This is a genomic window from Massilia sp. HP4, from assembly GCF_005222695.1.
In the GTDB taxonomy this organism is placed as follows: Bacteria; Pseudomonadota; Gammaproteobacteria; order Burkholderiales; family Burkholderiaceae_D; genus Telluria.
Window position 1 is genome coordinate 56,184 of record NZ_STGG01000042.1, and the last position, 57,671, is coordinate 113,854.

Consider the following 57,671-nt stretch of genomic DNA (forward strand, 5'->3'; position numbering starts at 1 on the left):
GCCCGGGGTGTAGCGGTAGCCGCTCTTGTTGATGGCGGCGACATACTTCTCGTCGCCGATGTTGTACACGTTCAGGCGCACGTCTACGTTCTTGTTGACCTTGTAGCCGACCATGGCGTCGAACACCCAGTACGACTCGGTATAGGCCGGGGTGCCGATCGCGCCGTCGGTGCCGCGCGCGAGCTTGTCGGAAAAGCGCGCTCCGCCGCCGATGCGCAGGCCCCACGGCAGGTCGTACGAGGTCCAGGCGGTGAACGACTGCTTCGGCGTGTAGGTCAGGCTGTTCTCGCCGGCGGCGGTCACGTTGCGGCCGCGCTCGACGCTGGTGTCCATGTACAGGTAGCCGGCGCTCAGGAGCCAGTGCGGGGCCAGCTCGCCGGTCGCGCCCAGTTCCACGCCCTGCACCCGCTTCTCGCCGGTCTGGTACCACTGCTGGTCGGCCGGATCCTGCTCGACCTCGTTCTCGACCTCGGTGCGGAACAGCGCCGCCGACAGCGACAGCTTCGATTTGAGCAAGTCCAGCTTGCCGCCGACCTCGGTGGTGACGGTCTTCTGCGGCTCGTAGATCGGGTTCTGGGCGCTGTTGGCGCTGCCCGAGACGGTGAAGCTGCCGCCCGGCGGCTGCTTGGAGCTGGCCACCATCGCGTACACGCTGCTGTTGGCGGTCGGCTTGTACAGCGCCGACAGCTTGCCGTTGACCAGGTTGTCGCCGACCTTGAAGCGGGTCGAGGTCAGCACATTATTGGTCAGCGCCACCACCGAATAGTCGCCGCGGAAGTGGTCGAGGCGCACGCCGCCGTTGAAGATCCAGCGCTCGCCGAGCTTGACGGTGTCGAACAGGTACAGGCTCTGGGTGTCGATCTCGCCCTCGTTGTAGGCGCCGGTGCGGCGCACGTCGACCGGCGTGGTCGGCGCCTGGTTCGGGTCGGGACGATAGATGTTCGCGACCGGCAGCGTGCCCAGGCCGGTCAGGCCCCAGGTGGTCTGGCGCTCGCTGCTCACTTCCAGGCCGGTCACCAGGGTGTGCGACACGGCGCCGGTAGTGAACTGCGAGGTCAGGGTCGTGACGTTGGTGAGGATCTTGTTTTCCTGGTCCTTGCCGGTGCGGATGCTGCGCGCCAGGGTCCAGGTATTCGGATCGCCCTGCACCGGCGTGGCCAGGTTGGCGGCGCTGGTGAGAAAGGCCGTCAGCAGGTAATCCTGGCTGGTCTTGCCGTATCGGCTCGTATTCTGCAGCTTCATGGTCGGCGAGAAGTCGTGCTCGACGCGCACGGTCGCCATATCGGCTTTCACGTCGTCGTAGTCGTCGGTCGAGCCATAGAAATTCTTCGGATCGACCTTGGGCGCGTCGGCGATCCATGGCCGGGCGCGGTCCGGGCTGGTGTAGCCCGGCAGGCCGATCACGAACACGCCGCCGTCGGGGATGTTGTTCTGGTCGACGTGCAGGTAGTCCAGGTGCACGCGGGTCGCGCCGTTCAGGCCGAAGCCGATGCTCGGCGCCACGGCCCAGCGCTTGTTCTCGACCACGTCGCGCGCGGCGCTGCCCGAATCCTGGGCCAGCACGTTCAGGCGCACGGCGATCCCACGCTCGGCGTCGAGCACCCGGTTGACGTCGGCGGTGATGCGTTGCTGGTCGCCGCTGCCGCCGGTGATCGAGGTCGTGACCAGGTCGGTCAGGTTGGCCTTCTTGGTCACCAGGTTGACCGACCCGGTCGGCGCGCTGCGGCCGTTGTCGGTGCCGGCCGGGCCTTTCAGCACGTCGATCTGCTCCAGGTTGAACACATCGCGCGAGATCGTGCCGATGTCGCGCACGCCGTCGACGTAGATGCTGTTGGACGTGTCGAAGCCGCGCATGAAGATCGCGTCGCCGGTCGTCGTGTTGCCGTTCTCGCCGAGGAAGAAGGCGCCCACGCCAGGGGTGTTGCGCAGCGCCTCGGTCAGGGTCAGGGCGCCCTGCTGCTCGAACAGCTCCTTCTTGATCACCTGCACCGTCTGCGCGGTGTCGACCAGGCGCTCGGTGTACTTGGGCGACGACGCGTTTTCGGCGCGGAACGGATTCTCGTAGCTGCCGACGATTTCGACGGTCGACTGCGGGGCCACGGTGGCCGTCGGGGCATTGACCGCATTGGTGGCTGGCGCGTCGTCGGCCGCGTGGGCGCCGAGCGGGAGCAGGACGGCGGCCAGCGCGGTGCCGGCGACCTGGCTGCGGGTGGATGGGTGCTTGCGGCTCTTGATAGCTTTCATGGCGAGTGTGTCTCTTTCAGATGAGTAGTGCGTAACAGTGCAAGTAAAACAATGATTCTACCGAGAACGTCAATACATGTAAACGATAATCATTATCATTCGCGTTCGCACAACACTTCCGATCCACTTCGTATCTGGCGTTTGCGGGTAGCGAAAGCAAACGTCCCCGCTCTCGGCGGGGACGTTTTTCGCTCATTCGGCGCAGGCGGCGGTTCACCGCCTGCTGGCGGACCTTACGCTTTCTTTTGCTGCGCGATCCAGTTATCGACCAGCTCGCCCAGCACGTCGAGCGGCACCGAGCCGGCGCCCAGCACCATGTCGTGGAAAGCCGGCAGTGAGTACTTGTCGCCCAGTTCCTGCTGCGCTTTCTGGCGCAGTTCGAGGATGCGCAACATGCCGATCATGTAGGCGTTGGCCTGGCCCGGCCACACGACGTAGCGCTCGGTTTCCTGGGCGCCGATGCCGTAGTCGATCGCCTGCTGGCGGGTCCAGCCCTTGGTGTGCAAGCCGGTGTCGACCACCAGGCGGCGGGCGCGGAACAGTTCCGAACCCAGGGCGCCCAGGAGGCCGGGCACATCGCCCTCGTACCAGCCCTGCTCGACCGCCAGGCGCTCGGTGTACAGCGCCCAGCCTTCCGAGTGCGCGCTGCCGCCGCTGAAGATGCGCTGGCTGCGGAACTTCGGCAGGTCGCTCATCTCCTGCTGGATCGCGAGCTGGAAGTGGTGGCCCGGCACGGCTTCATGGTAGGCCAGGCTGCGCATGCGGACCATGCTGAAGGTCGGGCCGCGCAGCGGCACCCAGAAGATGCCCGGACGGCTGCCGTCCGGCGCCGGCAAGGTGTAGTGGGCGGCCGCCGACGGCTCGGTCAGCGGCGGCACGCGGCGCACGTCGACCGGCGCGCGCGGCTTCAGGTTGAACAGCGTGCTGCTCCTGCGCTCGGCGTCGCGCACCATCTCGTTGTAGCTGGCGATGATGGCGGGCCTCGGATCGCCTTCGCCCTTCGGCTGGAAGCGCGCGTCGAGCTGCTGCATGCGGGCCTCGATGCCGCCCTCGACCAGGCCGAGCGAGCGCAGGTGCTTGTCCATCTCGGCTTCGATGCGCGCCACTTCGCGCAGGCCGATCTGGTGAATCTCCTCGGCGCTCAGCTGGGTGCTGGTGAAGTTCTCGATCGCGCGCTTGTAGGCGGCGGCGCCGTTCGGCAGGCGCGAGATGCCCGCCACGTCGCCGGTCTTCGGGTGGATCTCGGCCATGAAGGCCTGCACGCGGGTGTACGCAGGACGGATCTTCTGCTCGACGATGCCGGTCGCACGCGCGATGGCGGCGCTGCGCGCCTCGGGCGACAGGTCCTTGATCTCGGCAGTGCGCTGGGCCAGCGTGGTCACCAGCACGTTCTCACTGGCGGCCGGTTTCAGGAAGTGCTCGACCTGGAACTGGGCGCGCTCGAGGATGAAGCGCGGCGGGATCAGCTGCTTGCCTGCTGCGCCCCTGGCGCGCGCCAGCGCTTCATCGAGGCGCACGCCAACCTGGTCCAGGCGGGCCAGGTAGCTGTCCACGTCGGCCGCGCTGCGCAGCGGATGGGTGTTGGTCATGAAGTTGACCAGGCTGATCTGCGGTCCGCTGAACTGCGAGAACACGAAGGCGTGGTCCTCGAACGGCTCGTTGGCGATCACGTTCTGCAGCGACCAGCGCATCACGGCGGCCGAGATCTTCTGGGTCTCGTTCAGGGGCTGCGCCTTGAAACCGTCGAGGCGCTTGATGCCCTCACGCGCGAGATCGACCGACTTCTTGCGGTGCGCCGCGGTCAGCGGGGTCAGTTCGCGGTCCAGCCTGGCCTGCTCGGCGCCGCCGAAGTACTGGGTCGAGGTCGCCAGCTGCGGGCTCTGGCGCACCCAGTCCTCGGCAAACTTGTCGCTCCAGGCGTCGAACGCCTTGTACGGGGCGGCGGTAGCGGCCTGGCTGGCGGCGGCTGGAGCGGCAGCGGCTGGCAGCGACACGCCGGCGAGCATGGCGGGAATGAACAGGGCGGCGATGGTGGCGCGCAGGCTGCGCTGGCGGGTCGATGGCATCTTGGGTGTCTTCCTTGTGGTTGATGAACTGCGGCGGCGCATCTCGTGGATGGTCTCTTGCCGTCGAAGAATCTAACATGGAAGTAAACAGATCGACAACGCCGGTGTTGTCGGGCCGCGTACGTACGGCGTCCATTCCAGCGGCGCGATGGCCGTGCTGATGCGCAAGGACTGATGCGAGAGCGCCCCGGCGTCAGCCAGGCGGACGATCGGCGTACCCGCGCGCGGCGGCGATCATCCGGTCCTTGAGCTCGACCTCGCCGCAGTAGTACAGCACTGCCGCACCCAGGCAGGCCAGCACCTTCCATCCCAGCAGCAGGCTGCCGATGCAGGCCAGCGCCGCCCCAAGGGCGAGCCGGAGCGCGAAGGTGCGGCGCGCCATGCCGAACACCAGGCGGCTGTGCGGCCGCTGGTGGAAGAACACCACGAACAGCAGCCAGTAGGGGATCGCATAGACGAAGTACAGCAGCGCGCCGATGCCGAGCGCGAAGCCGACGAAGGGCACGCGGAACGCCAGCATCCCGACGCCCCCGAGCGCCAGCCAGTACAACAGCAGGTTCCGGTACCGCACTTCCCCTCCCGATGAATCACGTTGGACGGCATCTTACAGCACCGCCGCCAATGGGAAGGATGCGCGCTCCGTATAATGCCGGAGCCAACCTTCATGAACGAAAGCGATCACGCCGCATGCAGCACACCAGGGACCAGCTCGAAAACAACCAGGTCGCCATCTATTTCGGCGCCGTGGCGCTTGCCGCCCTGGCGGCACTCGCGCTGCCGGGAACCACCGCGCTGGAAGCGGCGGTCAACCCGGCCCTGGCGCTGATGCTGTTCGTGACCTTCCTTCAGGTGCCCCTGGCCGAGTTGGGCCGGGCCTTCACCAACACCCGCTTCCTGGCCGCGCTGCTGGCGACCAACTTCGTCGTGATCCCGCTGCTGGTCGCCGGCCTGCTGCCCTTCGTGCCGGCAGATCCGCTGGTCCGGCTGGGCGTCTTGCTGGTGCTGCTGGCGCCCTGCATCGACTATGTGGTCACCTTCTCCCACCTCGGCCGCGCCGACGCGCGCCTGCTGCTGGCCGCGACGCCGGTGCTGCTGGTGGCGCAGATGCTGGTGCTGCCGGTCTACCTGCGCATCCTGCTCGGCGACGGCGCCGCCGGCCTGGTCCAGCCGGGGCCCTTCATCGATGCGTTCACATGGCTGATCGCCGTACCGCTGCTGCTGGCGGTTGCAGTGCAGTCCTGGGCCGGCCGCAGCCAGGCCGGCGCGCGTGTGTCAACGGTGCTCGGCCTGCTGCCGGTGCCGGCCACCGCCCTGGTGCTGTTCATCGTGGTGGCCTCGGTGCTGCCGCAGCTCGGCCAGGCGCTGGACGCGGCGCTCGGCGTGGTGCCGGTGTATATCGCCTTCGCGCTGCTCGCACCAATCGCCGGCTGGCTGGTGGCGCGGCTGTTCCGGCTCGAAGCGCCCGCGGGCCGCGCGGTCGCCTTCAGCGGCGCCACCCGCAACTCGCTGGTGGTGCTGCCGCTGGCGCTGGCCGTGCCGGGGGCGGTGCCACTGCTGCCGGCGATCATCGTGACCCAGACCCTGGTCGAACTGGTCGCGGAACTGGTCTATGTGCGCGCCATCGCCCGCCTCGGAAAATCGACTCCAACCGTTGACGCCGCATGAGGCGCATCGGCTAGTCGACTGGCGCGGATCAAATACCCCCGCGGGAGGTCCATGCATCATTTCCATGTGGAAATAACCTAAAGGACCGCCATGGACATTTCGCTCCCAGCAGTATCATCGACCGCCTACAGTATCGCTGTCGCCGCCGAGCGGCCGCCGTTGTGGAATCCACGGGCGGCGACCTTGTGGGGGCTGCTGCTTTCGCCCGCCTTCAGCGCCTACATCCACATGCGCAACTGGCGGGCGCTCGGCCAGGAAGACAAGGCCGCGGAGGCCCGGACCTGGTGTTATATGGTCATGGGATGCATCGTCGTGAGTTGCTTCCTGCCGGTCGCCGGCGAGATGCTGGGCCGCGACCTGTCCCCGCCGTCGGCAACGGCGCTCGGCCTGCTGGCCGCCTGGCATCTGTGGGGCGGGCGGGCGCAGGAACGCTATGTCGCGGCGGTCATCGGCGACAGCTACGTACGCCGTCCCTGGAGCAAGTCGGTTTTCAGCGCCATCGGCGTTTTCACGGCCATCGTCGTCGCCAGCGCCCTGCTCACCGTCATCCTCCTTCCCTGAGGTCGGCAAGCCGCGCTAACGGACGTCCGCCTCAATTACCAGGCGCGCCTGCTTCGCCGGACTCCAGCTGCGCGCGAGGCGCCAGTCGCGCGCGGCGCCCTCCACCACCACCTGCCAATGGGTCGCCTCGAGCCGCGGCAATACGGCCGAGAAGCGGCCCTGCGCATCCGGCAGCGCTTCCAGTTCCATGTCGCGCTCGGGCAGGGTCGGATGCGCGAGCCGGATGTGGAACGGCGCCACCACAGGCTGGCCGCCGCTGGCCAGGCGCCCATCCAGCCGCCCCGCCCGCGCATTGTGGCTGGCTTCGAAGCTCAACGCCAGCTCGGTGGCGACGCGGTCGCGCCGCAAGTCCTGGTTGATCGCCTTGCCCTGCTTGTAATAATCGGCCACCACCATCGCGTCGGGCTGCTGCATGCCCAGCCAGGCCGAGACGCCGGTGGCGATCATCACCGCCACCGGCCCGATCATCAGGAACCACGGCCAGCGGTGCTTGTACCACGGCGCCGGCGCGCCATGCGGGAAGTTGGGATTCGTCGCTTGCATGTTGTTCTCCTTGCTCATTTCAGCACACTTATCCGGGTGTGCTCACTTCGGAACGATGAAGGCCGCGCCTTCGCTCACGCCCAGCTCGGGGTCAGTGCTCGAGCGCACCGTGAATTCGATCTTGTTCGAGCCCGGCTTGCCGGCGCCCGGGTCGATGCGCACCCGCACCGGCACCGCGCGGGTGGTGGCGCCATCGATCGCGATCGGCCCCTCGTCGACCACCGTGGCCGACGAGATGCCGCTCACGCTCACCCGCAGCGACTGCGGCGCTTCGCTCGTGTTCATCACCTGCAGCCGGTACACGTTCTCGATGCGGCCATCCTCGACCTCGCGCCCCATCGAGCCGCGGTCGCGGATCACGTCCAGCTTGAGCGGATTGCGCAGCAGCAGCGAGGTGCCCATCGCCGCCACCAGCAGCGCCAGCACCGCGCTGTAGACCAGCACGCGCGGGCGCAGCATGCGGCGCCGGATCTCGGCCGAGCCGAGTTTCTGCACCAGGCCGTTCTCGGTCGCATAGCGGATCAAACCGCGCGGCCGCCCGACCTTGTCCATCACGATATTGCAGGCGTCGACGCAGGCGGCGCAGCCGATGCACTCGTACTGCAAGCCCTGGCGGATATCGATCCCGGTCGGGCATACCTGCACGCACAGGCTGCAATCGATGCAGTCGCCGCTGTTGCCGGCGTCCGCCTTCGCTTCGCCCTTGCGGCGGCCGTTGCGCGGCTCGCCGCGCGCGACGTCGTAGGTGACGACCAGGGTGTCCTTGTCGAACATCGCGCTCTGGAAGCGCGCATACGGGCACATATACTTGCACACCTGCTCGCGCAGCCAGCCGGCGTTGCCATAGGTGGCGAAGGAATAGAACAGGATCCAGAAGGTTTCCCACGGCCCCAGGCCGAAGGCCGCGATCTCGCCGCCCAGCGAGCGGATCGGGGTGAAGTAACCGACGAAGGAGAAGCCGGTAAACAGCGCCACCGCGCCCCATGACAAATGCTTGGCGCTGCGCTTGGCGACCTTCTCGGCATTCCAGGGCTGGCGCGCGAGCCGCATCTGGGCGCTTCTCGACCCTTCGATCTTGCGCTCGATCCACAGGAAGATCTCGGTATAGACGGTCTGCGGGCAGGCGAAGCCGCACCAGACGCGGCCCGCCACCGCCGTCACCAGGAACAAGCCATAGGCACACACGATCAGGAGCGCCGCCAGGTAGATGAAGTCCTGCGGCCAGAACACCATGCCGGCCAGGTAAAACTTGCGGCTGGCCAGGTCGAACAAGACGGCCTGGCGGCCGTTCATGTTCAGCCATGGCAGGCCGTAGAACAGGATCTGCGTCAGCCAGACGCAGGCCCAGCGCAGCGTGGCATAGCGTCCCTTGATCTCGCGCGGGAAGATATCCTCCCGCGCGGCGTACATGCGGACGACCGCTTCGCGCGGCGCTCCATCGGGGTCTTTCATTTTGCTGCCGTCGCTTTCGCAGGATTGATCGGCGCCGGCGCGACCGGATTCGACAGGCTCCACACATAGGCCGCCAGCACGTGGACCTTCTCTTCACCCAAAAAATCGCCGAAGGCCGGCATGGTGTTGGTGCGGCCCTTGCGGATCGTCTCCATCACGGTCTCGACGCTGCCGCCGTAGAGCCAGGTCTTGTCGGCCAGGTTCGGGGCGCCCAGCATCGCATTGCCCTTGCCGTCGGCGCCGTGGCAGGCCACGCAGGTGGCGAACTTCGGCTTGCCGAAGGCGACCTTGATCGGATCGGCCGACAGGCCCGACAGCGAGCGTACGTAGTGGGCCACGCTCTCGACATCCTTGTCCGACCCCAGCGCCGCGCCCATCGGCGGCATCATGCCGGTGCGGCCGTTCATGATCGTGGTTTTGATGACGTCCGGCTCGCCGCCGTGCAGCCAGTCGCTGTCAGCCAGGTTCGGGAAGCCCTTGCTGCCGCGCGCGTCCGAGCCGTGGCACTGCGAGCAATAGGTCAGGAACAGGCGCTCGCCGATCGCATGTGCCTGCGGGTCGGCCGCCACTGCTTTCAAATCGAGCTTCTTGTACTGCTCGAACAGCGGGCCGTATTCGGCCTTGGCCTGTTTCAATTCGGCCTGGTACTCGCCGACCTGGTTCCAGCCCAGGGTACCGCGCCAGGCGCCCAGGCCCGGATACAGCACCAGGTAGCCGGCCGCGAACAGGATCGACAGCCAGAACATGACGATCCACCAGCGCGGCATCGGCGTGTTCAGCTCGGTCAGGTCTTCGTCCCACACGTGGCCGGTGGTCTGCTGCGGCTTGCCGTCGGCATCGAGCCTGACCTTGTACTTGGACTGCGACCAGAGCAGGATGCCGCAGCCGGCGATCGACAAAATGGTAATGACCGCGACGTAGTAGTGCCAGAAGTCGTTGAAGAAGTCGGCCATGTCAATGCTCCTCGCCCTGGTCGCAAGTAGGATCGTCCGCGAACGGCAACTGCGCGGCCGCGTCGAAATCGCTGCCCTTGTGCAGCAGGTAGGTCCAGCCCACGATGCCCATGAAGGTCGCGAAGCTGATCACGGTCATGACGCTGCTGGCGTCGTCAAAAATTTGTTGGAGTGCCATTTCAGTTCCTCGTCTTGATCTGGGTGCCCAGGCCCTGCAGGTAGGCGACCAGCGCGTCCTGCTCGGTCTTGTCGACCAGGTCTTGCGGCGCCAGCGCGATCTCTTCATCGGTGTAGGGCACGCCGACGCGGCGCAGCGCGCGCATCTTCGGCATGATCTCGGCCGGGACCAGGCGGGTAGCGGCCAGCCACGGATAGGCCGGCATATTCGATTCCGGCACCACGTCGCGCGGATTGTCGAGGTGGGTGCGGTGCCATTCGTCGCTGTAGCGGCCGCCCACCCGCGCCAGGTCGGGACCGGTGCGCTTGGAGCCCCACTGGAAGGGGTGCTCGTAGACCGACTCTCCGGCCACCGAGTAGTGGCCATACCGTTCGGTCTCGGCGCGGAACGGCCGGATCATCTGCGAGTGGCAGCCATAGCAGCCCTCGCGGATATACACGTCGCGGCCGGCCAGGCGCAGCGGCGAGTAGGGTTTCAGGCCGGCGACCGGTTCGGTGGTCGACTTCTGGAAGAACAGCGGCACGATCTCGACCAGGCCGCCGAAGGAGATGACCAGCAGGACGAGGCCGATCAGCAGCCACACATTCTTCTCGATCCACTCATGGGTGAATTTCATTGCAGACTCCTGGTTTCTTTAGGCTGGGACGACATGCTCGGCTTCGTTCACGCCGTGCGGATTCTTCGGCCCGACCGGGATCGGGACGTCGACGCTCCTGGTGCCGCGCAGCGTCATCCAGGTATTCCAGGCCATCAGGACCATGCCCGACAGGTAGAGGGCGCCACCGGTCACGCGGATCACGTAGTAGGGATAGGTCGCCTTGACGCTCTCGGCGAAGGTATAGGTCAGCGTGCCGTCGGCGTTCACCGCGCGCCACATCAGGCCCTGCATCACGCCGGCGATCCACATCGAGGCGATGTACAGCACGACGCCGATGGTGGCGACCCAAAAGTGCGTCTCGACCATCGCGACACTGTGCATCTGCTTCTTGCCGGCGACACGCGGAAGGATGTAGTAGATCGAACCCATCGTGATGAAGCCGACCCAGCCCAGGGCGCCGGCGTGGACGTGGGCGACGGTCCAGTCGGTGTAGTGCGACAGCGCGTTGATGGTCTTGATCGACATCATCGGGCCCTCGAAGGTGGCCATGCCGTAGAACGACAGCGAGACGATCATGAACTTCAACAGCGGATCCGAACGCAGCTTGTGCCAGGCGCCCGACAGGGTCATGATCCCGTTGATCATGCCGCCCCACGATGGCGCCAGCAGGATGATCGAGAACACCATGCCCAGCGACTGGGTCCAGTCGGGCAGCGCGGTGTAGTGCAGGTGATGCGGGCCGGCCCACATATAGGTGAAGATCAGCGCCCAGAAGTGGACGATCGACAGGCGGTACGAATACACGGGACGCTCGGCCTGCTTCGGAATGAAGTAGTACACCATGCCCAGGTAGCCGGCAGTCAGGATGAAGCCGACCGCGTTATGGCCGTACCACCACTGGATCATGGCGTCCTGCACGCCCGCATACACCGAATACGACTTCATGGCCGACGCCGGGGTGACCATGCCGTTCACGATGTGCAGGATGGCGACGGCCAGGATGAAGGCGCCGAAGAACCAGTTGGCGACGTAGATGTGCTTGACCTTGCGCTTGACGATGGTGCCGAAGAAGACCACGGCGTAGGCGACCCAGACGATGGCGATCAGGATCGCGATCGGCCATTCGAGTTCGGCGTACTCCTTGCCGCGCGTGAAGCCCATCGGTAGCGAGACCGCGGCGCACAGCAGCACCGCCTGCCAGCCCCAGAAGGTGAACGCGGCCAGCTTGTCCGAGAACAGCCTGACCTGGCAGGTGCGCTGCACCACGTAATACGAGGTGGCGAACAGGCCGCAGATGCCGAAGGCGAAGATGACCGCGTTGGTGTGCAGCGGACGCAGGCGTCCGTAGCTGAGCCATGGGATATCGAAATTGAGCGCGGGCCAGGCCAGCTGGGCCGCGATGAACACCCCTGCCGCCATGCCGATCACGCCCCAGACCACGGTCGCGATGGCAAACTGGCGCACGATCTTGTAGTTATAGTTTAGACTGCTGTCCAAGATACTCTCCTGAAATGACACGATTGAGTGACAGTCAGGAGTGTGCGTTTACGTACCTTAAAAATCCTTGATGTGTATCAAAATGTTCCTTGATGGATAGAGTATGAGGAACGTCTGTTGTGGCCGGGGCTGCGACACTTTCTTCCACGATTCCGCGGGCATCGTTTTGAGATGAATCAAGTCCAAAACTAGACGGCCCACCGTCCCGGGAGGGCTTTTCCTCAACTAAGCAATAAGGAATCGCTATGCCGCCTCTTTCCCAATCCGTTCACGAAGAAATGTCGAAGCGCCTGAACCAGGCGCGCGAAGACCTGCTGGGCGCCGTGCGTTCGCGCACCACGGCCGACGAAGGCGATGCGCCATCGATCGGTCCCCTAGCGCACGAAGCGCAAGGAGACGACCGCAATACCGCCGAGATGATCGGCCACGACGAGGTTCATCTCGCCGAGCACGATGCCAACACCCTGCACGAGATCGACGTCGCCCTCGGCAAGCTAGAGGCCGGCGGCGCCGGCATCTGCGAGTCGTGCGGGCGCGAGATTCCCGACGCCCGCCTGCTGGCCACGCCGGCTGTGCGCAACTGCATCGAGTGCCAGGACCGCATCGAGAAGGAAACGCATACGGGTCGCGGCCCGACCATGTGACGGTCCAGCCGGGCCGGCGGCGCGCCGCCGGCCCGGCATCAATTTCCCGCCCGATCGTCATCCTGCAAGACGCGATACGCCGGCCCCTCCAGGTCATCGAACTGCCCGCTGTCGGCCGCCCCGAAAAACACCCACAAGGCCCCCGCCACCACCAGCACGCTGAGCGGCACCAGCAAATACAAGGCTTCCATCGTCAATCCTTTCGCAAGCGCAGCGCATTGAGCACGACCACGGCCGAACTGGCCGCCATGCCGATCCCCGCCAGCCAGGGATTGAGGAGGCCAACCGCCGCCGCCGGAATCGCCGCCACGTTGTACACCGTGGCCCAGGCCAGGTTCTGGCGGATCACCGCCAGCGTGCGGCGCGCCGTATCGAGCGTGTCGGCCAGCGGCGCCAGGCTGTCGCCCATCAGCACGCCATCGGCATGCAGCTGGGCCAGTTCGGCCCCGCGTCCCATTGCGAACGAGACGTCGGCCCCGCGCAGCACGGCTGCGTCGTTGATGCCGTCGCCGACCATCGCCACCACCGCGCCGTCCTGCTGCAGGCGCCGCACATAGGCCAGCTTCTCTTGCGGCAGCTTGCCGCCGATGGCGGTCGAGATGCCCAGCCGCGCCGCTACGGCTTGCGCTGCGTGCTGCTCGTCGCCGCTGAGCAGGATCACGGTCTTGCCGCTGGCGCGGATGCGCTGCACCACGTCGGCCGCCTCTTGCCGCAGGCCGTCGGCCAGGTCGAAGCGCCCCAGCCAGCCATCGCTGTTGCCGAGCCAGACCGAGGTGGTACCGGCCGGCACCGCGGCGCGTGCCACGCCGCCCGCCACGCCGGCGACCCAGGCCGCGCTGCCCAGCCGGTAATAACGTCCTTCGACCCAGCCCTCCACACCTTGCCCGACCGTGAACTGCACCTGGCTGGCGCGGCCCGCCTCGGCCGGCGAGGCGACCACCGCCTCGCGGATCGCGGTGGCCAGCGGGTGCGGGTTGTCGGCTTCCAGCGCGGCGGCGATGCGCAGGCAGTCGAAGCCGGGCACTGTTCCCACCGACAGGGTCTGGCGCAGCACCGGGCGGCCATGGGTCAACGTTCCGGTCTTGTCGAACACCACATGGGTCGCGCGGTCGAAGGTCTCCAGCGTGTGCGGCTGCACCGCCAGCACGCCGCGCCGCAGCAGGCGATCGGTGGCGGCGGCCAGCGCGGTCGGCGTGGCCAGCGACAGCGCGCACGGGCAGGACACCACCAGTACCGCGATCGCCACCTGCCAGGCGCGGCTCGGGTCGACCTGCAGCCAGGCGACATAGGCCAGCACGGTCAGGCACAGCAGGCCGAACACGAACCAGGCCGCGACCCGGTCGGCCCACAGGGCCAGCGCTGGTTTGCCCTGTCCCGCGCGCTCGACCAGGCGCACCAGCATGGCGAGGGTACTGTCGTGGGCGGTCGAGGTCACGCGCAGCACGATGGTCCCGGCCACATTGACCGCACCGCCCGGGACCGGGTCGCCGATGCCGCGGTGCTGGGTGCGGCTTTCGCCGGTGAGCAATGCCAAGTCGACCTCGGTGTCGCCGTCGACGATCGTGCCGTCGGCCGGCGCCGCCTGGCCGGCGCGCACCAGCACCAGGTCGTCCACCCGCAGGCTGGCCGCCATCACCAGCTCGAGGTCCTCATCCCCCCTGCGCAGCTGTGGATCGCCGCGCAGGCGCAGCGCCGATGGCGGCAGGCCCTGCTGCAGGCGCTCGAGCGCGCCGGCGGCCTTGCGGCGCGCACCCAGCTCCAGGTAGCGGCTGCCCAGCAGCAGGAACACGAACATGGTCACCGAATCGAAATAGACGTCGCCGCGACCGGTCGCCAGCGCATGCACGCTGCCCACGAAGGCGGCGCCGATCCCGAGCGCGACCGGCACATCCATGCCCGGCAGTCCACGCCGCAGGTCGCGCCAGGCCCCGGCAAAGAAGGGCCGGGCCGAATACAGCACCGCCGGCAAGGTCAGAAAGAACGAGGCCCAATGCATCAGCGCCGTCATGGCGGCGTCCATCGTGCCTTCGTCGGCCATGTATACCGGCACCGCGTACATCATCACCTGCATCATCGACAGGCCGGCCACAAACAGCTGGCGGAACAGCGTCTTGCGCGCGCGCTCGAGCTGCTCGCCGTGGCGCCGCGCGTCATGCGGATACGCCGTGTAGCCGATCGCGCGCAGGGTGCGCAGGATGGCGCTCGGCCGGCAGCCGGACGGATCCCAGCGCACGAACAGGCGTTCGGTGGCCACGTTCAGGCTCACGTCCAATACGCCCGGCAACTGCTGCAGGCGGCGTTCGATCAGCCACACGCAGGCGGCGCAGCGGATGCCCTCGACCGTGAAACTGGCCGCGCCGTCGAGATCGGCGCCATCGACCAGCTCCAGCTCGGGCGCATTGGCGGCCTCGATGTCGGCCTGGGTGGCGTAGGCGGTGCGGGTCGCGTAATAGTCGGCGAAGCCGCCGTCGACAATGGCCTGGGCCGCCGCCGCGCAGCCGGGACAGCACATGCGCTGGACGTTGCCGCCGACCGTGGCTTGCCAATGGCTGTCGTGCGGCACCGGCAGGCCGCAGTGAAAACACCCGGCGGTCAGCGCGCGCGCCGCCGTGCCGGCACTGGCGCCGGCGGTGTCGCGCACCGCTTCTTCAAGGACCGCGCTCATATCGACCTCCCCACGTCCAGGCACAACTCGTGCATCCAGCCCGGCGGCAGGCCGCCGGCGGCGCGAGCCAGGCCGAGGATGCCGAAGGCCAGTATTGCAAATCCGCAGGCGACGCGCACCGCGCGCCGCGCCATCAGGGCGCGCAAGCGGGTGCCCGCCAGGCCGAGTGCAACCAGCATCGGCAGCGTGCCCAGGCCGAAGGCCAGCATCACGCCGGCGCCCCCCAGCGCCGAGCCGCTCAGCATGGCCGTGACCAGCACGCTGTACACCATCCCGCACGGCAGCCAGCCCCACAAGGCGCCGAGCGCGAACATGCGCGCCCCACCCGCGTCAAAGCCGTTCAACCGCCGCAACAGCGGAGACAGTTGGCGCCACAGCGCCTGGCCGGCCTGCTCGACCCTGGCCAGGCCGCGCCAGGCGTCCATCAAGAACAGCCCCAGGGCCACCAGCATCAGGTTGGCGGCCCAATACAGAGAAGCCTGCAGCGCCGGCAGCGATGCCAGCGAGGCAGCCCCGCCGGCCAGGCCTCCGGCCAGCGCGCCCGCCGTCATGTAACTGGCGATGCGGCCCGCGTTATAGGCCCCGACCCAGGTGAGCGATGCGCCACTGGCCGCCGTCACGCTGCGCACCGGCACCGGGAAAGCCGGTTCCGGCAGCGCCGGCGCTCGCGGGCGCTGGCGGGGCAGCGACAGCGCCCCGACGATCCCGCCGCACATGCCGGCGCAGTGCACGCTGCCGGCCAGGCCAACGAGAAACACGGGAAACAGGCTGATGCCGCTCATGGCTGGTCCCTACACGGTCTGCGAGTGGCGCGGCCCCTCGCCCGGCCGGGCGAGATAGCGGTCGAACGCCATGCACACATTGCGGATCAACAGTCTCCCTTTCATCGTGACGGTGATCCATTCCGGGCCGACCTGCACCAGGCCGTCGTCCTGCATCTGGCCCAGCGCCGCCAGTTCGGTGGCGAAGTGCTGCCCGAAGACGATCGGGAAGGCCTGCTCGATGGCCCGGATCGACAGCTCGAACTGGCACATCAGCTGCTGGATGATCGAGCGGCGCAGCGCATCGTCCATCGACAGGCGGATGCCGCGCTGCACCGGCAGCTCGTTCTGGTCGATCAGGTCGTAGTATTCGTCGAGCGTCTTGACGTTCTGGCTGTAGGTCGCACCCACCGCGCCGATGCTCGACACCCCGCAGGCCACCAGGTCGGCGTCGGCATGGGTCGAATAGCCCTGGAAGTTACGGTGCAGGCGGCCCTGGCGCTGGGCCACGGCCAGGTCGTCGTCCGGCTTGGCGAAATGGTCCATGCCGATGTATACATAGCCGGCCGCGCCCAGGCGCTCGATGCACAGCTGGAGCATCCTGAGCTTGGTGTCGCTGTCGGGCATGTCCTGTTGCAGGATGCGCCGCTGCGGCTTGAACAGGTGCGGCATATGGGCGTAGTGGTAGACCGAGATGCGGTCGGGGCTGGCCATGACCACCTTGTCCAGCGTTTGCGCCATGCTCGCCAGCGTCTGCTTCGGCAGGCCGTAGATCAGGTCGATGCTCACGGAACGGAAACCCGCCGCGCGCGCGGCGTCGATGATGGCGACCGTTTCCGCCTCGGGCTGGACCCGGTTGACGGCTTTCTGCACGTCGGGGTCGAAATCCTGCACGCCCAGGCTGATCCGGTTGAAGCCCTGGCGCCGCAGGCTGTGCACCCGTTCGGTCGACACGGTGCGCGGATCGACCTCGATCGAGTATTCGCCGCGCTCGTCCGGCGCGAAGCTGAAGCAGCGCCGCAGGTGCGCCATCAGCTCGCCCATCTGCGCGTCGGACAGGTAAGTCGGCGTGCCGCCGCCGAAGTGCAGCTGCTCGACCTCGTTCATGCCGGCGAACAGCAGGCCCTGCATCTCGACTTCACGCTTCAGGTAGGACAGGTAGGTGGCCGCCTTGTCGCGCCGCTTGGTGATGATCTTGTTGCAGGCGCAGTAATAGCAGAGATGCTCGCAGAACGGGATGTGCAGGTATAGCGACAGCGGCCGCTTGCCGCGCGTGCGCACGCTGGCCACCGCATGCAGGTAGTCGCGGTAGCCGAAATCGGCGCTGAAGCGGTCGGCGGTAGGGTAGGAGGTGTAGCGGGGGCCGGACTTGCCGAGCCGGGCCAGCAGGTCGCCATCGAATTCGACGACAGGATGGAGCATGATGGCGGTTTGGGACGGAGCCGGGGTGGGAACCGGGGTGGGGACCGGGGTGGGGACCGGCGCGGGGGACGCCGCTTGCGCTTCGACGGGCATGACAATGGAACTCCAGCTGCTGGCCACTTTGCGGAAATGCAAAGTGGCACCATTTAGCTGTCAGTTTATTGAGCTGGCTCTTGCGAATCCTTGATATGCATCAAAATATAGCTGAGTCTGCCTTACTTCGCTCGGCCAGTATTGTTGAACTTGAACACCGACAAGGCCAGCGACAGGCGGGCCGCCTCGTCGGCCACGCTGCCCGACGACACGGCCGATTCCTCGACCTGGGCCGCGTTCTGGCGGGTGATCGCATCGAGCTCGGTCATGGCCGCATTGACGCCCAGGATGTCCTGGGCCTGCTCGCGGCTGGCGGCGGTGATCGCGCTCATGATGGCGGCCGCCCCGGCCACCTTGTCGACCACCTCGCGCATGGTCTGGCCGGCCTGGCCCACCAGTTCCGTACCCTCTCCCACGTGGCCGCTGGAGACCTCGATCAAGCCCTTGATTTCCTTGGCGGCGCCGGCCGTGCGCTGGGCCAGGCTGCGCACCTCGCCGGCCACGACCGCGAAGCCGCGGCCCTGCTCCCCGGCGCGCGCCGCCTCCACCGCCGCATTCAGCGCCAGCAGGTTGGTCTGGAAGGCGATGCCGTCGATCAGGCCGATGATGTCGCCGATGCGGTGGGCCGAACCGCTGATCTTGTCCATGGTCTGGCCGACCAGGCCGACCGACGCGCCGCCCTGTCCCGCCACCGTGCTCGCGGCGCGCACCATGCCGTCGGCCTGCACCGCGCTGTCGGTGTTGCGGCCGGCGGCGCGGGCGATGTTGCCCAGGCTGCCCGCGGTCTGCTCCAGGCTCGCGGCCTGGGCTTCGGTGCGGCTGGCCAGGTCGGCATTGCCGGCGGCGATCGCGCGCGTGGCCAGCTCGATCGAGCTGACGTTGGCGCGCACGTCGCCCATGATCGCGGTCAGGTTGATGTTCAGCTGGCGTAGCGCCAGCTGCAGGCGGCCGATCTCGCCGCCTCCGGGCGCGGGTACCGGCCGCGCCAGGTCGCCACCGGCCAGCGCATAGACAGTCGCGGTGGCGTCCCGCAGGGGCTGGGCGATGCTGCGATTGAGCTCATACCAGACGGCCAGCGAGGCCAGGACGCCGGCGCCGGCCAGCACGCGCCAGGCGGCGCCGTCGACCGCCAGCCCGAGCGCGGCCAGCAGCAAGGCCTGGGCCCCCATCATCCAGCCCAGGCGCTGGCCAAGCGGCACATCACGCAGCGCCCCCAGGCGCCTGCGCCAGCCGCTACGCACCGCCTGGCCGCGCACGATCGCCATACCCCGTGCCTTGCCACTGCGCAGATCGCCGTACAGCCGCGCCGCACGCTCGACCTGGGCACGGGTCGGCGCGGTGCGCACCGACATATAACCGGTCACCCGGCCGCCTTCCTGGATTGGCACCACGTTCGCGACCACCCAATAGAAATCGCCGTTCTTGCGGCGGTTCTTGACCATGCCGGTCCACGGCTCGCCCGCCTGCAGGGTTGCCCACAGGTCGGCAAAGGCTTCGGGCGGCATGTCCGGGTGGCGCACCATATTGTGGGCCTTGCCCAGCAATTCCTGTTCGCTGAAACCGCTGACTTCGACGAAGCTCGGGTTGACGTAGGTGATGCGGCCCTTGGTATCGGTTTTCGATACGATGGACTGCCCTTCGTTCATCAGGTATTCGATGCCGGTGACTGGCTGGTTGTTACGCACTGCGCTCTCCTAGTGTTGCTCTATGGCAAAAGTATCGTTTCTTGCATTCTAACCATGAGGAATTGCAAAAAGTATGACCTGCATCAAAAATCCCATGGTCCACGGCCTTAAGTAACCAAGAGATTCTTGATTTAGTTCAATATCTTGCTTTCAAGGTAAACTTGTGGGATGGATAATCTGACCCACTCCCTGGTCGGCCTGGCGCTGGGCGAACTCGCCGACCGCGCCCTGCCGGCCAATCCCGATCCGCTCAAGGCATGTACGCGCCGCCGCGTCCTGCTCGCCACCGGCGCGCTGGCCAGCAATTTCCCCGACCTCGACCTGGTGCTCACGCCTTTGCTGGCGCCGCCGCTCGGCTACCTGCTGCACCACCGCGGCCACACCCACACGCTGCTATACGCCCTGCCCCAGATCGCGCTGCTGCTTGGCCTGCTCTGGCTGCTGTGGCCGGGGGCACGGCGCCTGATGCAGGACGACCGCACGGCGCGCAAGGCGGTGCTGGCAACCGCCGCGGTCGGGATGGTGCTGCACCTGTCGCTCGACTTCCTGAACGTCTACGGCGTGCACCCCTTCCACCCGCTCGACTCGCGCTGGCTGTACGGCGATATGGTGTTCATCATCGAACCGGTGTTCTGGACCTCGCTCGGCGTTGCGTTGGCCTTGCTGGTGCCGAACCGGGTGCTGCGCTGGCTGTTCGCGGGCTCGATCCTGGCCGCGCCGGTGCTGTTTACCTCGATGGGTTTCTTGCAGTGGGGGTCGCTGGCCGGCTTGCTGCTGGTGGCCGCCGTGGTGGCTTTCATGGCGCGCCGCGGCGGGTCGCGCGGCGTCATCACCGCGATCGTGGCCTGCCTCGGCTTCATTGCGGTCCAGGGCGTGGCCGGCCACCTGGCGCGGGAACAGATCCGCTCGGCGCTTGCCCAGCTCGAGCCGGGCAGCCGTATCCTCGACCTGCCGCTGTCGGCCTTTCCCTCGAATCCCCTGTGCTGGTCGTTCGCGACCATTACCGACAACGGCGGCGCTGGCAGTTATGCGGTGCGCCTGGGCGTACTGAGCCTGGCGCCAGGCGTGAGCGACGTCGCCGCCTGCCCGGTGCGCTTCGGCGGCGAGCCGGACGGGCAGGCCTCGGCGCTGTCATGGAAGTACCAGGAAGACGGCAGCCTGGCCGGCCTGCGCGCGCTGCAGCGGGATAACTGCCACTTCGATGGCTGGCTGCGCTTTGCGCGCGTGCCGTCGCTGGTCGACGGCAAGGCCACCGATATCCGTTTCAGCGCGCCCGGGGTCGACAATTTCTCGACCTTGCCTTATGCCGGGATGGCGGACCGGCCCTGCCCGGCGCCGGTGCCGCAGTGGGAGCGGCCGCGCCAGGACTTGCTGGATCCACGCCACATGCCAAGATAGGACCTAAAGCAGAGCGGGGTTTCACATGGCGTGACGTATGATCGACTGCACGCCGCCCACGACCGGAAAGGAAGGACAATGACCACCGAACTGACCCTGCTGGGCTGGACCCTGGTGCTGGCCCTGGTCCAGATCCTGCTGCCCTCCACCTTGCGTACCCAGGAAACGGGCGCCCAATACAATATGAGTGCGCGCGACGGGGCGGCCCCGCCCCCGCGGCCGGTGACGGCGCGCCTGCAGCGGGCCCAGGCCAATCTGTTCGAGACCCTGCCGCTGTTCGCGGCGGCGGTGCTGATCGCGCATGTGTCGGGCACGCAGGGTACCTTGACCCTGTGGGGCTGCTGGCTCTACCTGCTGGCGCGCATCGTCTATGTGCCGCTGTACGCGGCCGGCATCCCCGTGCTGCGCACGCTGGTGTGGCTGGTGTCGGTCGCCGGGCTGGCGATGATCCTGTACGCGCTGCTGGCCGCCTGACTCACCTGGCGATGCCGCGCCCCGTTGCGGCCCAGTAGATGCCGCCGTACAGGTGGTGCAAAAAGACCGGATCGCCGTAGGTGGCCGCCATATGGCCCATCCCGGTATAGAAGGCGCGGCCGCCGTCGTAGTACTGGTACCAGCTGATCGGGTGGAAGGCGCCCATGCCCTTGCCCTCGCGGTCGGGCCAGCTCGTCTGCGGGCGGTAGGTGGATTCGTCCACACTCAGCAGGTAGACCAGGTCCTTCGAGCGCGCCGGGCCGAATTCATACCATTCGTCGGTGAACAGGTTGCGCGGCGCGAAGCGTTCCATGCCCGGAAAGTTTGATTGCTCGACCTTCACGATCGCGGTCTGGATGGCAGGATGGACATGGAACATATGGCCCACCAGCTGCGTGTACCACGGCCAGCCGTACTCGGTATCGGCCGCGCTGTGCACGCCGACATAGCCGCCGCCGCGCCGGATGAAGCGTTCGAAGGCCGCCTGCTGGGCGTCGTCGAGCACGTCGCCGGTGGTGAGCAGGAACACCACCGCCTGGTACTTGGCCAGTTCGGCGTCGTTCATCACGCGCCCGGCGTCGGCGGTCCAGAACACCTCGAAGTCATGCAGCTTGCCCAGTTCCTGCACGGCCGTTACGCCGGCATGCACCGCGTCGTGGTGCCAGCCGGCGGACTTGGAGAACAGCAGCACCTTGAACTGGGCGGCCTGCACCGGCGAGACGGAGGCGAAGGCGAGCGCGCAGGCGCAGACGACGGTGGCAAGCGAACGGATCATTGGCATGGACTGGGAACGGTTGCAGGACCATGCACGCTAATTCCTTGCCTCTTGCTTGTCAACAAAACATTCTCCTTTTGAGTCCCGCCGATATTTGAATCATGTTTGATCACCATCAAGCGTGCGCCTGACATGTTCACTTGCGCAGCGTATATTGGATCGCCGTGCGCCACGTTCCAGTCCCGCGTTCGAACGGAGTGATCACCATGCTCAAGACCATCCTCGTCCATGTCGACGGCGGCCCCTGCCAGCAGAGCCGCCTGCGCGCGGCCACCTTGCTGGCCAGCGCCCACGGCGCCCACCTGGTCGGCAGCGCCGCCACCGGGCTGTCGCTGGCCAGTTATGCGGTGTTCAACGGCTCGATGGCCATGCCGGTCTCCAACCGCGACTTCCAGGAGCTGCGCGAAGCCGTCACGGTCCAGCTCGACGACTTCGTGGCCCAGGCCGAACGGCTCGGCGTGTCCGGCGCCGAGGCGCGCATGGTCGAAGACGCCGACCGCGACGGCCTGCTGCTGCAATCGCGCTATGCCGACCTGGTCGTGGTTAGCCAAGACTCGAGCCAGGACAACGGCCGCGACCGCGCGCGCGCCGAACGGGGCCTGCCCCAATACCTGGCCCTGCACGGCGCCCGCCCGGTGCTGGTCGTGCCCGACGCCTACCACGGCAAGCCCATCCCCGGCAACGCGCTGGTCGGCTGGGATGGCAGCATGCCGGCCCAGCGCGCGATCCAGGCCGCCCTGCCCCTGCTGGCCCAGGCCGGCACCGTGCACCTGGCGCTGGTCAATCCCGACCTGCAAGCCGGCCTGCACGGCGACGAACCCGGCGCCGACATGGCGCACTACCTGGCGCGCCACGGCCTGAAGGTCGACGTCGCGGTCGAGCGCACCCGCGCCCCTGAGGGCGAGGCCCTGATGGACATGGCGCGCGACTGCCGCGCCGGGCTGATGGTCACCGGCGCCTTCGGCCACAGCCGCTACCGCGAATGGATACTCGGCGGCGTCACCCGCGACGTGCTCGACCGCGCGCCGGCGCCGCTCCTCATCGCCCACTGACACGCATTTATCGCCACCTCCGACCATGACCTTCCGCCATTACCCGAACGGCAGCGCCGGCGCCATCGGCGCCGCGATCCGCCAGGCCCGCCGCCACCTGTGCGCCCGGCTGGCCGACATCGCCGACAGCAACTGCACGCCCGACGACTGCTTCGTACGCGCCTTCCCTTCCGTCGTCACCGCGGTCGAGGTGGGCTTTCGCCATGAAGAAAGCGTCATGGAATCGCTCGACTATGGGCGCCTGCACGAGCACCGCGCCGAGAACGCCACCATCCTGGCCGCCCTGCACCGCGCCATGCCGCTGGTCGAGGATGGCGACATCGCGCTCGGCCGCCAGCTGGTGGCGGCGCTGCTCGACCTGCTGTCGCTGCACCGGCTCAGCACCGACCTGGCGCTGGCCACGGCGCCGCGCGCGCCGGCCGGCCGTCCCGGCGGGCGGGTGCCGCGCATCCTGCTGCATGGCGGCGGCCACCCGGGAGGTCGCTTGCGCCAGCACTAGCCCGCGGCTCAATGCGCGCCGCGCTTGCCCTCGTGGTGGGCAAACGCCTCGTCCAGCGCCTGCGGCAGCATGGCCTCGTCCCAAGGCTGTTCCACATACATATAGATGACGCCCCCGATCACGCCTCGGCAGGATTCGCCGCACCGTGTCCGGGATATGCTCCGAAAACTGGCGTGCCGACAAGTTCACCGAGACCGGCACCACCCGCAGCCCGGCTTGTTCCCAGGCGCGGCGTTGCTGGTAGGCGTGGCGCAGCACCCATTCTCCGATCGGCAGGATCAGGCCGGTCTCCTCGGCTAGCGCGATGAACTGGCCGGGCGGGATCGACGACCGGCCAGGCCTCGGGCCAGACCGTCTCGACCGGCTGGCCGAGCGCCCACGGATGCTTGTCCCCGAACAGCGCGCTGGCCGCTTCGTTGTAGAGGTAGGTGAAGCGCTCGCCCCACAGCACCGCCATCTGGAAGCCGGAATGCAGGCAGATGCGCGCCGCCCCGCGCAGCTCGGGCGGCCAGCCGCTGACCGGTCCCAGCGGCGAGGCGCTCCAGTCCTTGTGGCGCAATATATCGAATATGTCGCCCTCGCCCGCGAACAGGTCGGGCGCTTCCGTGTCAGTAGTCATCGAGGTCTTCCGCCCGCGCCAGTCTCAGGAAGGGGATGAGGCGATTTTATCAAACGCGTCGTTTCCCGGTTTTTCGCGCTGTGGTGCGCGCAACAGCAGGAAAGTTCTAGCGCCGGCCCAGCCCCGCACCGGACAATGCACCATGTCACGCCGCGCCAACCACCTTGACACGAGGCTCACCATGGATTCCGGCTCACCCGCACCCACCAGGATCGCCTTCCTCGACTTCGAACTGCTGCCGGTGCAGCGCCTGCTGCTGCGCGCCGGCCGTCCGCTGCCGATCGGCGCGCGCGCCTTCGACCTGCTGGTCCTGCTGGCCTCCCGTCCCGGCGAGGTAATGAGCAACCGCGCGCTGATGGCCGCGGTGTGGCCGAACACCGTGGTCATCGACGCCAACCTGCGGGTGCAGGTCGCGGCCCTGCGCCGCCTGTTCGGCAACGCCGGCAGCGCGATCGTGAACGTGGCCGGGCGAGGCTACGCCTTCACCGCCGAGCCCAGGCCCTGGCCAGGGGCTCAGGAAACGGGCGACGGCGCCAGCGCGCCTTGCAGCGCCTCGATCGTGGCCGGCTTGGTCAGGTGCACGTCGAAGCCGGCCGCCAATGCGCGCGCGACGTCGTCCTTCTGTCCGTATCCGGTGAGCGCCACCAGCCGCATTGCGAATCCTCCCGCCGCCTCGCCCGCCGGTGCGCCCAGGTCCGCACGCAAGGCCGCGGCCAGCGCATAGCCATCCATGTCGGGCAGGCCGATGTCGAGGATCGCCACCTCGGGCGGTTCCACCAGCGCCAGCGCGCGCGCCTGGGCCGCGCTGTGGGCGACGCGCACCGCATGTCCCAGGTGGCGCAGCAGCAGCGCGCTGGCCGCCGCCGCGTCCACGTTGTCGTCGACCAGCAGGACCCGGCGCGCAGCCGCGGCATTCGCCACCCGATCCGGGCCGCCGGCCTCGCCCGGCATCCCCAGCGGCAGGATTACCTCGAAGCGGCTGCCGGCGCCCGGCCCGTCGCTATGGGCCGCGACCCGGCCGCCATGCAGCTGGGCGATCTCGCGCACGATGGCCAGACCCAGCCCGAGGCCGCCGGTGCGCCGCGCCAGCGGCTGCGGCGCCTGGTAGAACGGCTCGAATACGCGCGCCAGCAGTTCCGGCGCCATGCCGGCGCCGTTGTCGCTCACGCCGAGCACCACCTCGCCGGCGCCGGCCGTCAATGTGACGCGCGTGTCGCTGCTGCCGAAACGCACCGCGTTCGACAGCAGGTTGCCCAGCACCTGGGCCAGGCGGGTCTCGTCGCCGTCGACCCAGACCTCGTGCGGCGCTTCCAGCGTGATGCGCTCGCCGGGCAGCGCCGCCACCGCGTGGCGCGCCAGTTCGGCCAGGTCGAGAGGCCGGGTATCGATCGCCAGCTTGCCGGAAGCGATGCGCGAGACGTCCAGCAGGTCGTCCACCAGGCGCCGCAGATGGGTCACCTGGCGCCGCATCACGGCGCGCTCGCGCTGGCTGCCCGATTCATTGCGCAAGTCCATCAGGTCGAGCGAGGTCAGGATCGGGCTGAGCGGATTGCGCAGCTCATGGCCCAGCATGGCGAGAAAAGCGTCCTTGGCGTGGCCGGCCTGGTGCGCCTGGGCCAGCGCCTGTTCGAGCGACGCCAGCAGGCGCGAACGTTCTTCTTCATGTGCCGCGCGCTGGGCGGCGGCCGCTTCCAGGGCCTGGCCCATCTCGCGGATTTCCTTGATCCGCGACGGCGCCACCCGTACCGCGCGGGCGCTGCCCAGGGCCGCGGCGCCGGCCTGCACGCCCTCGATGCGGCGCACGATGCGGCCCGATAGCCACGATGCCAGCGCGATGCAGGCAGAGAGCACCACCCAGGCGCCCAGCACATACACCGCGAAACGCTGGAAGAACGCCACCCCGAAGCCGGCGCTGGGCGCGCCGACCGCCACCACCCAGCCGTAGCGCGGCGAGGTGGTGTAGGCGCTGATCACGCCATCGCCCTCGAGCGTGGTGGTGGCGCCCACGCCTTCCGGCCCGCCGCTGCGCATCAGCGCTGCCAGCGACGCGCTGGGCGCGCCGACCACGGTGCGCTCCTGGTCGCGCGAACGCGCCACCAGCGTGCCGTGGCTGTCGATCACGGCGATCACCGAATCGGACGGTATGTCCTGGCGCGCGATCACATCCAGGAAACGGTCGGGCTGGACCACGGCGGTCAGCACCCAGGGTTGGCCATCGGGCCCGGTGACGGGAATCCGCACCGGCAGCGCCGGACGGCCGCCCTGCCCGCGCGCGACGCGGCCGGCGATCGGGCGGCGCTGTTCCATCGCCTGGTGCAGGCTGTCCGGATCGGCGATGCGCGCCGGCGGCGCGCCGTAGGGCGCCATGGTGCGAAACAGGGGCTGGCCGTCGGCGCCGCTGAGCACCACGCCCAGCCAGTCGGGCCGCGACAGGCGGCTGGCCGTCTCGTGGAAGGCGCGCAGGTCGCCGCCGGCCAGTTGCGGGCTCTTGGCGATGCCGCTCAGCGCAGCCACGGTGGCGTCGAGCTCGGCGTCGACGGCGCTCGACAGCGCACGCGCGTGGCCGATCATCATCCTCTCCTGTTCCTGCTCCAGGTAGCGGCCGGCGCCGTGGATGGTCCAGACGCCCAGCAGCACCAGCGGCAGCAGGCCGATCGCAGTCAGCAGGATCAGCAGGTGTCGAAGCGAGAGGACGGGTCCGGCATCGGCGCGCATGGGCATTCCAAAGAGGAAACTCCCATTATAGGGTAGACCTACCGCGGAATCGACAGCGCCAGGGTCTCCTTCAACTCTTCCATCACCACATAGCTCTTCGATTGGCCGGCATCGGCCACGTGCAGGATCTCGCCCAGCAGGCGCCGGTATTCGGACATCTCGGGGATGCGCGCCTTGATCAGGTAGTCGAAATCGCCCGACACCAGGTGGCATTCCATCACCTCGGGGATGGCCAGCATCGCGCGCCGGAAGCGCTCGAACGCCTTGTCGGACTTCTGGTGCAGGTTGATCTCGACGAAGACCAGGATCTGCATGCCCAGCGCCTGCGGATTGATGCGCGCATAGTAGCCCTGGATCACGCCGTCGCGCTCCATGCGCTTGACCCGCTCGATGCAGGGCGTGAGCGAGAGCCCGACCTGCTCGGCCAGGTCCTTCATCACGATCCGCGCATCCTGCTGCAGGATCGCCAGGATGTGCAGGTCGATCCGGTCCAGGATGCGGTTCGAGGCTTTTTGTACGCGCATGGGTCAACCCAGGAAAATTTGCTGAAAAATGACGTATTAACGGAAACAATTATCCCCCTACCCGCGATACGATGGCAACCTTTTCTGAATCGAGCTTTTCGAGGGATCGTATGCGAGTCATCGTTTTGGGCAGCGGCGTGGTCGGCGTCACCACCGCGTATTACCTGGCGCAGGCCGGCCACGAAGTCACCGTCATCGACCGCCAGCCCGGTCCTGCCCTCGAGACCAGTTTCGCCAATGCCGGCCAGATCTCGCCCGGCTATGCCTCGCCCTGGGCCGCGCCCGGCATTCCGCTGAAGGCCGCCAAATGGCTGTTCCAGCGCCATGCCCCGCTGGCGATCCGGCCCGACGGTACACTGTTCCAGCTTGCCTGGATGTGGGAGATGTATCGCAACTGCGACCCGGCGCGCTACGCCGTCAACAAGGAACGCATGGTGCGCCTGGCCGAATACAGCCGCGATTGCATGCGCGCGCTGCGCCGCGATACCGGCATCGCCTATGAAGGCCGCCAGCAGGGCACCGTGCAGCTGTTCCGCACCCGCCAGCAGTTCGACGGCGCGGCCAAGGACATCGACGTATTGCGCGACGCCGGCGTGGCCTATGAGCTGCTGGAAGGCGCGCAGCTGGCCACGGCCGAACCGGCGCTGGCCAATGTGGCCGATAAACTGGTCGGCGGCCTGCGCCTGCCGAACGACGAGACCGGCGACTGCCAGCTGTTTACTACCCGCCTGACCGCCATGGCACGCGACCTGGGCGTGCGCTTCGAGTTCGACACCCCGATCCGCTATCTGAACGAGGCGAACGGCGAGATCGTTTCCGTCGAGACCGACAAGGGCGCATTCGCTGCGGATCGTTTCGTGCTGGCCCTGGGCAGCTACTCGCGCCTGCTGCTGCAGCGCTGGTTCCCGCTGCCGGTCTATCCGATGAAGGGGTATTCGCTGACGGTGCCGATCACCGACGCTGCCCGCGCCCCGGTCTCGACCATCCTCGACGAGACCTACAAGATCGCCGTGACCCGCTTCGACGACCGCATCCGCGTCGGCGGCATGGCCGAGCTTTCCGGCTACAACCTCGACCTCAACCCGCGCCGCCGCGCCACCCTGGAGCTGGTCGTCAACGACCTGTTCCCGGGCGCGGGCGACACTGCCAGCGCCAGCTTCTGGACCGGCCTGCGCCCGATGACGCCGGACAGCACGCCAGTGGTCGGCGCCACGCCACTGCGCAACCTGTTCCTGAATACGGGGCATGGCACCCTGGGCTGGACCATGGCGGCCGGCTCGGCCAGCGTGATCGCCGACCTGGTGGGCGGCAAGGCGCCGTCGATCCGGGCCGACGACCTGGCCGTGTTCCGCTACGCCGGCAGCGGCGCCGCGGTCGCGGGCGGCAAGCTGGCGCAGGCCTGACGCGATGCAGCACGAAGACCAGGCCGCAGCCCGGGCCGGCGCCATTCTCAGCATCGACCTGGACGCGGTGCGCGCCAACTATCGCCTGCTGCGCGAGCGCGGCGTGCAAGGCGGCGGCAAGGCCGCCTGCGCCGCGGTGCTCAAGGCCGACGCCTACGGGCTCGGCATGCCGCAGGTGGCGAACGCGCTGGTGCGCGAGGGCTGCCGCAGCTTCTTCGTGGCCCATCTCGACGAAGGCATCCGCCTGCGCCAGCTCATCCCTTCCGACTGCAGCATCCACGTGATGCACGGCGCCATGCCGGGCGCGGCGCGCGACTGCGTCGAGCACCGCCTGGTGCCGGTGCTGAACGACCCCGGCCAGGTCGACGAATGGCGCACGCTGGCGCGCGAGCTCGGACGCACGCTGCCGGCCGCGCTCCAGGTCGACACCGGCATGTCGCGCATGGGACTGGCCAGGTCAGACCTCGACCGCCTGCGCCAGGACCCGGACTGGCTTGGCGGCGTCGACCTGCAACTGGTGATGAGCCACCTGGCCTGCGCCGACGAGCCGGCGCATCCGCTCAACGAGCGCCAACGCCTGCGTTTCGACGAAGTGCGCGCGCTGTTCCCGGGCGTGCCGGCCAGCCTGGCCAATTCCTCGGGCGTGTTCCTGGGCCAGGCCTGGCACGCCGACCTGCTGCGGCCCGGATGCGCGCTGTATGGCATCCATCCCCAGCCCGGCCAGGCCAATCCGCTGGCCCAGGCGGTATCGCTGGCGGCGCGCGTGGTGCAGTTGCGGACCGTGGCGGCCGGCGACATCGTCGGCTATGGCGCGCGCTATGTGGCCCCGGGCGAGCGCCGCATCGCCACCATCGCCATCGGCTATGCCGACGGCTGGCTGCGCGCCCTCACCGGCCATTCCCAAGCCTTCGTAGACGGCGTGGCGGTGCCCTTCGCCGGCACCGTGTCGATGGACAGCATCACGCTGGACGTCACCGGCATTCCCGACCATCGCATCGCGCCGGGCCAGGCAGTCGACCTGCTGTGCGCACAGCAGACGGTGGACGACGTCGCCAACCAGGCCGGCACCATCGGCTACGAGGTGCTGACCCGCCTGGGGTCGCGCTTCCACCGGCATTACATCGGAATTTAGAACAGCTCCAGGTTCGGCGATGGCGGCGGCGCCGCCCGCTTGGGCGCCAGCGGCGCCGGCCACGCTTTCATATGCTCGGCCGGATAATGGCGCAGGAAGCTGCGCGCCACGTCGGTGTCGCGGCAGGCCAGCCAGTCGCCCACCTCCTCTTGCGCCAGCAGCACCAGCGAACGCTTCTCGTCGCCCGGCCGGTGCATGCGGCGCATCAGCGGATGGTCGTCGGCATTGATGGTGATCTGGGTGAAAGCCGTCGACATCGAACCGTCGGCCTCCTGCCACTCGCGCCACAGTCCCGCCACCCAGAACAGGGCGTCGTCGGCCATGCCAATGGCGGTGCGCTCGGCGCGTCCGCTCTCGTAGCACGGCTCGTAGAACCACAGCATCGGCACCGCGCACAGCTGCAGGCGGCGCCACGCGGGGGCGAACGAACGCCGCTCGACCAGCGATTCGGCGCGCGCATTCATGGTGTCGAAGGGTTTCACCTCGGGCGGGATGTGCCGGCGCGGCACCATGCCGTAGCTGGCCAGGGCGGCGTCAGGGCGCAAGCCCGGGGCGGCGCGCAGGATCGGCGCCGCATAATCCTTCCAGGTCTCTTCGGGCCAGTGCCAGTCGCGCGGCAGGATGCTGAAGGCTTTGACGCGGCCGTTGAATTGCTCGGGTGTGGGCGGACGATAATTAACGCACATGAAAAGTAGCCAAATAATGTTGCTCAATACTAACAGTATCGGGCTTCATGCGTCACACATGGGAGCCCAAGTGTAAAATACCATCGTTCACCTTTTAGCATTTAACATCGATGCCGCCAGCCAGCCTGCCCTTCCTGCCCGCCACCGACGAAACCGCGCGACTCATCCTGTCCTTCCCCTGGGAGACCACCAGCCTCGGCCCGATCGAAGGCTGGCCCACCGTGCTCAAGACCACCGTCGCCCTGATCATGGCCACCCCGGCGCCGATCGTCACGCTGTGGGGCGAGGACGGCTACATGATCTATAACGACGCCTACCGGGTTTTCGCCGGCGGGCGCCATCCGGTGCTGCTGGGATCGAAGGTACGCGAAGGCTGGCCCGAGGTGGCCGACTTCAACGACAACGTCATGAAGGTCGGCCTGGCCGGCGGCACCCTCAGCTACCAGGACCAGGAACTGACCTTGCACCGCAGCGGCCAGCCCGAGCAGGTCTGGATGAACCTCGACTATTCTCCGATCCGCGACCAGGAAGGCCGCATCGCCGGCGTGATGTCGGTGGTGGTCGAAACCTCGAGCAAGGTCAAGGCCGAGCGCCACGTGCGCGCCGAACGCGAGCGCCTGAACACCATGTTCGAGCAGGCGCCCGGCTTCATCTGCCTGCTCGAGGGCGCCGAGCACCGCTACGCCCTGGCCAACGACGCCTACCGCGCCCTGACCGGCCACCGCCCCCTTCTCGGCATGCCGGTGGCGCTGGCGGTGCCGGAACTGGCCGAGCGCGGCATCGTCGAAGTGCTCGACCGTTGCTTCGCCGACGGCACGACCTTCCGCGCCGAAGGGGTCGAACTCACCCTGCGCAACCCCGGCCTGGACGAGCCGGTGCGCACCTTCATCGACTTCATGCTGCAGCCGCTGAAGGACGCCAACGGCGCCGTGTTCGCCACTTTCGTGGAAGGCAACGACGTCACCGAGCGCGTGACCGCCGAGCGCGCGCTGCGCGCCAGCGAAGCGCGCTTCCGTACCTTCGCCCAGGCCATGCCCAACCACGTGTGGGCGGCGCGCGACGATGGCAGCGTCGAATGGATCAACGATCGCGTGCACGAATATGCCGGCGTCGCGCGCGAGTCCTTGCTGGGCCTCGGTTCCGACCAGTTGGTGCATCCTGACGACAAGGCACGGTACAAGGGGCTGTGGGCCGCCAGCGTGGCCACCGGCGCGCCGCTCGACGCCGAGATCCGCGTGCGCCGCCACGACGGCGAATACCGCTGGCACCTGGTGCGCGCGCGCCGCCCCGAGGGCGAAGCCGGCATCGATGCGCTGTGGATCGGCAGCAGCATCGACATCGAGGAGCAAAAGCGCGCCAGCGAGGCGCTGGCGGCGGTCAACGCCACCCTGGAGGAACGGGTCGAGCGCCGCACGGCCGAGCGCGACCGCATGTGGCGGCTGTCAAAGGACATCATGCTGGTGGCCGACCTCGAAGGCGTCCTGTCCGCCGTGAACCCCGCCTTCACGACCATCCTCGGCTGGACCGAGGCCGAGGTGCTCGCCACGCCGCTGCTCGACCTGGTGCACCCCGATGACCGCTTGCCCACCGTGCGCCAGATCGAGGCGCTGCGCCTGGGCGGCCAGGTCTATCGTTTCGAGAACCGCTATCGGCGCAAGAATGGCAGCTGGTGCAACCTGTCCTGGACCGCCTCGCCCGACGACCAGTATATCCACGCCGTCGGCCGCGACATCAGCGCCGACCTGCAGCAGATGGACGCCATGCGGCGCACCGAAGCAGCCCTCCAGCAGGCGCAGAAGATGGAAACGATCGGCAAGCTGACCGGCGGCGTTGCGCACGACTTCAACAACCTGCTGCAGGTCATCGGCGGCAACCTGCAGCTGATCGCGCGCCGCGCCGACGGCCTGCCCGAGATCAAGAAGCGCGTCGAGAACGCCATGAACGGCGTCGAGCGCGGCGCCAAGCTGGCCAGCTCGCTGCTGTCGTTCGCACGCCGCCAGCCGCTCGAGCCCAAGGCGGTCAAGATCGGCCGCCTGCTGGGCAGCATGGAAGACATGATGCGGCGCGCGCTGGGCGAAGAGATCGACGTCGAGATGGTGATCTCGGGCGGCCTGTGGACCACCGAGGTCGACCCGGCCCAGCTCGAGAACGCGATCCTGAACCTGGCGATCAATGCGCGCGACGCCATGGACGGCGCCGGCAGGCTGACCATCGAGGTCGCCAACGGCGCGCTCGATGCCGGCTACTGCGCCGCGCACCCTGAAGTGGCGCCCGGCCAGTATGTGCTGCTGGCGGTCAGCGACACCGGCAGCGGCATGCCGCAGGAAGTCGTCGACCAGGCCTTCGAGCCCTTCTTCTCGACCAAGCCCGAGGGCAAGGGCACCGGACTGGGACTGTCGATGGTATACGGCCTGGTCAAGCAGTCGGGCGGCCACGTCAAGATCTACAGCGAGGTCGGCGAAGGCACCACGGTCAAGATCTACCTGCCGCGCTCCTTGCAGGCCGAGGACCACGCCGGCGAACAGCTGGTGCAGCCGGCCACCGGCGGCCACGAGACCGTGCTGGTGGTCGAGGACGACGAGCAGGTGCGCCTGACGGTGGTCGACATGCTGACCGATCTCGGCTACCGCGTGCTGCGCGCCAACGACGCCGCCGCGGCCCTGACCGTGGTCGACAGCGGCATCCACATCGACCTGCTGTTCACCGACGTGGTGATGCCGGGTCCCCTGCGCAGTCCGGAACTGGCGAAAAAGGCGCGCGAGCGCCTGCCGAACGTCGCCGTGCTGTTCACCTCGGGTTATACCGAGAATGCGATCGTGCACGGGGGCCGCCTCGACCCGGGCGTGGAACTGCTCGGCAAGCCCTATACGCGCGACAACCTGGCGCGCAAGATCCGCCACGTGCTGGCCAACCAGCAGCAAAAGAACGCGGCCCTGCAGCCGGCCGCCGGCGCCGCCGCAGCGGCCGGCTCGAAGGCGCGGGTGTTGCTGGTGGAAGACGAGGACGACATCCGCGAGAACACCGCGGAACTGATGCGCATCATGGGATACGAGGTACTGGAAGCCGCCAGCGCCGAGGCGGCGCTGGAATTTCTGGAACGCCAGCCGGACATCGTGCTGACCGACCTGCAGTTGCCGGGCCTGGGCGGCGAGGCGCTGGCGCAGGCGGTGCGGCAACAGCTGCCGCGCGCCCGGATCGCCTTCATGAGCGGGGCCAGCCACGCATCAAGCATTGCCGATGCGCTGTTGCCGAAGCCGTACGATGGCGCACAGCTGGAGGCGTTACTGGAGAAGCTGGCGTAAGGTCGCCAGAAAGCGCTCCTTGTCCAACAAGGTGCGCACTTCCTGGCTCCCATCCCCGCCAGGCACTTCGATCACCTCGGCCGCATCGCGCCGCATGTCTTCCGGCCCGTTTACGCGCAGCAGCTGCGGCGACGGACGGCGCTGGCTGTCCGGCAGCGACAGGATGGTGTCGACCCGGTCGACCACCAGGCCGAAACGCTCGCCCTCGTGCTCCAGCACCAGGATACGGCAAGCCGAACGGTCTTGGAGCGGCGCCATGCCGTACAGCGTGCGCAGGTCGATCACGCACACCATCTGCTGGCGCACCTGCATCATGCCCAGCACGCAGCCCGGCATGCCCGGCGGGCGGGTGAGCGGGCCGTCGAAGTCGGCGATCTCGCGCACCTGGCCGATGTCGGCCGCCCAGCCGGTCTCGAGCGAGAACGCCAGGTAGACCCGGCGCAGCCCCACTTTTTTCCCGGCGGCGCGCGCGGCGCCCGCCTGGGCCGCGTACAGGCGCCGGTGGCCGGCGCAGATCTCACCCACCTCGGCGTCCGAGAACAGCGCTTCGTGCGCCAGGAACAGGCTGTCGCCCAGCTCCGCGTGCGGCAGGCAGCCGCGGTACATGGCGCTGCGCGCCGTGCCGAGCATCGGGATCGGCAGGATGTCGGTGTCGAAATAGGGACGGATATCGTCCACCGCGTCGACCAGCAGGCCCAGTTGCTCGTCGCCGATGCGCACCACCAGCACCCGCGCGTCGACCGGGTCGCCCATTCCCGGCGCGCACTGCAGCAGCGCGCCGAAGTCGACCACCCCGACCGGCGCCCCGCGCAGGTCGAGCCAGCCCCTGCACAGGCGGCCCAGCATCACCGACGGTTGCAGCTCGGGCACCCGCATGATTTCCTGGATCGCCTCCATCGCCAGCGCGAAGCGCAGCCCGCCCACGGTGAACGAGATGCATTTGCGGCCCTCGGCCTGGCGCAAGAAGCGCATGCGCCAGGCTTCGCGCGCCACGCTGGCGTGGGCCCGCACCTGGGGCACGTTATCGATGCGCACCAGGCGCGCGGCGTCGAGCATCTGCACCATGCGCGCGCCATCGTCGAGGGTGATCGCGCCCGCGACCACGCCCAGGTTGGCGTCCAGGCGCTGCCCTTCGCTCCAGCGCAGGCCGGCGCGCTGCTCGGGCCGCACGCGCAACACTTCGCCGGTGGCGTCGAACACCAGGCCGACCTGGATGTCGTCGACGTCGACGATCGCCACCCGCTGCTCGCCAGAGGCGGCCGGCGCCGCCGGATCGAAGATGCGGCCCAGGTTGAGCAGCGGAATGGCGGCCCCGCGCAGGGTGAAGATGCCTTCCAGGCAGGCTGGCGACAGCGGGATCGGGGTGATCCGCTCCGGCATGCCCACCACCTCGCGCACGTGGTCGGCCGCCAGCGCGAATTCCTGCCCGGCCAGGAAGAAGGTGCCCACGACTTCCATGCCGGCCGCCTCGCGCAGCACGCGCGCGGCGGCGGCCTGCTGCGCCTCGATCGCGGCCACCGCCGCGCCGACCTCGGTCATCGCATTCATGCCGATACCGCCTGCGCGGCTTGCGCGGACTGGATCCGCACCACGCTGAAGGTCTGGCGGTCGCAGTCGATCGACAGGCGCCGTCCCTGCGAGCCGCCCACGTCCTGGAACGCCACCTGCAGCCCGCGCAGCGAGAGCTGCGAGCGCGCCGCCGCGATATTGCGCACGCCTACCGCGCCATCGTGCGTGCGCAGGTTCAGCATGCGCGCGCCGCCGGCGATCACCACGTCCACCTCGTCGTACTGCTCGCGCCGCACGCCCAGCGCCGCCAGCAGCCGCGGCACTGCCGCGCTGACGTAGCGCGCCGAGTAGTCGCCGGTCTCGACGCCCTCGGGCAGGAAGCAGTGCGCCAGGCCGCAGCGGCGCTGGCGGCGCCAGATCATGCCGATGCCGACGCAGGAACCCAGCAGCGCGGTCAGGACCTGCTCGCCATGGCCGACCTGCATCTGGCCGGTCAGGACGTGGGACATGTGGTTCGAGGTGCGGTGATTCAGGCTGTGCGTGTTCATATTCGTCTCAATCCCCGATACGGTAGATATGGGCCTGCTCGAACACGAAGTCCGTGTCCAGGCGGGTGATGGTTTCCTGCTCGCCCAGGATCAGGCGCGCGTCCCTGTGCATCGACCTGCGCGCGCCGGCCAGCACCCGCTGCTGCGCTTCGGCGTCGAAATAGATCAGCACATTGCGCAACATGACCAGGTCGAAGCCGGCCGCGCGCGGTGGGCGTTGCAGCAGATTGTGCTCGCCGAATTCGACGTACTGGCTCACCTCGGTGACAACCCGAAAGGCATCGCCTACCGGCCGCAGGTATTTGCGGAACTGCTCCGGATGGTCGCGCTCGAAACGCTCGACGCTGCGCCCGCGGTACATGGCGGCGCGCGCCGTGTCCAGGGCCTCGGTCGAGATATCGGTGGCCAGGATCTCGAAGCGCAGCCCGGGGAAATTGCGGCGCGCCTCGAGGCAGGTCATGGCCAGCGAATACGCTTCCTCGCCGGTGGCGGCGGCGGCCGACCAGATGCGCAGCGGCGCGGCGGTGCTGGAAAACGCGGCGCGCACGGTCCATTCGGGCAGGAACTCGCGCTCCAGCCAGCGCCACACCGCCGGCGTACGGAAGAAGGCGGTGTCGTTGGTGGTGACAGAATTGATGAACGACACGACCTCCTGGCGATCCTGCGCCAGGCGCTCGATGTAGGCGCCGTAGTTGTCGAGCCCCAGCGCGCGCAGGCGCGGCTGCAGGCGGCCCTGCAGCAGCACGCGCTTGTGGCGGCCCATGGCGATGCCGGTGTGGCGCCGCACCAGGCCGATGATCGTGTCCAGCTTGTCGTCGTTCAGTTCCATTCGTCGTTCCTCACACCACGAAGCGGGCGACGGTGGCGTTCAGGTGGCCGGCGTGCTCGTTCAGGCCCTCGGTCGAGCGCGCGATGCTGTCGCAGGAACCGGCCGAACGCTCGGTCTCCTGGGCGATGTAGAGGATCGCGGCGCTCACTTCCCTGGCCGTCAGCGACTGCTCGCTGGCGCTGCCCGAGATCTCGGCGATCGCCAGCGAGGTCTTGCCCACCCCTAGCGTGATGCGGTCGAAGGCTTCGCTGGCCTGGCGCGAGATCTCGCTGCCCTGGGCCACGCGGCGCACCGACTCGTTGATCAATTTCGAGATTTCCTTGGTCGCTTGCGACGATCGTTCTGCAAGCTTGCGAACCTCGTCGGCGACGACCGAGAAGCCCAGGCCATGTTCGCCGGCGCGGGCCGCCTCGATCGCGGCGTTGAAGGCCAGCATATTGGTCTGGCCGGCGATCTCGCCGATCACCTTTACGATCTCGCCGATGTCTTCGGACGACTGGTTGATCATGGCCATCGCCTCGATCGAGCGGGCGATCGCCTTGGCGCCGATCTCGGCCTCGTCGCGGGTGTTCTGGGCCAGCGCATTGGCTTCCTGGGTGCTGCGCGCGATGGTGTTGATCGAGGCGGTCAGGCCGTCGACCGAGGCATTCATCTGCTCCACCGTGGCGCCCAGCGCCTGGGCGCTGGCGGCCACCGTGTTGGAACGGTCGGCGATCGCGCGCGAGGAGTCGTTCAGCTTGGCCGCGGCGTCGACCGCGTCGCCGATCACGTTGCGCAGGTCGCCGATCATCTTCATGACGCCGCGCGCCAGCTGGTCGAGCGGCTCGTCGCCGCCCGTGTCGATCGAGCCGGTCAGGTCGCCGCGCGAGGCGCGCGCCACCTGCTCGAGCAGGGCGTCGACCTTCAGGCGCTCGGATTCGGCGCGCGCCACGGCGGCCTGCTCCAGCAGCACCTGCTCGGTGATGTCGGTGGCGAACTTCACTACCTTCACCGGCTTGCCGTCGGCGTCGAAGATCGGGTTGTAGGTGGCCTGGATCCACACCGTCTTGCCGTTATTGCCATGGCGCTTGTAGCGGCCGGCGTCGAATTCGCCGCGATTGAGCTTGCCCCAGAAGCGGCGGTAGGCCGCGCTGGCCGCATATTCGTCGTCGCAGAACACGCGGTGGTGTTCGCCGCGCACGTCTTCCAGCGCATAGTCGAGCAGGTCGAGGAAGTTGGCGTTGGCATCGAGCAGCATGCCGTTCATGTCGAATTCGACTACCGCCTGCGCCTTGCCGATCGCGGCCACCAGGCCGCTGGTCTCGGCGGCGCGCAGTTTTTCGGCGCTGACGTCAGTGGCGAACTTGATGATCTTGCACACCCGACCGCTGGCGTCCTTGACCGGGTTGTATGAGGCATTGATCCAGAACTCGCGGCCGCCCTTGGCGATGCGCTTGTACTCGGCGCGGTCGGCCTTGCCGGCGGCCAGGTCTTGCCAGAAGCGCGCATACGCCGGCGAATCGATCAGCTCGCGCCCGCAGAACATCGAGTGATAGCGGCCCGTCAGCTCGTCGTCACTGTAACCGGTCACGGCCAGGAAGTTGTCGTTGGCGCGCAGGATGTTGCCATTCAAGTCGAACTCGATGATGGCCTGGGCGCCGTCGAGCGCCGAATAGATGGCGCGCAGGTCTTGCAGCGCGTCGGGCGATTCCAGATAAATCGTTTCCATGGATCCAATTGTCAGTGGGTGAAGGCGCCGCGTTGCCGGAATGCGCCAGGATAGTTTCCATCATGCGCCAAATCGCACAAACAGTAAATCCAGCAAAGTCAGCATGGCTAGCAAAACATTCGTTGTGTTGTCGATCCACAACAATACCACTATGTCATGCCATCTATTTTTGCTTTCCTAATAGACAAATGGCGTCGGCAGTTCGCGCCGGGTGTTCCCACACAACAACTAAATCGGTAAATTCGAAATATTTTTCTTGAGAAATTCGGCAAACTCGATAAAATTCCATCCATCAACTAATCCAGTAAATCCGAAACCATGATGACGCCACCCACCCACCGCTTGACTCAAAGGAACCCCATGATCATCCGTATCCTGAATATCCTGCTGTTCTGGACCATCGTGCTGGCAGGCACCAAAGTATTCGCAGCCGATACCCAGGCTGTCGACGTGCGCCTGCAAGCCTTCCAGGTCGTTGCCCAGGACAAGGGCGCCGAGAAGCTGGTACCGGCCACCGACGCCGAGGTGGGCGATACCATCGAATACCAGATCACCTACCAGAACAAGGGCAAGTCGGCAGCCCAGGCGGTGGCGGCGACCCTGCCGGTGCCGGAAGGCGCGATGAGCTACCTGTCCGGCAGCGCGGCGCCGAAGGCGGTCCACGCCAGCCTCGACGGCAAAACCTTCGCTCCGCTGCCCCTCACCCGTGAAGTCGTGCGCAAGGGCCTGCGCATCGTGGAACGCGTCCCGGTCTCCGAATACCGCTTCCTGCGCTGGAACCTGGGCGACCTCGCCCCGGGCCAGGCCGTCACCGTCAGCTCGCGCATGAAGGTGATCTCGGTCGGCGCCGCGCCCAAGTTGGCAAGCAAATAAGCATTCAAGCGCACCAGGCCCAGGTTTTATCGATTTAGTTGTCTTTTTAGCAATATCCAGCCCGTTTCATTCGCCGTTCACACCCTGTTCATTTCCCGTCTTACAAGAAGGAAGAAGCCATGAAAACCCGTCTGACCCTCGTCGCCGCAGCCTCGTTGCTGGCAGCCGCCAACGGCGCCAGCGCCGCCACCCCGACCGCCGCCGGCACCCTGATCACCAACCAGGCGACCGCTACCTATACCGACTCGACCGGCATCAAGACCGTCGAGTCGAACATCGTGACCACCATGGTCCAGCAAGTGGCGAGCCTGACCATGAATAACGGCAATGCCAAGAGCGCCGCCGCCGGCGCCCAGGTCGTGTTTGCCCACAGCGTGACCAATACCGGTAACGGTCCCGACACCTTCACCCTGGCGCAAACCAATACCGGCGGCCTGGCCCTGTCGAACATCGCCTTCTACCTCGATGCCGACGGCGACGGCGCGGCCGACAACCAGGTCGCGGTCACCGCTACCCCCCAGCTGGCCGCGGGCGCCACCTACCGCTTCGTCGCCGTCGCCACCCTGGCCTCGGGCGCCGCCACCGGCCTGACCAACAATATGGAAGTCACGGCGACCAGCACCTTCAAGAACACCGTCAGCGCCAAGAGCACCGACACCACCACCGTCGGCGCCGGCGCCATGATCGACATCACCGCGATCTCGTCGGGTCCGGGCGCCAAGGGCGCCGGCCTGGGTCCGGAACAGCTGGCGCAGGAAACCAAGCTGACCACCGCCGGCACCAAGACCGAGTTCGTGATCTACCTGAACAATACCGGCGGCAGCCAGGAAACCTTCTCGCTGGCAGCCAGCACCGACGTCAACTTCGGCGGCACCCCGCTGCCACCGGGCTGGACCGTCGTGTTCAAGGACGCCAGCGGCCAGGTCATCACCAACGCCACGGTTGCCGCGGGCACCAACTTCAAGGTCGTCGCCGAAGTCACCCCTGCCGCCGGCGCCACCCCGGGCACCACCGACATCTGGTTCCGCGCGCAGTCGACCACCAACCCGGCGATCCTCGACCGCATCCACGAAGCCGTCACGGTCGTGGCCGCCAACTCGCTGCTGGAACTGCTCAAGTTCCAGGCGCCGGACGCCGACTGCAACGGCGAACCGGACACCGATTTCACGCAAGAGCAGATCAGCGCCGCCCCGAACACCTGCATCCGCTACAAGATCGTGGCCACCAACAAGGGCCTGACCACCATCACCGCCGTGACCATCAAGGACAACATCCCGACCAACACGACCTATCACGCGGGCGCCGCCGCCGGCACCCTGCTCGGCCAGCTGCTCGAGCCGGTCACCCAGGGCCTGGTCACCACCTTGTCGACCACCGGCTTCAACCTGGGGCCGAACGACAAGAACGAGATGAACTTCGGCGTGAAGATCAACCCGTAAGTCTTTTTTCCTGCAGCCGCGGCGTCCTCCGGGACGCCGCCCGAATTCCCTCCCGATCCCCGCGCGCCATGTTCATCCAGCTCCGACTCTTCGTCTTCCTCTGCCTGGGCACCTTCTTGCTGGTGTGCAGCCATGCGCACGCCGGGATCACCAACCAGGCCAGTGCCAGCTTCGCCAACGGCGCCGGCGCCACCACCAGCGTGGCCTCGAACACCGTGCGCGCCGTGCGCCCGGACACGATTACCTATTTCACCTCGGCCGCCTTCACCACCGTGGCCCGCGCCACCCGCGCCAACGGCCAGCTGTTCATCCAGATCGACGCCGCCGAGTGCGACGCCGACCCGGCCCGCGCCGAACGCATCAGCGTCAACATTGCCTCCCGCAAGACCGGCGACAACCAGAATTTCATGGCGGACGAAACCGCCGCCGACAGCGGCACCTTCCGCATCGTCACCACTGCCATGAACTACGCGCAAGACGCGGACCATGGCGACGACGCCGGCGACGGCATGATCCAGGTGATGACCGACGATACCCTGACCGCCAGCATCGCTGGCTGCGGCAACGGCACGATCTCGACCGCGATCCTGGTCGACCCGATCGGCGTGCTCTACGACAGCGTCACCAATGACCCGATCGCGGGCGCCACCGTGAGCCTGGTCGACGTCACCGGCGCCGGCAACGGCGGCGCACCGGGCGGCGCGGCCACCGTGTTCGACGTCGACGGCACCACCCGCATGCCGAGCACCGTCGTCACCGACGCCGACGGGATGTACCACTTCCCGCTGGTCGCGCCAAGCCTGTACCGCCTGCAGGTGACCCCGCCGAACAACTACGGCTTTCCTTCCAAGACCGCGCCGGGCGCGCTGCCGGCCAGCCGCGAGACCAATCTGTACGGCTCCTACGGCGGCGAGTTCACCGTCAGCGCCGCCCTCGGCCTGGTGACCATCGACGTCCCGCTCGATTCGATCCCGGGCACCCTGTATCTGGAAAAGAGCGCCGCGCGCGCCGTGGTCGAAGTCGGCGATGTGCTCGACTACACCATCCGCGTCCATAACACCGCCGAGGAAACACTGGAAGGCGTGGTCGTCGAAGACCGCCTGCCGGCCGGCTTCAGCTACGTGCCGGGCACCATGCGCCTGGACGGCGCCGCCTTCGGCGACAAGTTCGAGAACCGCGGCCCGCTGCTCGCCGTCAAGCTCGGCCAACTGGCCGCCAAGTCGACCGGCGTGCTCACCTACCGGGTGCGCATCGGCGCCGGCGCCCTGCAGGGCGACGGCATCAACCGCGCCCAGGCCAGCAGCGCCGCCCCGCTGGCCTTCACCAGCGGCGTGGCCGCGGCCAAGGTCAAGGTCGAAGCCGGCGTCTTCAGCAGCAAAGGCCACATCCTGGGCACCGTGTTCGCCGACTGCAACGCCAACGGCCTGCGCGAAAAAGGCGAGCCGGGCGTGCCGGACGTGCGCATCTGGCTCGAGGACGGCACCTTCTCGCAGACCGATGCCGAAGGCCGCTACAGCTTCACCGATGTTGCCCCGCGCACCCACGTGGCCAAGGTCGACGCCAGCACCCTGCCGGCCGGCAGCCAACTATCCATCCTGTCGAACCGCAATGCGGGCGACGCCGGCAGCCGCTTCGTCGACCTCAGGGACGGCGAACTGGCGCGCGCCGATTTCGCCCTGGACGCCTGCAGCGACGAACTGCGCGCCGCCATCGCCACCCGCGCCGAGCGCCTGCGCGCCGAACTCCAAGCCACGTCCGAACTGACCGCGCCGCGCAAGAAGGCCGTGCTGGCCAGGGACGAGGAACTCGACCTGTCCAGGCTCGAGAACACCCTGGACTTCGTCGGCCTGCACGACGGCGCGCTGCTGCCGCACGGCCAGGCCACGGTGCGTATCAAGGGCGCAGCCGGCAATGCCTTCACCCTGCTGGTCAATGGCGAAGAAATCGGCGACGACCACGTCGGCCAGCAAAGCACCGTGGTCGACCGCCAGCTCGACGTCTATGAGTATGTCGGCGTCGCCCTGCGCGCCGGCCGCAACGAGCTCGAGGTCGCCCAGCGCGACGGTTTCGGCAATGCCCGCGGCAGCAAGCGCATCGCCGTGCTGGTGCCGGGCAAGCTGGCGCGCCTCCTGGTCAAGCCGCAATCCGAGACCGCCCCGGCCGACGGCAAGCAACCGGTGCTGGTCACCGTGAGCCTGGAAGACGCCAGCGGCGTGGCGGTGCTCGAACGCACTCCGGTGACCCTGGAAACCACTGCCGGCCAGTGGGACGAATCGGACCTGGATGCGCGCGAGCCGGGCCACCAGGTCTTCATCGAAGGCGGCAGCGCAGCCTTCTCGCTGCGCGCCCCGTCGGTGGCCGGCGAAGCGATCCTGAAAGCCGCCAGCGGCCAGCTGCAGGCGAAGAACAGCCTGCGCTTCGTGCCCGACCTGCGTCCGCTGGTCGCCGCCGGCGTGGTCGAAGGCGCCATCAGCCTGAACCGTGTGCGCGGCAACACCGCCAACCCGCTGCGCGACTTCGACGGCTTCGAGGACAAGCTGCGCCACATGGCCGGGCGCGGCGACGGCAGCGGCCTGGCCGGCGGCGCCCGCGCCGCCATGTTCGCCAAGGGCCAGGTGGGCGACAGCACCCTGGTGACCATGGCCTACGATTCGGACAAGGAAACCGAGCCGACCATGTTCCGCGACATCGACCCGCTGGCCTATTACCCGACCCACGGCGACGACGCGCGCCGCGGCTTCGAGGCGCAATCGACCAGCCGTTTGTATTTCCGCGCCGAGCGCGAGCAGTCGTACGTGATGTATGGCGACTTTACGCCGCCGGGCGTGACCCCGGCGCGCAACCTGGGTGCCTACAACCGCAACCTGACCGGCCTGCGCACCCACCTCGATGCTGGCGGCCTGACCTTCGACGGCTTCGCCAGCTACGACAGCACGCGCCAGATGGTCGAAGAGATCGCCGCCAACGGCACCTCGGGCCCGTTCCTGACGGGTGGCGGCCTGATGATCATCAATAGCGAGCGCGTCGAGATCGTCGTGCGCGACCGTAACCAGACCGGCCTGATGCTGTCGCGCCGCCTGCTGGTGCGCTACGCCGACTACGACATCGATCCGCTGACCGGCCGCATCCTGCTGCGCGCCCCGGTGCCGAGCCTGGACCAGGACCTGAACCCGATCAGCCTGCGCCTGTCGTACGAAGTCGACCAGGGTCACCCGCGCTTCTGGGTCGGCGGCGTCGCCGCCCAGTACAAGATCGGCACGATCGTCGAAGTCGGCGCCAGCGCGGTGGAAGACCGCAACCCGGCCGACCCCACCCGCCTGGTGAGCATCAACGCCACCGTCACGCCGGACGACAAGACCACCGTGATCGTCGAAGCCGCGCAAATGGAAAAAGCCGATCGCAGCGGCCAGGGCAAGGGCCGCGCCGTGCGCCTCGATGCCAGCCGCGTCGACGGCAAGCTGGAAAGCCGCGTGTTCGCCGGCCGCGCCGACGCCGAATTCGACAATCCATCGGCCAGCCTGCCGCGCGGCCGCACCGAAGGCGGCGCCACCGCGCGCTACCGCTTCACGGAACGCGCCAGCGTCGGCCTGGAAGCCCTGCACACCGCCGACCTGGCGACCGAGGCCGAACGCAACGGCGTCCAGCTGTTCGCCGGCTACGCCTTCGACAACGGCCTGCAGGTCGAAGTCGGCGTGCGCCGCTCGATCGAGCAGGCCGGCGAGAGCGTGGTGCTGGCCCAGCCCGACCTGACCAGCGTGCGCGCCAAGGTGGCAACCCAGATCCCCGGCCTGCCGCAGGCTGGCGTGTTCGTCGAAGCCGAGCAGGACATCCATGACAATGGCCGCCGCATGGTGGCCCTGGGCGGCGACTACCGCTTCGCCGGCGGCAGCCGTGTCTACGGCCGCCATGAACTGATCAGCAGCCTGGGCTCGACCTATGCGCTGAACCAGGGCCAGGAGCGTCACGCCAGCGTGTTCGGCGTCGACACCGACTACATGAAGGACGGCCGCGTGTTTTCCGAATACCGCGCCGGCGGCACCTCGCCCGCTGGCACCGTTTCTGGCGAGCGCCAGGCCGAGGCGGCCCTTGGCCTGCGCAACCTGTGGACGCTGGCCGACGGCGTGCGCGCCAACACCAGCTTCGAGCGCGTCAAGGTGCTGTCGGGCGCCGCCGACAACGAGTCGATCGCCCTGACCGGCGCCATCGAAGTGAGCCGCCATCCGCGCTGGACCGGCAACGCCCGCCTCGAGCTGCGCCACGGCGATGACAGCGACGGCCTCCTGTCGACCCTGGGCCTGGCCTACCGCATCGACGAGAGCTGGACTTTCCTGGGCAAGAACACCCTGGCCGCCACCCGCTCGAACGCCGCCGGCACGCTGCGCGTGACCGAGCTGCTGCAGAGCGGCGTGGCCTACCGCGCCCTGGCCTCGATCGGCGTGACCGGCCTGGCCAAGTACGAGTACAAGCTGGAACGCGACGATGGCCCGGCCAACCTCAAGCGCGCGGTGCATGCGCTGTCGACCAACGCCAACTGGCAGCTGCGCCGCGACACCGTGGTCAGCGCCCGCTATGCGGCCAAGATCGCGCTGGACCGCTCGAGCGGCCTGTCGACCCGCACCGTGAGCCACCTGGTGGCCGGTCGCGTGACCCATGAGATCAACGAGGACTGGGACATCGGCGCCACCGCCCAGGTGCTGCTCGACCGCGATACCCGCGGCCGCCAGTATGCAGCCGGCCTGGAAGCGGGCTACCAGCTGCAGAAGAATATGTGGGTCTCGGCCGGCTACAACTTCATGGGCTTTGGCGAGCGCGACCTGGCCGGCGCCGACGCCACCGCCAAGGGCGCCTATGTGCGCGTGCGCATGAAATTCGACGAAAACACCCTGCAGGGCCTGCTGTCCGGCGACTTGCTCAAGTAATCAAGGAATCGACATGACTTCGCAACCGACTTGCCTGGCCTGGATCCGCAACACCCTGGCCGCCCTGTGCCTGCTGGCCGGCGTGCTGGCCGCCGCCCCGGCGCGCGCCGAATGCACCGCCAGCGGCGCCTGCATCACCGCCGGCCCGCGCCTGGCCAGCGTCGACACCAACAAGAGCGCCCTGCTCGGCCCCCTGCTGGGCGGCCTGCTGGGCACCGGTGTCTCGCTCAACGCCGTCGACTGGAATGCCCTGGCCGGCGGCAACCTGAACCTGCTGGGCTTCTTGAAGGTGCTGCAGGCGCAGCTGAACCTGTCCAGCCCCTCGCAGGTGCTGGGGACCAACCTGACCCTGGCCCAGATCGCGGCCGGCCTGTCGGTCCAGGCCCAGGCCGAAGCCAGGCCGCAGCTGGCCTCGGCCCTGTCGGGCCTGGCCTCGCGCCTGAACGGCGTGGGTGCCACCGTGCGCCTGGGCGACTTGCTCAAACTGAGCGTCGACACCGGCGCGCTCGGCGCCAGCACCATCAATGCGCTCGACATGTTCACCGGCCTGGTGCAGCTCTACAACAAGCGCAATGTGCTCACTACCCCGACCCCGATCGGCATCTCGGGCGGCCTGCTGGGCGCCCTGGGCGTGGTCAACAGCCTGCAGCTGTATGCGCAGGTGATCGAACCGCCGGTGTACAACTGCGGCCCGGTCGGCTCGACCTTCCACTCGGCCGCGATCCGCATGAAGCTCAAGCTCGACCTGGTGACGCTGGCGCCGGTCACCGACACCCTGGTCGCCACGGGCCTGTTCAAGTCGGCCTCGGTCGGCATCGGCCAGCTCGACGTCTACGTCGAGGTCGCGCGCGGCGAAGGCAGCCTGGCGGCCGTGAACGCCGCCGCCAGGGCCGTGACCCTGCAGGTGGCGCCGGGCGTGGCCGACCTGTATGTCGGCAAGATCGAAGACGACGTGTTCTTCAACCGCACGCGCCGCATCCAGGATTCGGATGTGCAGTTCGGCACCATCGGTGCGCTCAAGGCCACGCTGCTCCTGAACCTGGTCGCTATCGACCTGCCGATCGAGGTCAAGAGCATCGTGCGCGGCCAGGCGCCGTTCTCCACCAGCGTGACCATGAGCGGCAACTTCCCGCAGACCCGCACCGTCAGCAGCAGCACCCTGTTCGTGACGAACGCCGCCAACAGCCTGGTGAGCAAGCTGCAGATCCGCGTCGCCAACCTGGGCCTGCTGGAGGGCGTGGTCTTGCCGCTGCTCGAGACCCTGGTGACCAAGGTGGTGTCGCCGCTGCTGTCGCCGGTGCTGTCGGGCGTGGCCGACCCACTGCTCAAGCTGCTGGGCATCGGCCTGGGCGAGATGGTGGTCACGGTGGAAGGCATTTGCCAGGCCTGCGACGACTTCAAGCTGACCAAGGCGGCCGACAAGAGCGCCGCCCTGCCGGGCAGCACCATCGTGTATACCATCACCTTCGAGAACAAGGGCACCACCACACTCAACAACCTGAAGGTCAGCGATCCGACCCCGGCGTATACTACCTATGTGGACAGTGCCTGCGGCGCCATGCCGGCCGGCCTTTCCTGCACCGTGTCGAGCAAGCCGGAGGTCGGCGCCACCGGGAAAGTCGAGTGGGGCGTGACCGGCACGCTGGCGCCGGGCGCCACCGGCAGCGTCACGATTTCGGTCAAAGTTCAATAGTGCTGCATAACTTCGTCACTGCAAGTTACAATAAAGAAACGAATTATCGAGTTTCACTATCGCAAAGTGTGAGAATTTGATAGATTGCTGACTTGCCCGTGCGTATTTGTTGCGCATGTGGACATGCCTGTATCGATGCAGCGGCGCGCGCCGCTTGCATTTCCCGGCCGTGCCGGCGCGGGCATTTAACCGACTTGCACACCTGAATCCATGAAATCGCACAGCAGTCCAGCGCCGGCGCAGCCAGACCCCGTTTCCTCCGAAGTATGTTCGACGAAGGAGGCCGCCAGCCTGCTCGGCGTCTCGCATCGAACGGTTCAATTGTGGGTCGAGGGCGGCGTGCTCCAGGCGTGGAAGACGGCTGGCGGCCACCGCCGCATCCTGCTCACCTCGGTGCACCGGCTGGTCGCCCAGCGCAACCAGGCCGTGAATGGCGGCCAGCCTGCCGCCGCCGTGGCCGAGCCGGCGCCCTCGACGGCGCGCCGCATCGTCATGGCGGACGACGATTCCACCCTGCTGCGCCTGTATGAACTGGAGATCTCGGGTTGGGGCCTGGACGCCGAACTGATCAAGGCGCGCGACGGCTTCGAGGCGCTGATCCGGATCGGCGAAGCGAAACCCGACCTCTTGATCAGCGACTTGAACATGCCGGGCATGGATGGTTTCCGCATGGTACGTACGCTACGCGCTGACCCGCGTTATGGCAAGATGGCCATTATCGTGATCAGCGGGCTGGACCGGGCAACCATCGCCTCGATGGGACTGCCGGCCGACATACCGGTATTCTCCAAACCGGTGCGTTTCCCTGAACTGCGCGCCAAGGTCGAACAGATCCTGGACGCGGGCGATCACACCATGGAGAGTTAACCAGGACAAGAAGAATGCGACACGAGCCGCACAGAAACGTTCGTACTTTACTGCCCGATCCCCAGCCCGACGCCGCGCGCGTACGGGCCCTGCATGAGCTGCAACTGCTCGACACCCCGCCCGAAGAACGCTTCGACCGCATTACCCGGCTTGCATGCCGCCTGCTGGGCGTGCCGATCTCGCTGGTCGCCCTGGTCGACGCCGAACGCCAGTGGTTCAAGTCGCGCGTCGGCATCGACCTGCGCGAAACATCACGCGCCACCTCGTTCTGCACCCACACCATCCAGCACCCCGAAGGCCTGGTGATCGAAGACGCGCGGCTGGATCCGCGCTTCGCCGCCAATCCCTTCGTGCTGGGCGAGCCGCGCGTACGTTTCTATGCCGGCGTCCCGCTGGCCGCGCCCGACGGCAGCCGGGTCGGCGCCCTGTGCGTGATCGACAGCCAGGTGCGCCAGTTCGACGGGGAGCAGATGGCCACCCTGCGCGACCTGGCGGCCATCGCCGGGGACGAGCTGCGCGCGCGACCGGCCGGCCGCCCCGCGCCCGAAGGCTGGGAAAAAGCCCTGGTCGCCCACCTGCCCGACGGCATCCTGATGCTCAATGTCCACGGCGTGATCGTGGCCGCCAACCCGGCCGCCGAAAAGATGTTCGGCGCCAGCGGCGCCTTGCTGGCCGGACGTCCGCTGGCCGAACTGCTCGACGAAGACCTGGTGGCGCGCCGCCGCGCCGGCCTGCTGCTCGAGGGCTGCCCCTACGAGAGCGGCGCCCGGCGCCTGGACGGCAGCCAGTTTCCGGTCGAATTCTCGTACTGCCGCATGGCCTGGGCCGCGCGGCCCAAGTTCGCCGTCACCGTGCGCGACATCACGCAGCGCCGCGCCAACGAAGAACGCGCGCGCGCCACCGACGAACGGCGGCGTCGCCACTTCGCTACCGCCACCCACGAGCTGCGCACGCCGATGTCGAGCGTGCTGGGCTTTTCCGAGCTGCTGCTCAAGCGCGAGTTCGACGCCGCCACCCAGCGCGAACTGGTCGAGATCATCCACCGCGAGTCTGCCCGCCTGGTCGACCTGGTCAACCAGATGCTCGACCTGGCGCGCATCGAGGCCGGCGGCGCCGCCGAACTGAAGTTCGCCGCAGTTGCGCTGCCGGCGCTGGTGGAGCAGACCCTGGCCAGCCTGGAAGGCCTGGGCCAGGCCCACCGCGTGCGCACCGATCTCGCGCCAGGGCTGCCAGCGCTGGCGGCCGACCCGCAAAAAATGCAGCAGGCGCTGACCAATATCGTCAGCAACAGCATCAAGTATTCGGCGCCCGACACACCGATCGTGCTCGCCGCGCGCCTGGAACAGCGCAATGCGCGCCCGATGATCGCGATCCGCGTGCGCGACCGCGGCATCGGCATGACGCCCCAGCAACAGGCCCAGGTGTTCGACGCCTTCTACCGCGTGGACCGCGATTCCAGCGTGCCGGGCAGCGGCCTGGGCATGACGATCCTGAAGGAGATCGTCGACCTGCATGGCGGCCAGATCGCGGTCGAATCCACCCTTGGCGTCGGCACCGAAGTCACACTTTACCTGCCTGCGACCCTGGCGCAGGACGGCGCCGGCTAAGGCCCGCATTTGTACCGCGCGCACCACACCCGTCCCGTTTCCATCGATTTGCTCGGAGGTAATTCAAGCGGTACGCGGATTGGCCTTGACAGCCAAATGTGAAACAGTAAAATCAGTAAATATGAAAATCGCCGATCAGCAAGTCTACGAAGGACGCTTATTCGACCGCGCCGCCTACTGCACCACGAGGCAGGCTGCAGAGCGGATCGGCGTATCGCACCGCACGGTGCAGATGTGGGTCGAGAACGGCACGCTGCAGGCCTGGAAGACGGCCGGCGGACATCGCCGCATCACGCTGGCGTCGGTCGAGTGCATGCTCGCCGAACGCCGGGCTGCGCTGGGCGGTGCGCCAGCCGCGCCGCGTCCCGCGCGTCCGATGCCGTGCGCCCCGCGCGCCGGCGCCCGCAGCGTCCTGATCGTCGACGACGACGCCATGCTGCTGCGCCTGTACGAGCTTGAGATCTCGACCTGGGGCATGGACCTCGCGGTGCGCAAGGCCAGCAACGGCATCGAGGCGCTGGTGCGGATCGGCGAAGCGCGGCCCGACATCCTGGTGAGCGACCTGCACATGCCGGGGCTGGACGGCTTCGGCATGATCCGCGCCCTGCGCGACAATCCCGCCACCGCCGGCCTGCCGCTGGTGGTCGTCAGCGGCATGGACAAGCCCACGGTGCAGGCCCTGGGCCTGCCCGAGGACGTCGCCTTCTTCACCAAGCCGGCCCCGCTGGCGGCCCTGCGCGCGGCAGTGACGTCGCGCCTGCCCGCGGCCGGCTGATCCGGGCCGCCCTTGTCCCCGCACGTACAATGATGATGAACGAGACGCCCCAACTTCCCGCTTCCCTGCCCGCCGACGAGGCACGGCGCCTGCAGGTCCTGATCGACCTGGACCTGCTGGACTCGCCACCCGACGAGCGTTTCGACCGCATCACGCGCCTGGCCGCGCGCCTGTTCGGCGTGCCGACCGCCCTGGTCAGCCTGGTCGACGCCGAGCGCCAATGGTTCAAGTCGCGGGTGGGCATGGCGCTCGAACAGAGCCCGCGCTCGTCCTCGTTCTGCGCCCACGCGATCCGGCAGGACGACGTGATGGTGGTGACCGACGCCTGCCTGGACGACCGTTTCGCCGACAATCCGCTGGTGCGCGGCGACGACCCGATCCGCTTCTATGCCGGTTCGCCGATCGAGGTCGGCGACGGCGTGCGGATCGGCACCCTGTGCATCATCGACCGCGTGCCGCGCGAATTCGGACATGGCGAACGTACCCTGCTGCGCGACCTGGCCGGCATCGTCGCCAACGAAGTCGCGGCCATCGAGCTCAAGGCCGCGGCCGAGCGCGAGCGGCGCGGGGCCGAGACGGTGCGCGCCCTGCTCGACCACCTGCCCGAAGGCGTACTGCTGTTCGACGCGGCCGGCAACATCCAGTCGTGCAATCCGGCCGCCGAACGGATGTTCGGCGCGCCCTGCCAGGTGCTGGCCGGCCAGCCGTCCAGCGCCCTTATCGGCATGCAGCCCAAGCCGGTGGCGCGCCACGAAGGCACCGGCCGCCGCGCCGACGGCAGCGCCTTCGCGGCCGAGGTCTCGATCGCCGAGATGCTGCTCGGCGGCCAGGTCCACCTGGTGGCCACGGTGCGCGACATCGCCTGGCTGCGCGCCGAGCAGGAGCGGGTGCGCGCCGCCAACCGGCGCCGCCACGACTACTTCCGCACCGCCAGCCACGAGCTGCGCACGCCGATGGCCAGCATCCTGGGCTTTTCGGAGCTGTTGCTCAAGCGCGAGTTCGACGCCGCCACCGGCCGCGAACTGATCGACATCATCCACCGCCAGGCCACCCGCCTGATCGGCCTGGTCAACCAGATGCTGGACCTGGCGCGCATCGATGCCGGCGGCTCGGCTCAGATGCACCCGGCGCCGCTCGACCTGGCCCTGGTGCTCGACCAGGTCAAGGCCGGCGTCGGGGATGCGTCGCAGGCCCGCCGTATCGTGCTGCATCCGGCTCCCGCCGTACCGCAGGTCATGGCCGATTCGCTGCGCGTCCAGCAGGCGCTGGCCAACATCGTCGCCAATGCGCTGGCTTACTCGGCGCCCGACAGCGCGGTCGAGATTCGCCTGGCGCAGGCCGCGCGCAGCGGCCAACCCGGGGTCGCGGTAAGCGTCATCGACCGTGGCGTCGGCATGACGCCGGAACAGCAGGGCCAGGTATTCGACGCTTTCTGGCGCGCCGGCGCCCTGCCCGACGTGCCGGGCAACGGCTTGGGCATGACCATCGTGCGCGAGATCGTGGCCGTCCACTGCGGCCAGGTAGAGATCGCATCGGTTCCTGGCGACGGCGCCAGCGTGACCCTCTGGCTGCCGCGCGACGGCGCCTCCCCCGACTCCGAGGGCTGCGCATGACACGCAGCATCCTCGTCGTCGACGACCAGCCCGACCTGCGCCTCTTGATCCGCCTCACCCTGCGCGCGCTGGGCGAGGTGAGCCAGGCTGCCAGCGCCGAAGCGGCCCTGGCCAGGCTGGCCGAATCCGTGTCTGACCTCCTGATCCTGGACGTCTGGCTCGGCGAAGGCATCAGCGGCCTGGAATTGTGCCGCCAGCTGAAGGACACGCCCGGCATGCAAGGCATGAAGATCATGCTGCTATCGGCCTGTGGCCAGCAGAGCGACCTTGCGGCGGGCCTGGCCGCAGGGGCCGATCACTATATGGTAAAACCGTTCAGTCCCGAGGCGCTGGTGGAGGCCGCGGCGGCCTTGTTGAGGTAGGATTGCAGCTCCGACACGCTTCCAGGAGACGCACCGTGGGCACGCAAGGCAATCATCACCAGATCGACAATATCGAATTGAACGTCGCCGACATCGCGCGCAGCAAGGCCTTCTATGGCCAGGCGTTCGGCTGGACCTTCGTCGACTACGGTCCCGGCTACACCGAATTTCGCGATGGCCGGCTGGCCGGCGGGTTCACCACGGACGGGCCGGTCCGCGCGGGCGGCCCGCTGGTCATCCTGTATTCGAACGATCTCGAAGCGACCCAGCGCCGGGTCGTCGACGCCGGCGCCACCGTCAGCAAGGAGACCTTCACCTTCCCCGGCGGGCGGCGCTTCCATTTCATCGATCCCGACGGCTACGAATTGGCCGTGTGGACCGCCGACGAAGCGGCCGCCTGAGCGCGCCCTAGTCCGACGGGCGGCTCGACGCCGCCCTGGGCGGCAGGTCGGCATGGAAGCAGGTCCCGCCGCCCGCACGGTCTTCGAACCACAATTCCCCGCCATGCTCGACCATGATCTGGCGGCTGATCGCCAGCCCCAGTCCCGAGCTGGTCTTGCGGTCCGAGCCCGGATCGGCCTGGGCGAAGCGCTGGAAGATGCGGTTGCGGAAGGCGGCCGGGATGCCGGGGCCGCGGTCGGCCACCGTGATGCGCAAGCCGCGCTCGCTGCGCGCCAGCGTGAGCTCGACCGCGCCCCGTGGCGGTGAATACTTGAGCGCATTCGACAGCAGGTTCAGCAAGACCTGGGTGATGCGGTCGCGGTCGACATCGGCCGGCAGTTGCTCCAGGCCCGGCGCGCAGCTGGCGCGCAGTTCGACCTGCGCATCCTGGGCCTGGACCCGCATCGCGCCGAGCGCATCGAGCACGACCGGCATCAGGGCCTGCGGCCGGGGTTGCGCCGACAGGCGCCCCGACTCGACCTTTTCCACGTCCAGCATATCGCTCACCAGGCGCACCAGGCGCTCGCAGTGGCGGTGCGCGATCTCGACCAGCTCTTCCACCTCACCGTCGATCGGGCCGGCCGCGCCGCTCTTGAGGAGCGACAGCGAGGCGCGCATCGACGTCAGCGGCGTGCGCAGCTCGTGCGAGACGGTGGCCACCAGCTCGTTCTTCATCTGGTCGACCCGCTTTCGCAGCGAGATATCGTGCAGGAAGATGCTGAAGAAGCTGCGCTCGCCGATGCCGGCAATCCCGGCCGTCATCTCGATCGCGAACTCCTCGCCCTGGCGGGTGAGCACGATGCGCTCGACCCGACGGTTCAGGGCATTGGTGTGGCCCGTGGTGCGGAATTCGACGATCGCGCGCCGCAGCGAATCATGGTAGCGCTGCGGCAGCACGAGGTCGGCCAGCGGACGCCCGATCGCCTCGTGGCGGCGCCAGCCGAACATGCGCTCGGCCTGGGTATTCCAGTCGGTGACCATGCCGTCCAGATCCATGCCGATAAAGGCGTCATGGGCGGTCTCGATGATGGTATTGATGTGCTGGGCGTTCTGCTGGACGGTAGCCAGCGCGCCCGCCAATTCCTGGGTGCGCTCGCTCACCCGCTCTTCGAGCGTGCGGTTCAGTTCTTCCAGCTCGCGCCCGCGCCGCACCAGGTCGGCCAGCAGGGTGTTGAGGGCGTTCGACAGGCTGCGCACCTCGTCGTAGGAGCGCTCGTCCGGCACCAGCGGCGCGGCCGTGCCCAGGCGGATACGGTTGGCGTGCTCCTGCAGGCTCTTGATCGGATGGGTGATCCAGTTCGCCACCAGGACCCCGGCGATCGAGAACAGCACCGCCAGCGCGACGCCGGTCCATAGCGCATACTGGCCGAGGTGGTGCACCGGCGCATAGGCGTTGCCCGCTTCCTGGCGCAGCAGCACGGTCCAGCCCATGCCAGGATAGTCGGCATAGCCGTCGGTCTGGCGATAACCGACCACGTATTCCTTGCCGTCGGTCCAGCGTTCCAGCACATAGCCGATGCCACGCGCGGTGCGCGCCCGGCGCAGGCTGTCGGTGTCGATGGTGGTGCCCTGCAAGCCTGGCGGCCCGAGCAGTACCAGGCCCTTGGTATCGACGATCAGGGCGTCGACCTGTCGCCCTTCCTGGATCGGCTCGATCACCGAACGCTCTACATCGCGCGCCCACTGCCACGACAGGTGGGCGCCCAGCACCGCGCGCGGCCGGCCGTCCGGCGCGCCGATCGGGAAAGCGATGTCGACGAAGCGCTGTGGCTCGCCATCGACCGACGGCAGCAGCTTGGCCAGCAGCAGCGCCTCGTGCACGTCGCCGATGTGGGTGCCGGCCAGCGCGTTCGTGAACCACGGTCGTGCGCCGACGTTGGCGCCCTCGAGCAGGCTGCGCGCCGCCACCTGGACCTTGCCGTCCACGGTCGCGATACCCATCCAGCTGTAGTAGCCATAGCTGCGATGGGCGTCGTCGAGCATCCGGCGCTGCGACTCCAGGGTCGCGGCCGGGCCCAGGTCGGCGATGCGGCGCGCAAGCAGGTTCACTTCACGGTAGCGTTCGTACATCCCGCGGTCGAGCTTGTCCGCGGCCTGCTGGGCCAGTTCGCCCAGGCCGAAGCCGATGCTCTCGCGCACGTGGTCGCGCGCCTGGTTCTGGACCAGCGCGACCAGGATGACGGTGAGGACGCCACACAGGATCGAGGTTGCGAGCGCCATGTATCCTGCCAGACCTCGGGGAAGCAGGAAGCGTGGCAGATTCCGGACAGTTGGCATACGCATCAACAAAAATTTGTATCAGACCTGTAACCGGACGATTTTACGTGAATAGTTTCCCTGCGAGAACTCCAAGATCGTTATGTTCAATATCTATCGTGGCCTGTGTGCCACAGAAAAAAACCAGATTTCCATTCTTGCTAGCAAAAAAATCCAGAGGGCACGCCAAACTCTGGTTTATACTGCAAGGTCTTGCCGTCGCTCGCTGTTTGCGACCATATTTACGAGCTTTCCTTCAGGCTGATCCAGACCGTGCGTCGACCGCTATCACTGTTGCTGATGCTGTTCCTGCTGTTGACCCAGCAGGCATCGCTGTCGCACGCGGTCAGCCACCTGGCCCCAGGCGCGGTCGCGGCTGCGGCGGTCCAGGAACTGAGCAGCGATACCCAGGAATTCGCGGCCCATGCCTGCGACCTGTGCGTCGCCGCGGCCCAGTTCGCGGCCGTCCTGCCCGCGTCCACCTTCCAGCTGCAAGCGGCCGATGCGTCCGGCATCGTCCACCACGCCTTCGCTGCACGCGGCTTCCACGCCGCACCCGCGCTCGCCTTCCGCTCGCGCGCCCCTCCCCTCGCCTGATCCGTCGCTGCACCTGAAGTCCGCCCGGCGCGCCTGATGCGCGCCCGTGCGTCCTCACGTTTCGGCCAGTCCCGTCGCCTGCGCCCGTGCGCCGGCTGCGCGGTCGCGGCCATGCACCGGGTCCACACCGCACCATGACCATCGCCATCTACCCGCGGGCCGTTGCCGGCCCTGCGGGCCTGCGCACGGCCGCCTGCGCCGCGCGCGCCTGATTTCGCAACGCCGTTGCCTCACCCGGCGGCGTTGTCGCGTCCCCCTCTGGCGGGACGGGGCCGCCGCACGCCTCAAGGAAAGAAAATGAAGAAGCCCTACGCAAGCTCGCCCACCGCATCCGGCCCTGCGCCACGCCGCACCGCCATGGCATGGCGAATCTGCGCCGCACTTGCCGCAGCATGTGCCGCCGCCATCCCTGGCAGCGCCGCCGCCCAGGCCCTGCCGCAAGTCGTCGTCAACGCCAGCCTGGACGAGCCGTACGCGCCGTCGCACGCCACGGTCGGCGGCAAGACGCCGCAGCGCCTGGTCGACATCCCGCAATCGGCCACCGTGTTCAGCGCCGAGCGCATCCGCGACCAGAACCTGTTCACCCTGGGCGACCTGATGCAGCAGGCGCCGGGGGTGAGCGTGATGCCCTTCGACGGCGCCAACCCGGATTTCCGCGCCCGCGGCTATGCGATGGAGCTGAGCTATGACGGCATTCCCGCCAGCCAGGCCGGCAGCGGCCAGCAGGAATTCGAGCTGGCGCTCTACGAGCGGGTCGAGGTGCTGCGCGGTCCGTCGGGCGTGACCGCCGGCGCCGGCCAGCCGGGTGGCGTGATCAATTTCGTGCGCAAGCGCGGCAGCCGCCATAAGCAGCTGTCGGCGACCGCCAGCGTCGGCTCCCATGACAACCGCCGGGTCGAGATCGATGCCGGCGGCCCGCTGAACGCCGCCGGCACGCTGCGCGCGCGCGCGGTCGGCACCTTCCAGGACCGTGACTACTTCCACGACGTCACCCACGACCGCAAATGGCTGGGCTACCTGGCGCTGGACGCCGACCTGGCCGCCAACACCACCCTGTCGGTGGCCTTCACGCGCCAGGTCGACGACCTCGACTCGACCACCATGGGCCTGCCGGCCTGGAACGACGGCGCCTTCCTCGACGTGCCGCGCGAGACCCATGTCTATCCATCCTGGAACCGCATGTCGTGGGCGACCAGCCAGGGAGAAATCGAGCTGGCGCACAGGCTGGCGTCCGGCTGGGAAGTGCGGGCCCGCGCGGTGCGCCGCAATGTCGACAAGTTCTACAAGGACGGCTATCCGACCACGGGGGTGGACCGCGCCAGCGGCACCGCCACCTATGCACGCCGCATGGCCGGGCTGGACTTCGAGCGCGAAGCGGCCGACCTGTTCGCGAGCGGCCCATTCTCGCTGTTCGGCCGCCGCCACGGCCTGACGGTCGGCTACAACGTCGACCGGCGCGTGGCCGACAACCAGTCGGTCACCTACGCCGCAGTGCCGAACGTCGACATCTTCGACCCCGACAGCGTGCCGGAACCGACTGGCGGTTTCACCCGCGGCAGCGCCAACAGGGTGACCCAGAGCGGCGCCTACGCCCAGGCCAGGCTGTCGATCGCCGACCCGTTCACGCTGGCGCTGGGCGCGCGCAGCTCCAACTACCGCAACGAAAACCGCAATATAGCGCCGACGCCGGAGACCGCCTTTGTCGCCACCACCCGCGAGCGCGGCGAGGTCACGCCATCGGCAGCCCTGCTGTGGCACCTGGCTCCTGACGTCAATGCCTATGTTTCCTATGCCGACATCTTCTTCCCGCAGTCGGCCATGGACGCCCAGCGCCGCACGCTCGACCCGCGCGTGGGCAGCCAGCTTGAACTCGGCGCCAAGGGCGTGTTCCTGGACGGCCGCCTGAATGCCTCCGCCGCCATGTTCAATGCGCGCGACCGCAACCGCGCGCTGGCCACCGACGTCATCGACGTCTATGTGCCTGCCGGCGAAGTCAAGGTGCGCGGCGTCGAGTTCGAGATCGGCGGGC

At 68.0% G+C, this 57,671-nt stretch carries 45 protein-coding genes and 2 pseudogenes (2 of these 47 cut by a window edge); 23 read left to right on the forward strand and 24 right to left on the reverse strand.

The features are described 5' to 3' along the window. From E8M83_RS16500 to E8M83_RS16510, 3 genes are all read right to left on the reverse strand, one after another. Positions 1 to 2,244: the 5' portion of a catecholate siderophore receptor Fiu gene (locus tag E8M83_RS16500; RefSeq protein ID WP_137174436.1), read on the reverse strand. 42 nt of this gene lie to the left of the window's left edge; only the first 2,244 of its 2,286 coding nucleotides appear in the window; its start codon is at positions 2,242 to 2,244; its stop codon lies beyond the left edge, outside the window. Positions 2,245 to 2,477: 233 nt separating this feature from the next. Beyond that, positions 2,478 to 4,310 (reverse strand): DUF885 family protein, encoded by a 1,833-nt coding sequence (locus E8M83_RS16505; RefSeq protein WP_137174437.1) that lies wholly within the window; start codon positions 4,308 to 4,310, stop codon positions 2,478 to 2,480. A 193-nt stretch (positions 4,311 to 4,503) separates the two neighbouring features. Continuing rightward, positions 4,504 to 4,881, reverse strand: coding sequence for a hypothetical protein (locus E8M83_RS16510; protein WP_137174438.1), 378 nt, complete (start codon positions 4,879 to 4,881; stop codon positions 4,504 to 4,506). Between the two features lie 116 nt (positions 4,882 to 4,997). On the opposite strand from E8M83_RS16510, the gene E8M83_RS16515 reads away from it, so the two are divergent. Both E8M83_RS16515 and E8M83_RS16520 read left to right on the forward strand, forming a co-directional pair. Beyond that, positions 4,998 to 5,975, forward strand: a complete 978-nt coding sequence (locus E8M83_RS16515; protein ID WP_137174439.1) for an arsenic resistance protein — start codon at positions 4,998 to 5,000, stop codon at positions 5,973 to 5,975. Positions 5,976 to 6,065: 90 nt separating this feature from the next. Further along, complete coding sequence (locus tag E8M83_RS16520; protein ID WP_137174440.1) at positions 6,066 to 6,536, forward strand: hypothetical protein; 471 nt, start codon at positions 6,066 to 6,068, stop codon at positions 6,534 to 6,536. Between the two features lie 15 nt (positions 6,537 to 6,551). On the opposite strand, the gene E8M83_RS16525 is transcribed toward E8M83_RS16520, so the two are convergent. From E8M83_RS16525 to ccoN, 6 genes are read right to left on the reverse strand one after another with little or no spacing between them, the layout of a single operon-like run. Further along, entirely contained in the window at positions 6,552 to 7,079 is a 528-nt protein-coding gene (locus tag E8M83_RS16525) for a FixH family protein (RefSeq protein ID WP_229491588.1), read from the reverse strand. Positions 7,080 to 7,121: 42 nt separating this feature from the next. After that, positions 7,122 to 8,531, reverse strand: coding sequence for a cytochrome c oxidase accessory protein CcoG (ccoG, locus tag E8M83_RS16530; RefSeq protein ID WP_137174442.1), 1,410 nt, complete (start codon positions 8,529 to 8,531; stop codon positions 7,122 to 7,124). Next, on the reverse strand, positions 8,528 to 9,484 hold the full coding sequence (gene ccoP / locus E8M83_RS16535) for a cytochrome-c oxidase, cbb3-type subunit III (RefSeq protein ID WP_137174443.1): 957 nt from the start codon (positions 9,482 to 9,484) through the stop codon (positions 8,528 to 8,530). The genes ccoG and ccoP overlap by 4 nt, the downstream gene beginning before the upstream one ends. A 1-nt stretch (position 9,485) precedes the next feature. Further along, entirely contained in the window at positions 9,486 to 9,662 is a 177-nt protein-coding gene (locus tag E8M83_RS16540) for a cbb3-type cytochrome c oxidase subunit 3 (protein WP_137174444.1), read from the reverse strand. Between the two features lies 1 nt (position 9,663). Next, positions 9,664 to 10,278, reverse strand: a complete 615-nt coding sequence (gene ccoO / locus E8M83_RS16545; protein ID WP_137174445.1) for a cytochrome-c oxidase, cbb3-type subunit II — start codon at positions 10,276 to 10,278, stop codon at positions 9,664 to 9,666. A gap of 18 nt (positions 10,279 to 10,296) precedes the next feature. Continuing rightward, positions 10,297 to 11,757, reverse strand: a complete 1,461-nt coding sequence (gene ccoN / locus E8M83_RS16550; protein WP_137174446.1) for a cytochrome-c oxidase, cbb3-type subunit I — start codon at positions 11,755 to 11,757, stop codon at positions 10,297 to 10,299. A 245-nt stretch (positions 11,758 to 12,002) separates the two neighbouring features. On the opposite strand from ccoN, the gene E8M83_RS16555 reads away from it, so the two are divergent. Further along, positions 12,003 to 12,401, forward strand: coding sequence for a TraR/DksA family transcriptional regulator (locus tag E8M83_RS16555; RefSeq protein WP_137174447.1), 399 nt, complete (start codon positions 12,003 to 12,005; stop codon positions 12,399 to 12,401). Positions 12,402 to 12,439: 38 nt separating this feature from the next. Here the strand turns inward: E8M83_RS16555 and ccoS are convergent, their stop codons facing one another. The 5 genes from ccoS to E8M83_RS16580 all read right to left on the reverse strand — a co-directional run bounded on the left by ccoS (position 12,440) and on the right by E8M83_RS16580 (position 19,027). Continuing rightward, positions 12,440 to 12,592, reverse strand: a complete 153-nt coding sequence (ccoS, locus tag E8M83_RS16560; protein ID WP_137174448.1) for a cbb3-type cytochrome oxidase assembly protein CcoS — start codon at positions 12,590 to 12,592, stop codon at positions 12,440 to 12,442. A gap of 2 nt (positions 12,593 to 12,594) precedes the next feature. Continuing rightward, positions 12,595 to 15,066: a heavy metal translocating P-type ATPase gene (locus E8M83_RS16565; RefSeq protein WP_137174449.1), complete on the reverse strand. Its 2,472-nt coding sequence runs from the start codon at positions 15,064 to 15,066 to the stop codon at positions 12,595 to 12,597. Beyond that, on the reverse strand, positions 15,063 to 15,848 hold the full coding sequence (locus tag E8M83_RS16570) for a sulfite exporter TauE/SafE family protein (RefSeq protein ID WP_137174450.1): 786 nt from the start codon (positions 15,846 to 15,848) through the stop codon (positions 15,063 to 15,065). Before E8M83_RS16570 ends, E8M83_RS16565 begins: the two co-directional genes overlap by 4 nt. A 9-nt stretch (positions 15,849 to 15,857) precedes the next feature. Next, the gene (gene hemN / locus E8M83_RS16575) at positions 15,858 to 17,249 is read right to left on the reverse strand and encodes an oxygen-independent coproporphyrinogen III oxidase (RefSeq protein WP_137174451.1); all 1,392 of its coding nucleotides are present in this window, start codon (positions 17,247 to 17,249) and stop codon (positions 15,858 to 15,860) included. Between the two features lie 215 nt (positions 17,250 to 17,464). Then, complete coding sequence (locus E8M83_RS16580; RefSeq protein ID WP_137174452.1) at positions 17,465 to 19,027, reverse strand: PAS domain-containing methyl-accepting chemotaxis protein; 1,563 nt, start codon at positions 19,025 to 19,027, stop codon at positions 17,465 to 17,467. Positions 19,028 to 19,195: 168 nt separating this feature from the next. Here E8M83_RS16580 and E8M83_RS16585 point away from each other — a divergent pair, with 168 nt between their 5' ends. After that, on the forward strand, positions 19,196 to 20,425 hold the full coding sequence (locus E8M83_RS16585) for a metal-dependent hydrolase (protein ID WP_137174453.1): 1,230 nt from the start codon (positions 19,196 to 19,198) through the stop codon (positions 20,423 to 20,425). Between the two features lie 78 nt (positions 20,426 to 20,503). After that, entirely contained in the window at positions 20,504 to 20,899 is a 396-nt protein-coding gene (locus tag E8M83_RS16590) for an MAPEG family protein (protein WP_137174454.1), read from the forward strand. 1 nt (position 20,900) lies between these two features. Here E8M83_RS16590 and E8M83_RS16595 read toward each other — a convergent pair whose 3' ends face one another. Next, complete coding sequence (locus E8M83_RS16595; RefSeq protein ID WP_137174455.1) at positions 20,901 to 21,674, reverse strand: ThuA domain-containing protein; 774 nt, start codon at positions 21,672 to 21,674, stop codon at positions 20,901 to 20,903. A gap of 206 nt (positions 21,675 to 21,880) precedes the next feature. Here E8M83_RS16595 and E8M83_RS16600 point away from each other — a divergent pair, with 206 nt between their 5' ends. Further along, the gene (locus tag E8M83_RS16600; RefSeq protein WP_137174456.1) at positions 21,881 to 22,726 is read left to right on the forward strand and encodes a universal stress protein; all 846 of its coding nucleotides are present in this window, start codon (positions 21,881 to 21,883) and stop codon (positions 22,724 to 22,726) included. A gap of 25 nt (positions 22,727 to 22,751) precedes the next feature. Next, positions 22,752 to 23,225 (forward strand): hypothetical protein, encoded by a 474-nt coding sequence (locus tag E8M83_RS26315; protein ID WP_229491596.1) that lies wholly within the window; start codon positions 22,752 to 22,754, stop codon positions 23,223 to 23,225. Positions 23,226 to 23,405: 180 nt separating this feature from the next. Here the strand turns inward: E8M83_RS26315 and E8M83_RS26535 are convergent. Next, positions 23,406 to 23,837: pseudogene (locus tag E8M83_RS26535) on the reverse strand (EAL domain-containing protein); the annotation flags it as partial. A 188-nt stretch (positions 23,838 to 24,025) separates the two neighbouring features. Here E8M83_RS26535 and E8M83_RS26325 point away from each other — a divergent pair. Next, a pseudogene (locus E8M83_RS26325) lies at positions 24,026 to 24,316 on the forward strand (transcriptional regulator); the annotation flags it as partial. 41 nt (positions 24,317 to 24,357) lie between these two features. Here the strand turns inward: E8M83_RS26325 and E8M83_RS16615 are convergent. Continuing rightward, complete coding sequence (locus tag E8M83_RS16615; protein ID WP_137174458.1) at positions 24,358 to 26,559, reverse strand: ATP-binding protein; 2,202 nt, start codon at positions 26,557 to 26,559, stop codon at positions 24,358 to 24,360. Between the two features lie 38 nt (positions 26,560 to 26,597). Next, positions 26,598 to 27,083 (reverse strand): Lrp/AsnC ligand binding domain-containing protein, encoded by a 486-nt coding sequence (locus E8M83_RS16620; protein WP_137174459.1) that lies wholly within the window; start codon positions 27,081 to 27,083, stop codon positions 26,598 to 26,600. Positions 27,084 to 27,193: 110 nt separating this feature from the next. Between E8M83_RS16620 and E8M83_RS16625 the strand changes: the two genes are divergently transcribed. Both E8M83_RS16625 and alr read left to right on the forward strand, forming a co-directional pair. Beyond that, the gene (locus E8M83_RS16625; protein WP_137174460.1) at positions 27,194 to 28,486 is read left to right on the forward strand and encodes a D-amino acid dehydrogenase; all 1,293 of its coding nucleotides are present in this window, start codon (positions 27,194 to 27,196) and stop codon (positions 28,484 to 28,486) included. 4 nt (positions 28,487 to 28,490) lie between these two features. Beyond that, positions 28,491 to 29,618: an alanine racemase gene (gene alr / locus E8M83_RS16630; protein WP_137174461.1), complete on the forward strand. Its 1,128-nt coding sequence runs from the start codon at positions 28,491 to 28,493 to the stop codon at positions 29,616 to 29,618. Here the strand turns inward: alr and E8M83_RS16635 are convergent. Continuing rightward, positions 29,615 to 30,304 (reverse strand): SOS response-associated peptidase family protein, encoded by a 690-nt coding sequence (locus E8M83_RS16635; protein ID WP_137174462.1) that lies wholly within the window; start codon positions 30,302 to 30,304, stop codon positions 29,615 to 29,617. The two genes, alr and E8M83_RS16635, sit on opposite strands and share 4 nt — an antisense overlap. Before the next feature lie 110 nt (positions 30,305 to 30,414). Between E8M83_RS16635 and E8M83_RS16640 the strand changes: the two genes are divergently transcribed. Then, positions 30,415 to 33,606: a PAS domain S-box protein gene (locus E8M83_RS16640; protein WP_137174463.1), complete on the forward strand. Its 3,192-nt coding sequence runs from the start codon at positions 30,415 to 30,417 to the stop codon at positions 33,604 to 33,606. Here the strand turns inward: E8M83_RS16640 and E8M83_RS16645 are convergent. Genes E8M83_RS16645 through E8M83_RS16660 form a run of 4 tightly spaced genes read right to left on the reverse strand, consistent with a single transcriptional unit; the run spans position 33,586 to position 38,200 of the window. Next, positions 33,586 to 35,154, reverse strand: a complete 1,569-nt coding sequence (locus tag E8M83_RS16645) for a chemotaxis protein CheW (RefSeq protein WP_137174464.1) — start codon at positions 35,152 to 35,154, stop codon at positions 33,586 to 33,588. The genes E8M83_RS16640 and E8M83_RS16645 overlap by 21 nt on opposite strands. Further along, positions 35,151 to 35,663, reverse strand: coding sequence for a chemotaxis protein CheD (locus E8M83_RS16650; RefSeq protein WP_137174465.1), 513 nt, complete (start codon positions 35,661 to 35,663; stop codon positions 35,151 to 35,153). Before E8M83_RS16650 ends, E8M83_RS16645 begins: the two co-directional genes overlap by 4 nt. 7 nt (positions 35,664 to 35,670) lie before the next feature. Continuing rightward, positions 35,671 to 36,492 (reverse strand): protein-glutamate O-methyltransferase CheR, encoded by an 822-nt coding sequence (locus E8M83_RS16655; protein WP_137174466.1) that lies wholly within the window; start codon positions 36,490 to 36,492, stop codon positions 35,671 to 35,673. Positions 36,493 to 36,502: 10 nt separating this feature from the next. Further along, positions 36,503 to 38,200 (reverse strand): PAS domain-containing methyl-accepting chemotaxis protein, encoded by a 1,698-nt coding sequence (locus E8M83_RS16660; protein WP_137174467.1) that lies wholly within the window; start codon positions 38,198 to 38,200, stop codon positions 36,503 to 36,505. Between the two features lie 360 nt (positions 38,201 to 38,560). Between E8M83_RS16660 and E8M83_RS16665 the strand changes: the two genes are divergently transcribed. The 10 genes from E8M83_RS16665 to E8M83_RS16710 all read left to right on the forward strand — a co-directional run bounded on the left by E8M83_RS16665 (position 38,561) and on the right by E8M83_RS16710 (position 52,749). Then, the gene (locus E8M83_RS16665) at positions 38,561 to 39,073 is read left to right on the forward strand and encodes a DUF11 domain-containing protein (protein ID WP_170976842.1); all 513 of its coding nucleotides are present in this window, start codon (positions 38,561 to 38,563) and stop codon (positions 39,071 to 39,073) included. A gap of 119 nt (positions 39,074 to 39,192) precedes the next feature. Beyond that, on the forward strand, positions 39,193 to 40,512 hold the full coding sequence (locus E8M83_RS16670) for a hypothetical protein (protein ID WP_137174469.1): 1,320 nt from the start codon (positions 39,193 to 39,195) through the stop codon (positions 40,510 to 40,512). A gap of 68 nt (positions 40,513 to 40,580) precedes the next feature. After that, complete coding sequence (locus E8M83_RS16675) at positions 40,581 to 45,431, forward strand: SdrD B-like domain-containing protein (RefSeq protein WP_137174470.1); 4,851 nt, start codon at positions 40,581 to 40,583, stop codon at positions 45,429 to 45,431. 13 nt (positions 45,432 to 45,444) lie between these two features. Continuing rightward, entirely contained in the window at positions 45,445 to 47,124 is a 1,680-nt protein-coding gene (locus E8M83_RS16680; protein WP_137174471.1) for a DUF11 domain-containing protein, read from the forward strand. A 210-nt stretch (positions 47,125 to 47,334) separates the two neighbouring features. Then, on the forward strand, positions 47,335 to 47,991 hold the full coding sequence (locus E8M83_RS16685; RefSeq protein WP_137174472.1) for a response regulator: 657 nt from the start codon (positions 47,335 to 47,337) through the stop codon (positions 47,989 to 47,991). A 14-nt stretch (positions 47,992 to 48,005) separates the two neighbouring features. Further along, a complete protein-coding gene (locus E8M83_RS16690) occupies positions 48,006 to 49,598 on the forward strand; it encodes an ATP-binding protein (protein WP_137174473.1) in 1,593 nt (530 codons plus the stop codon). A 121-nt stretch (positions 49,599 to 49,719) separates the two neighbouring features. Further along, positions 49,720 to 50,373 (forward strand): response regulator, encoded by a 654-nt coding sequence (locus tag E8M83_RS16695; protein WP_137174474.1) that lies wholly within the window; start codon positions 49,720 to 49,722, stop codon positions 50,371 to 50,373. Positions 50,374 to 50,402: 29 nt separating this feature from the next. After that, the gene (locus tag E8M83_RS16700) at positions 50,403 to 51,986 is read left to right on the forward strand and encodes an ATP-binding protein (RefSeq protein WP_137174475.1); all 1,584 of its coding nucleotides are present in this window, start codon (positions 50,403 to 50,405) and stop codon (positions 51,984 to 51,986) included. Continuing rightward, complete coding sequence (locus E8M83_RS16705; protein ID WP_137174476.1) at positions 51,983 to 52,348, forward strand: response regulator; 366 nt, start codon at positions 51,983 to 51,985, stop codon at positions 52,346 to 52,348. The genes E8M83_RS16700 and E8M83_RS16705 overlap by 4 nt, the downstream gene beginning before the upstream one ends. 35 nt (positions 52,349 to 52,383) lie before the next feature. Then, positions 52,384 to 52,749 carry a VOC family protein gene (locus E8M83_RS16710; protein ID WP_137174477.1) on the forward strand — a complete coding sequence of 122 codons (366 nt, stop codon included), beginning with the start codon at positions 52,384 to 52,386 and terminating at the stop codon, positions 52,747 to 52,749. A gap of 7 nt (positions 52,750 to 52,756) precedes the next feature. Here E8M83_RS16710 and E8M83_RS16715 read toward each other — a convergent pair whose 3' ends face one another. Continuing rightward, complete coding sequence (locus E8M83_RS16715; RefSeq protein WP_229491597.1) at positions 52,757 to 55,009, reverse strand: sensor histidine kinase; 2,253 nt, start codon at positions 55,007 to 55,009, stop codon at positions 52,757 to 52,759. A gap of 330 nt (positions 55,010 to 55,339) precedes the next feature. Between E8M83_RS16715 and E8M83_RS16720 the strand changes: the two genes are divergently transcribed. Next, on the forward strand, positions 55,340 to 55,642 hold the full coding sequence (locus E8M83_RS16720) for a hypothetical protein (RefSeq protein WP_137174479.1): 303 nt from the start codon (positions 55,340 to 55,342) through the stop codon (positions 55,640 to 55,642). A 297-nt stretch (positions 55,643 to 55,939) separates the two neighbouring features. Further along, positions 55,940 to 57,671, forward strand: partial view of a TonB-dependent siderophore receptor gene (locus E8M83_RS16725; RefSeq protein ID WP_137174480.1) — the 5' portion only. The gene runs 407 nt beyond the window's last position; 1,732 of the gene's 2,139 nt are visible here — the first part of the coding sequence; it begins with the start codon at positions 55,940 to 55,942; its stop codon lies off the right edge, out of view.

Coding starts and splice junctions, on each gene's coding strand:
- E8M83_RS16645 (WP_137174464.1), bottom strand. CDS start 35,154: ATGAATGCGATGACCGAGGTCGGCGCGGCGGTGGCCGCGATCGAGGCG.
- E8M83_RS16675 (WP_137174470.1), top strand. CDS start 40,581: ATGTTCATCCAGCTCCGACTCTTCGTCTTCCTCTGCCTGGGCACCTTC.
- E8M83_RS16655 (WP_137174466.1), bottom strand. CDS start 36,492: ATGGAACTGAACGACGACAAGCTGGACACGATCATCGGCCTGGTGCGG.
- E8M83_RS16640 (WP_137174463.1), top strand. CDS start 30,415: ATGCCGCCAGCCAGCCTGCCCTTCCTGCCCGCCACCGACGAAACCGCG.
- E8M83_RS16570 (WP_137174450.1), bottom strand. CDS start 15,848: ATGAGCGGCATCAGCCTGTTTCCCGTGTTTCTCGTTGGCCTGGCCGGC.
- E8M83_RS16680 (WP_137174471.1), top strand. CDS start 45,445: ATGACTTCGCAACCGACTTGCCTGGCCTGGATCCGCAACACCCTGGCC.
- E8M83_RS16685 (WP_137174472.1), top strand. CDS start 47,335: ATGAAATCGCACAGCAGTCCAGCGCCGGCGCAGCCAGACCCCGTTTCC.
- E8M83_RS16690 (WP_137174473.1), top strand. CDS start 48,006: ATGCGACACGAGCCGCACAGAAACGTTCGTACTTTACTGCCCGATCCC.
- E8M83_RS16590 (WP_137174454.1), top strand. CDS start 20,504: ATGACCACCGAACTGACCCTGCTGGGCTGGACCCTGGTGCTGGCCCTG.
- E8M83_RS16505 (WP_137174437.1), bottom strand. CDS start 4,310: ATGCCATCGACCCGCCAGCGCAGCCTGCGCGCCACCATCGCCGCCCTG.
- E8M83_RS16625 (WP_137174460.1), top strand. CDS start 27,194: ATGCGAGTCATCGTTTTGGGCAGCGGCGTGGTCGGCGTCACCACCGCG.
- E8M83_RS16540 (WP_137174444.1), bottom strand. CDS start 9,662: ATGGCACTCCAACAAATTTTTGACGACGCCAGCAGCGTCATGACCGTG.
- E8M83_RS16700 (WP_137174475.1), top strand. CDS start 50,403: ATGATGATGAACGAGACGCCCCAACTTCCCGCTTCCCTGCCCGCCGAC.
- E8M83_RS16705 (WP_137174476.1), top strand. CDS start 51,983: ATGACACGCAGCATCCTCGTCGTCGACGACCAGCCCGACCTGCGCCTC.
- E8M83_RS26315 (WP_229491596.1), top strand. CDS start 22,752: ATGACCTTCCGCCATTACCCGAACGGCAGCGCCGGCGCCATCGGCGCC.
- ccoO (WP_137174445.1), bottom strand. CDS start 10,278: ATGAAATTCACCCATGAGTGGATCGAGAAGAATGTGTGGCTGCTGATC.
- E8M83_RS16595 (WP_137174455.1), bottom strand. CDS start 21,674: ATGATCCGTTCGCTTGCCACCGTCGTCTGCGCCTGCGCGCTCGCCTTC.
- E8M83_RS16660 (WP_137174467.1), bottom strand. CDS start 38,200: ATGGAAACGATTTATCTGGAATCGCCCGACGCGCTGCAAGACCTGCGC.
- E8M83_RS16650 (WP_137174465.1), bottom strand. CDS start 35,663: ATGAACACGCACAGCCTGAATCACCGCACCTCGAACCACATGTCCCAC.
- E8M83_RS16565 (WP_137174449.1), bottom strand. CDS start 15,066: ATGAGCGCGGTCCTTGAAGAAGCGGTGCGCGACACCGCCGGCGCCAGT.
- hemN (WP_137174451.1), bottom strand. CDS start 17,249: ATGCTCCATCCTGTCGTCGAATTCGATGGCGACCTGCTGGCCCGGCTC.
- E8M83_RS16600 (WP_137174456.1), top strand. CDS start 21,881: ATGCTCAAGACCATCCTCGTCCATGTCGACGGCGGCCCCTGCCAGCAG.
- E8M83_RS16520 (WP_137174440.1), top strand. CDS start 6,066: ATGGACATTTCGCTCCCAGCAGTATCATCGACCGCCTACAGTATCGCT.
- E8M83_RS16555 (WP_137174447.1), top strand. CDS start 12,003: ATGCCGCCTCTTTCCCAATCCGTTCACGAAGAAATGTCGAAGCGCCTG.
- E8M83_RS16620 (WP_137174459.1), bottom strand. CDS start 27,083: ATGCGCGTACAAAAAGCCTCGAACCGCATCCTGGACCGGATCGACCTG.
- E8M83_RS16515 (WP_137174439.1), top strand. CDS start 4,998: ATGCAGCACACCAGGGACCAGCTCGAAAACAACCAGGTCGCCATCTAT.
- E8M83_RS16585 (WP_137174453.1), top strand. CDS start 19,196: ATGGATAATCTGACCCACTCCCTGGTCGGCCTGGCGCTGGGCGAACTC.
- E8M83_RS16665 (WP_170976842.1), top strand. CDS start 38,561: ATGATCATCCGTATCCTGAATATCCTGCTGTTCTGGACCATCGTGCTG.
- E8M83_RS16615 (WP_137174458.1), bottom strand. CDS start 26,559: ATGCGCGCCGATGCCGGACCCGTCCTCTCGCTTCGACACCTGCTGATC.
- E8M83_RS16525 (WP_229491588.1), bottom strand. CDS start 7,079: ATGCAAGCGACGAATCCCAACTTCCCGCATGGCGCGCCGGCGCCGTGG.
- E8M83_RS16715 (WP_229491597.1), bottom strand. CDS start 55,009: ATGGCGCTCGCAACCTCGATCCTGTGTGGCGTCCTCACCGTCATCCTG.
- ccoG (WP_137174442.1), bottom strand. CDS start 8,531: ATGAAAGACCCCGATGGAGCGCCGCGCGAAGCGGTCGTCCGCATGTAC.
- alr (WP_137174461.1), top strand. CDS start 28,491: ATGCAGCACGAAGACCAGGCCGCAGCCCGGGCCGGCGCCATTCTCAGC.
- E8M83_RS16635 (WP_137174462.1), bottom strand. CDS start 30,304: ATGTGCGTTAATTATCGTCCGCCCACACCCGAGCAATTCAACGGCCGC.
- E8M83_RS16670 (WP_137174469.1), top strand. CDS start 39,193: ATGAAAACCCGTCTGACCCTCGTCGCCGCAGCCTCGTTGCTGGCAGCC.
- ccoP (WP_137174443.1), bottom strand. CDS start 9,484: ATGGCCGACTTCTTCAACGACTTCTGGCACTACTACGTCGCGGTCATT.
- ccoS (WP_137174448.1), bottom strand. CDS start 12,592: ATGGAAGCCTTGTATTTGCTGGTGCCGCTCAGCGTGCTGGTGGTGGCG.
- E8M83_RS16695 (WP_137174474.1), top strand. CDS start 49,720: ATGAAAATCGCCGATCAGCAAGTCTACGAAGGACGCTTATTCGACCGC.